Below are 57,671 nucleotides of genomic sequence, written 5' to 3'. Positions count from 1 at the left end.
GAAGGGCCGAAAGGCGGTCCTGGCATGCAGGAGATGCTCTACCCAACCACCTTCCTGAAATCCATGGGCCTTGGCAAAGCGTGCGCGCTGATCACCGACGGTCGTTTCTCCGGCGGCACGTCTGGCCTCTCCATCGGCCACGTTTCCCCGGAAGCGGCAAGCGGCGGCAACATCGCGATCATCGAAGATGGCGACCTCATTGAAATCGACATTCCGAATCGCGGCATTCAGCTCAGGCTGAGCGACCAGGAAATTGCGGCCCGTCGTGAAGCGCAGGAAGCGCGCGGCGACAAAGCCTGGACGCCGAAAGATCGCCAGCGTGAGGTCTCCTTCGCCCTGCGCGCTTACGCGAGCCTTGCCACCAGTGCAGATAAAGGCGCGGTGCGCGATAAATCTAAACTTGGGGGCTAATGATGGCCGAGTCACAACCCTTATCCGCCGCCCCCGAGGGGGCGGAATATTTAAGAGCGGTGCTGCGCGCGCCGGTCTATGAAGCCGTGCAGGTCACGCCCCTGCAAAAAATGGAAAAACTCTCCTCGCGCCTCGACAACGTGATCCTGGTGAAGCGCGAAGACCGCCAGCCGGTGCACAGCTTCAAGCTGCGCGGCGCCTACGCGATGATGGCCGGGCTGACGGACGAGCAAAAAGCGCGCGGCGTGATTACCGCCTCGGCGGGCAACCACGCGCAGGGCGTGGCGTTCTCCTCTGCCCGTTTAGGGCTGAAGGCGCTGATCGTGATGCCGGTCGCTACCGCGGATATCAAGGTTGACGCGGTGCGCGGGTTCGGCGGCGAAGTGCTGCTCCACGGCGCCAACTTCGACGAAGCAAAAGCCAAAGCGATCGAGCTGGCGCAGCAGCAGGGTTTTACCTGGGTGCCGCCGTTCGACCACCCGATGGTGATTGCCGGGCAGGGCACGCTGGCGCTTGAGCTGCTGCAGCAGGACGCCCATCTCGACCGCGTCTTCGTCCCGGTAGGCGGGGGCGGCTTAGCCGCGGGCGTGGCGGTGCTGATCAAACAGCTGATGCCGCAAATCAAGGTCATCGCCGTTGAAGCGGAAGATTCTGCCTGCCTGAAGGCGGCGCTGGATGCCGGACATCCGGTGGATCTCCCGCGCGTCGGGCTGTTTGCCGAGGGCGTGGCGGTGAAACGCATTGGCGATGAAACGTTCCGTCTGTGCCAGGAGTATCTCGACGATATCGTCACCGTCGACAGCGACGCAATCTGCGCGGCGATGAAAGATCTCTTCGAGGACGTGCGTGCGGTGGCGGAACCGTCCGGCGCGCTGGCGCTGGCGGGCATGAAAAAGTACGTTGCCCGGCACAACATTCGCGGCGAACGCCTGGCGCACGTGCTGTCTGGTGCCAACGTGAACTTCCACGGCCTGCGCTACGTTTCCGAGCGCTGCGAGCTGGGTGAACAGCGTGAAGCGCTGCTGGCGGTGACCATCCCGGAAGAGAAGGGCAGCTTCCTGAAGTTCTGCCAGCTGCTGGGCGGCCGCTCGGTGACGGAGTTTAACTACCGCTTCGCCGATGCCAAAGATGCCTGCATTTTTGTCGGCGTGCGTCTGAGCCGCGGCGTGGAGGAGCGCAAAGAGATCCTCAGCCTGCTGCATGAAGGCGGCTACAGCGTGGTCGATCTTTCTGACGATGAGATGGCGAAGCTGCACGTGCGTTATATGGTCGGCGGTCGTCCGTCGAAGCCGCTAAAGGAGCGTTTGTTCAGCTTCGAGTTCCCGGAATCGCCGGGCGCGCTGCTCAGGTTCCTGCACACGCTGGGCACGCACTGGAACATCTCGCTGTTCCACTACCGCAGCCACGGCACCGACTACGGCCGCGTGCTGGCGGCGTTCGAGCTGGGCGAGCACGAGCCGGATTTCGAAACGCGCCTGAACGAGCTGGGCTATGAGTGTCACGACGAAACCCACAACCCGGCGTTCCGCTTCTTCCTGGCGGGCTAGTGGTTCGGCAGAATGTTCCAGAACGCATCGATAAGCGGCTCATGCAGCCGCTTTTTTTGTGCGCATACGCCAAGCTCGAACGGCGTCTTCTCGTCGCTGCGCTCCAGAATCATCACGCGGTTGCGCACCGGCTCCGGGCTGTTTTCCAGCACCACTTCCGGCAGCAGCGCCACGCCGCAGCCGAGCGCCACCATTGACACCATCGCCTCATGGCCGCTGACCGTGGCGTAAATTGACGGGTTGCTGATCTTCTGGCGTCGGAACCACAGTTCAATGCGGCGGCGCACCGGGCCCTGATCGGCCATGATAAACGGCACCGTCGACCAGTCCGGTTTCTCCACCGAGACCTGATTACGCACCGGGCAGGGCAGCGCCGGGGCGATCAGCACCACCGCCAGATTCTCCAGCATCGAGAATGCCACCGCGCCCGGCAGCGTTTCGGGCTTCCCGGCGATGGCGAGATCCGCTTCGCCCGTGACCACTTTTTCCATCGCGTCGGCGGCATCGCCGGTGGTGAGCTTGATTTCAACCGACGGATGCGCCGCGCGGAAGCGGTCAAGGATGGGGGGAAGATGGCTGTAGGCGGCGGTCACGGAGCAGAAAATATGCAGCTCGCCGGAGAGTGACGGCCCCTGCTGGTCGATGGTGTGCCGCAGCTGCTGATACTGCAGCAACGTCTGCTGGGCAAAGATGCGCAGCTCCTCACCCGCCTCCGTGAGCGTGACGGTGCGGTTATCGCGCACGAACAGCGGCTGGCCAAGGTCTTCCTCAAGGCGCTGGATCTGGCGCGAAAGCGTGGAGGGGCTAACGTGCATCGCCCGGGCGCTGCGGCCAAAGTGACGGCTTTCCGCCAGATGCAGGAACATTTTCAAATCGCGTAAATCCACCGATTCCACTCCCTCTTTTTACATTGCAAAAATTGCAACATGACGTTGTGAATATATCAATTTCCGCAATAAATTTCCTGTTGTAATGTGGGTACATTCTCGCTGAAACGCGAACCGAACAATAAGACACACAACATCACGAGGTATCACCCATGGCTAACTACTTTAATACACTGAACCTGCGCCAGCAGCTGGCGCAGCTGGGCAAATGCCGCTTCATGGCGCGCGATGAATTTGCCGATGGCGCGAGCTACCTTCAGGGTAAAAAAGTGGTCATCGTCGGCTGTGGCGCGCAGGGTCTGAACCAGGGCCTGAACATGCGTGACTCCGGGCTGGATATCGCCTACGCCCTGCGCAAAGAAGCGATTGCTGAGAAGCGTGCCTCCTGGCGTAAAGCGACCGAAAACGGCTTTAAGGTGGGTACCTACGAAGAGCTGATCCCGCAGGCGGATCTGGTGGTAAACCTGACGCCAGACAAGCAGCACTCTGACGTTGTGCGTTCCGTACAGCCGCTGATGAAAGACGGCGCCGCGCTGGGTTACTCCCACGGCTTCAACATCGTTGAAGTGGGCGAGCAGATCCGTAAGGACATCACCGTGGTGATGGTGGCACCGAAATGCCCGGGTACGGAAGTACGCGAAGAGTACAAGCGTGGCTTCGGCGTGCCGACGCTGATCGCGGTTCACCCGGAAAACGATCCAAAAGGCGAAGGTATGGCCATTGCCAAAGCATGGGCAGCGGCTACCGGCGGCCACCGTGCGGGCGTGCTGGAATCCTCCTTCGTTGCTGAAGTGAAGTCTGACCTGATGGGCGAGCAGACCATTCTGTGCGGCATGCTGCAGGCAGGATCTCTGCTGTGCTTCGACAAGCTGGTGGAAGAGGGCACCGACCCGGCATACGCGGAAAAACTGATTCAGTTCGGCTGGGAAACCATCACCGAAGCGCTGAAGCAGGGCGGCATAACGCTGATGATGGACCGCCTGTCCAACCCGGCAAAACTGCGCGCGTTCGCACTCTCTGAACAGCTGAAAACCATCATGGCGCCGCTGTTCCAGAAACACATGGACGACATCATCTCCGGCGAGTTCTCCTCCGGCATGATGGCGGACTGGGCGAACGATGATAAGAAACTGCTGACCTGGCGTGAAGAAACCGGTAAAACCGCGTTCGAAACCGCGCCACAGTTCGACGGTAAAATCAGCGAGCAGGAGTACTTCGATAAAGGCGTACTGATGATCGCGATGGTGAAAGCGGGCGTTGAGCTGGCGTTCGAAACCATGGTGGATTCCGGCATCATCGAGGAGTCTGCGTACTACGAATCACTGCACGAGCTGCCGCTGATCGCGAACACCATCGCCCGCAAGCGTCTGTACGAAATGAACGTGGTTATCTCTGATACCGCAGAATACGGCAACTACCTGTTCTCTTACGCCTGCGTACCGCTGCTGAAAGAGTTCATGACCACCCTGCAGGCAGGCGATCTGGGCAAGGCTATTGCGGAAGGTGCGGTAGACAACGCGCAGCTGCGTGACGTAAACGAAGCCATTCGCAGCCACGAAATCGAGAAAGTGGGCCAGAAACTGCGCGGCTATATGACCGACATGAAGCGTATCGCGGTAGCAGGCTAACAACGACGAATCGGGTGGCGCAAGCCACCCGACTTGCTTTCAGGTACGCAGTATCGCGCCGGGATATCCCAGCTGGCGCCACGCCTCATACACCACCACCGACACCGCATTCGACAGGTTCATGCTGCGGCTGTCCGGCATCATCGGAATACGAATTTTTTGTTCAGCCGGTAAAGCATCAAGAATAGTGGCCGGCAGGCCGCGGGTTTCCGGGCCAAACATCAGATAATCCCCATCCTGATAGCTTACCGCGCTGTGCGCTGGCGTGCCTTTTGTGGTCAGGGCGAACATGCGCTGCGGCTTCTCTGCTTCCAGAAACGCGGCGTAATCGTGATGGCGAACCACGGCGGTAAATTCATGGTAATCCAGCCCCGCGCGGCGCAGGCGTTTGTCGTCCCACGTAAAGCCCATCGGCTCAATAATGTGCAGACGAAAACCGGTGTTGGCGCACAGGCGGATAATATTGCCGGTATTGGGTGGAATTTCTGGTTCGAATAAAACGATGTTAAGCATGCTGCCCCCTTAATTGCGGGGGCAGAATAGCAGAAAAGAGAGCGACTAGGCGACGCCGGGTTCATGCGCGCGGCAGCGCAGCATTTTGTAGCAGGTGGCCGCCGCGGCCACCAGGGCGGGCACGCTGAGGATCATTAAAATACTGTCCGCCTGCCACTGCATGGAAAGCAGCTGGGCGCTGGTCATGGTTCCCGCCACGCCGCCAAAGCGGCCGATCCCCTGCATCCAGGCGATGCCCGTCGCGCGGCATTCGGTAGGGTAAAAGGTGGCGGCCAGGGTTTGCATTCCCGACTGTGCGCCGTTCATCGCGATCCCCATCAGGAAAATCAGGCCGCCAAACAGGGCGATATGGTTATGCTCAAGGCCAAGCAAAAGAATGAGGCACATCGTCAGCATGAATCCTCCCGCGACCACCTTGTGCGCCTCCCAGCGGTCCATCATCCAGCCCGCAAGCAGAATGCCTGCGGTACCGCCGAAGGTGAACAGCGAGGTGAGCCAGGCGGATTCCGCCAGCGCATAGCCCATCCCCTGCATCAGCGTCGGCATCCAGCTAAGCAGGACGTAGTAAATGACCAGCCCCATAAAGTAGGTGACCCACAGCATCAGCGTGCCGGGAAGCCAGGGCATGGAAAAAAGCTGTGCCACGCTCCCCTTTTTAGCGGCAACCTTTTCCTCCGCCAGGAAAAAGCCCGTGACGCCGTCAAGCGTGCTGCGGGCAAACCGGCCGGCGATGCGGCGAACCTGCGCGACGTCTTTCCCGCGCTGCACCAGAAACTTCACCGACTCCGGCAACAGCAGCGCCAGCAGCAGCGTTAAAACCAGCGGAGCAATCGCGCCGGTCAGCAGCACGCTTCGCCAGCCGTGATGAGGGATCAGCCAGGAAGAGATCGCGCCGCCGCCTGCCGCACCCAGAGGGAAGCCGCAGTACATGGTATTAATCGCCATGGCGCGGCAGCGCCTGGGGGCAAACTCTGAGATCAGCGTGATGGCGTTAGGCATCGCGGCGCCGAGCCCCAGGCCCGTCAGGAACCGCCACAGCGTCAGAGTATTCAGACTTTGCGCCCAGGCCGTGCCCAGGCTCGCAAGGCCGAAGAACAGGCACGAAAAGATCAGCACGCGCTTGCGCCCCATCCGGTCCGATACCGGACCTGCTATAAGCGCCCCGAGCGACAGCCCCAGCAGCGCCGCGCTCAGCACCGGCCCCAGATCCTGTTTTTGTATACCCCACTCCGCCGACAGCGTCGGCGCGATGTAACCCATCGCTGCGGTATCGAAGCCGTCGATCGCCAGAACCAGGAAGCCCAGCACAATAAGAAGCCAGTGAAACCCTGAAAAGCGACTTTCATCGATCACCTGCTGAATATCCACCCGACCTGAATACGTCATACGCTCCCTCCGATGTAATGTTGTTTTTGTGTTCTTGTATTTGCTTGTCTATACAATTGCGGAGAGGCGTGGCGTGTCAAATTTTCTTATCCAGAATGTTACGTAGGTGTTATTTTCGACAAAAAAAAGCGCCCGAGGGGGAGTCGGGCGCCTGAGAAACGTATATCAACTAAAAACGATCAGGCCGCGTTCCCCTGGGAAAGGGGAGCCAGCGCCGCCGGCAGCTTGCTGAGTTCCTGCACCAGCGAATCCTTGCTGATTTCTTTTATCGTCTTCGCGCCGGTCAGGGTCATCGCCACCTTCATCTCTTTCTCAATGAGGTTCAGCAGGTTCGCCACGCCCGCCTGGCCGCTGGTGGCCAGCGCGTACAGGTAGGCCCGGCCCAGCAGCACGCTGTCGGCGCCGAGGGCAATCATGCGCACCACGTCCAGCCCGTTGCGGATGCCGCTGTCGGCCAGGATCGCGATATCGCCCTTCACCGCATCGGCAATGGCGGGCAGCGCGCGGGCGGAAGAGAGCACGCCGTCGAGCTGGCGTCCGCCGTGGTTAGAGACGACGATCCCGTCCGCGCCGAAGCGCACCGCGTCGCGCGCATCTTCCGGATCGAGGATCCCTTTGATCACCATCGGGCCGTCCCAGAATTCGCGGATCCACTCCAGGTCCTTCCACGAGATCGACGGATCGAAGTTATTCGCCAGCCAGCCGATGTAATCCTCAAGCCCGGTCGGTTTACCGAGGTAGGCCGAAATATTGCCCAGATCGTGCGGACGACCGTTCAGGCCTACGTCCCACGCCCACTGCGGATGCGTAACCGCCTGCCAGTAGCGGCGCAGGGCGGCGTTCGGGCCGCTCATGCCGGAGTGCGCGTCGCGGTATCGCGCGCCGGGCGTTGGCATATCGACGGTAAAGACCAGCGTTGAGCAGCCCGCCGCTTTGGCGCGCTCGAGCGCGTTACGCATAAAGCCGCGATCGCGCAGGACGTACAGCTGGAACCACATCGGGCGCTTGATGGTCGGCGCGACCTCTTCAATCGGGCAGACGGACACGGTGGAAAGGGTAAACGGAATGCCTTTGGCATCCGCGGCGGAGGCGGCCTGCACCTCGCCCCGGCGGGCGTACATACCGCACAGGCCAACGGGCGCAAGGGCCACCGGCATGGAGAGCGTCTCGTTAAACAGTTTTGTCTCAAGGCTCAGGTCAGACATATTCTTCAGCACGCGCTGGCGCAGGGCCACTTCCGAGAGATCTTCCACGTTGCGGCGCAGGGTGTATTCGGCATACGCCCCGCCGTCAATATAGTGGAAGAGGAACGGCGGCAAAATGCGCTGCGCCGCGGCGCGGTAGTCACTGGCTGCTGAAATAATCATGCTTTGTTCTCCCTGGAAATATCACTGTCGCCGGGCAGACGGGTAATACGCGCCTGTCGGGCCTGATCTTCATCGAATCGTTTAATGGTGGTGTGCACGAAGCCCAGGTGCGCCATCATCGCCTTACGCGCGGCTTCGGCATCGCCGGCCAGAATGGCGTTGAGCACCGCCTCGTGCTGTTCGGTCAGCTGAGCAAACACGGGCGGAACCAGATACATGCGCTGGCGGCTCTGCTTCACGGAGGATTGCAGCAGGTCGAAGAACCCGCGCATGGTTTGCAGCAGCACCACGTTGTGCGACGCCTCGGCAATCGCCAGATGAAAACGCACGTCGGCCTGGGAGGCGATATCGGGGTCGCTGCTTTGCGTGGCCTCAAAGCAGGCTTTGAGCTTCTCTTTGTCGGCCTCGGTTGCCCGCATCGCCGCATGCCAGGCGGTACTGGTTTCGATGGCGTGGCGCGCTTCGAGGATGTCAAAGCTGTAGTCCGGATCGTTTTCCATCAGCGTTTTCAGCGGCTGAACGATGTTTTGCTCGGACCAGTCATCATGCTGCCAGCGCACGAAGGTGCCGCCGCCGCGACGGCTCAGCAGCACCCCTTCGCTGACCAGCGTCGCCAGCGCTTCGCGCAGCGAATTACGCGAAACGCCAAGCTGGGCGGCAAGCTGGCGCTCGGCGGGCAATCTCATGCCCGCCTCCAGCTGTTGTTCTTCAATCAGCGCCCGCACGCGAGTGGCAATCTCGTCGGACAGGCGTCTGGGCATCACTATCATGGGATCATCCAGGTTAAGACATAGGCCTGCAGGGTGGTAATAACGCCCACCATGCAGGTAAATATCAGGCTGTGCTTCACGGTAAAGCGGAACAGATCCGACTCTTTACCCACCAGTCCCACCGCGGCACAGGCAATGGCGATGGACTGCGGGGAGATCATTTTGCCGGTCACGCCGCCGGTGGTGTTCGCCGCGACCAGCAGCACATCCGAGACGCCAATCTGCTGCGCGGCCGTTGCCTGCAGGGCGGCAAACAGGGCGTTTGAGGACGTATCTGAACCGGTCAGGAACACCCCCAGCCAGCCGAGGAACGGCGAGAAGAAGGTAAACGCGTGTCCGGTGTGCGCCAGGGCGAGCGCCAGCGTCGACGACAGGCCGGAGTAGTTCGAGATAAACGCGAACGCCAGCACCATGCCGATGGAGTAAATCGGCAGCATCAGCTCTTTAATCGTCGCCGCAAAGGTCTGCACGGCGGCGGCCGGCTTCATGCGCAGCCACACCACGGAAAGGATAGCCGCAAACAGAATGGCCGTACCGGTTGCCGAGAACCAGTCAAACTTAAACACCGCCGCATACGGCGTGGCGTCGTGCACCACCGGCGGCATGCGGGCGACCATTTTGTCGAGGAACGGCACGGAGATGTTAATCACCATGTCGTACAGCGCGCCGCCCGGGGCGAACAGGGCCTTAAACGGCGGGATGCTCCACAGCGTTACGGTGGCGGTCAGGAACAGGAACGGTGACCACGCGCGGACGATCTGCCCGGCGGTATAGCCCGTGCGGGCGAGCGTCTGATCCACGTGCGACGCGCCCATATCGGCAAAGCGGAAGATGCGCACCGGCTGCCAGCGTTTCAGGAACAGCGTCAGACAGACCAGCGATACCAGGGAAGAGATAATGTCCGGCAGTTCAGGGCCGAGGAAGTTGGAGCTGAGATACTGGGCAATCGCGAACGAACCGCCCGCCACCATCACCGCAGGCCAGGTTTCCTTTACGCCGCGCCAGCCGTCCATAATCGCCATGATCCAGAACAGCACGATAATGGTCAGGAACGGCAGCTGGCGGCCGACCATCTGGCCAATCTCAAAGCTGTCCAGCCCGGTCACCTGTCCGGCCACCAGAATCGGGATACCCATCGCGCCAAACGCCACCGGCGCGGTGTTCACGATCAGGCACAGGCCAGCGGCATACAGCGGATTAAAGCCCAGCCCGACCAGCAGCGCGGCGGTGATCGCCACCGGCGCGCCAAACCCTGCCGCCCCTTCAAGGAACGCCCCGAAGGAGAAGCCGACTATCAGCATCTGTAAACGCTGGTCCGGCGTAATGGAGAGAATCGACGAGCGAATGATGTCGAACTGCCCCGTTTTCACCGAAATTTTGTAGACAAAGACCGCGGCGATGATGATCCACGCAATCGGCCACAGGCCGTAGAAGAAGCCATACACCACGGAGGCCAGCGCGCGATCGACCGGCATTTTGTAGAAGAACAGCGCCACCAGCAGGGCGATGGCAACGGTATACGTCGCGGCGAGGTAGCCCTTCAGCTTGAGCTTAATCAGCGCAAAGAAGAAGAACAGGATCGGAAGCGATGCGATCAGGCTGGAAAGCCAGATATTCCCGGCCGGATCGTAGTTTTGTTGCCAGAGGCTCATGCAGGTCTCCTGAGGACCACACGGCTTGCGCTGCGGGTGAGTCTCCGCTCATCTCTGCGTCACATGCTGTGTAAAAGTGGTCCATCCAATATTGTGATGTAGGGGTAATGACAATGAATGGTTAATCAAGTGTTGCTATTCAGCAATGCTTTTGTGAAGTGAAGCGGTAAAACTGTGAAGGATGGTTCGCTTTGGAGACGATTGGTAGGACCAAAAGGCCTGCGCAGATCGTTCATTTATGACGCAGACGTAGGCTGCGGGCTGAGCAGCGTTCCGTCACCATGGGCGGGCACGGCGGGTAAAATATGATGATGAAAATGCCTGTTTGCGCTATTTACGTTAATCTACCAAGGTGTTTTTGTTTTATTTGAGTTTACGATAAAGGGCTAATTTGTAAACGGCATGATTTATTTAAGAGAAATATAAATTTTTTTTAGGTAAAAATGCGAAATATAATATGTAGCAAAAAATTTTAATTAAGATAAATTTCACATATAGATTTTAACAGCGTATTACAAACGATCAATTGCTGATCAATAATGAAAAATTCTGCGTTTAAGCGTTTTTGCAGAATAATCGCAAAGCTGTCTCTCCTGCTTTAACTTTTCATCCTAATAATGATCTGAAAAAAATTGATCAAACATTGATCAGTCAACTGTTTTTTTAATTTCATAACGGAACTAGAAGGGCGGGAATAGTTTTGTGGGTAAGCAAAACAGGTAAAAATTGTTACATTGCTGTTAATTCCAAAATGTTTATAAAACATGCTGCACCCTTTTCGATACGTAGACGTTATTAGGTATTTGATTTACTATTTATGTCGATGCTGCGTTACGGAAGAAAATAAATTCCTTTTTAACCTTAAAGTATTCATTGTTATTTTCTGCCTAAGGTATTTCTCTCCTGTGGGATATACATTTATGGCTTAAGGAAAATATATGGATTATCACATCGGGATGGACCCCATGCTTTACTAAGAGGTCGCATCACCAACTCTATTAGTACCCTTTGGTGACGTTTCTAAGTTCTTATAGCGATTATTCGATCAGGTACGACAAATCTATATCTGTTTTATTTACAGAGGGTTTTACTTTCAAATGAAAATCAAAAATGTGGCGCTGGCATTTGCCGCGGCGGGGGTTCTGTTATCTTCTCAGGCGGTGCTGGCAAGCAATGGTTCAGATGTTACTGCTAACCTGGATACAGGCGCAGGTACGCAGGGCACAGGCGGGGTAATCAACTTCACCGGTAAGATAACCCTTATTTCATGTGATATTACTCCAGCGTCAAAAAACAAAACCGTAGACCTTGGGGCGTGGGCGAAGAGCTACTTCGATGAGCACGTCGAAACGACGCCGCGTGAGTTCAAAATCAACGTCGAAAAATGCCCGGAAACGGTTGAATCCGTTGCGGTGCTGTTTGACGGAAATAAAGATGCGGAAGATGACTCGCTGTTGCAGGTTACGCCTGGCACGGGCATGGCGACGGGCGTCGGGGTGAAGCTTTATAACAGCGACCGCAGCACGGCTATTAAGCCGGGCACGGTTTCAAAAACCGCCGCACCAGATGAAAAAGGCAATGCAGAATTAACGTTCTATGCCGCACTGGACAAAGATGGAGCGCAAATCCAGGCGGGTGATGTCAACGCCGTGTCCAACTTCCTGATGGTTTATAACTGATTTTTTTCAGCCACCTCCAGAGATAATAGAGATGAAACGTTTATCGTATATTATGCTCACTGCATTAATGGTTAGCTCTGCGTCAGTTTCCGCAGGCGTAGTAATGGGCGGGACACGGATCGTATACCCGCAAAACAGCAAGGAGGTGGCATTTTCTGTTTCTAATATGGAAAGTGCAGTTCCCTATCTGATTCAGTCGTGGGTTGAGAATGACGCCGAAGGGAAAAACCACGCCGCGCCATTTATCGTCACGCCGCCGCTGTTCAGGCTTGATCCGGATCAGACCAATACGCTGCGTATTCAATATACCGGCGCGCCGCTGCCCGCAGATCGCGAATCCGTATTTTGGCTCGATATTAAAGCCATTGCGCCAAAGCCAAAAGAGAGCAGCAACGAATTACAAATTAACGTTAAATCGAAATTTAAAATTTTCTACCGCCCTGAAAATCTGAAAGGCGATGCCGCAACGGCCTGGCAAAAGGTGAGGTTTTCACATACGCCAAAAGGGCTTAAGGCCACCAACCCGACGCCGTACTACGTCTCTTTTTATCGCCTCAGCGTCTCGGGGCATAAAATTGAGCAACCGGGCATGATCGGCCCAGGCGAAACCCGCGAATGGCCTGTGACAGCCTCTGGCAGCGTTACCTGGTCGGCTATTAATGATTTTGGCGCGATTACCGCTACCCGGTCGCAGCCTCTTTAAACCATGCCTTCTCGCCTGTTTCGTTATGCGCCACTGTCGGTGCTGCTGCTCAGCTTCAGCCGCACAGGATGGGCCGAGGATTATTTCGATCCCGCCGCGCTGGAGCTCTCCTCTGCCGAACAGAAAACGGCGGATCTGCACTATTTCTCCGAAAAGGGCGGGCAGATGCCCGGCACGTGGCTCGTAACGATTGAGGTTAACGGACGCGAGGAACGGCATCAGGAGCTTACCTTCGTCAATGAGAAAGGCAGCCTGCAGCCCGTGCTTAGCGTGTCGCTGCTGGAGGCGCTCGGGGTGAATGTGGGGGCGATCCCGGCGCTTTCCCGGTTGCACGAGGGAGAAACCTTCACGCATATCGCCGATTTTATCCCGGCGGCGCGAACCTCCTATGATTTTAACCAGCAGCGCCTGTTTATCAGCCTGCCGCAGGCGGCGATGAAGCATCGCAGCCGTGGCTATGTGCCCCCCTCGCAGTGGGATGACGGTATTCCGGCGGCATTTGTTGATTACAGCTTCACGGGCGGACAGGCCCATCATCAAAACGGCGACACGACGTCAAGCTACCTCAGCCTGCGTAACGGCGTAAACCTGGGACCGTGGCGTCTGCGTAATACGTCGGCCTGGAGCTACAGCAACGCGGGCGGAAATCGTTTTCAGTCACAAAGCAACTGGCTGAGCAGGGATATCCGCAGCCTGAACAGCCAGCTGCGGATCGGCGATGCCTGGACTGCCGGCGATCTTTTCGATAGCGTGGCGTTTCGCGGGGTTCAGCTCTCGTCCAGCGAGAGCATGTTACCCGACAGCCAGCGCGGCTTCGCGCCGACAATCCGCGGCGTCGCGCACAGCTATGCCAGGGTTTCCGTTTCGCAAAATGGCTATGTGATTTATGAAACCTGGGTTGCCGCCGGGCCGTTTGTTATTAACGATCTGTTCCCCGGCGCGCAAAGCGGCGATTTGCAGGTGACCATCACCGAAAGCGACGGCTCGAAACGCGTATTTATCCAGCCTTATTCTGCGGTGCCGTTTATGCGCCGCCAGGGCAGCCTGAAATACAGCCTCAATGCCGGACGCTTTCACTCCGGCGCCAGCGATGCCCGGTCGCCGGACTTTGTTGAAGGCGCTTTTTTCTACGGCCTGTTCTCCAGTATGACGGTGTACGGCGGCTTTCGTACCGCGAATAACTACCAGGCCGGCGCCATTGGCGTGGGCAGAGGGTTTGGCGCGTTCGGCTCGCTGGGCGTTGACGATACGCTGGCAAAAAGCCGTTTACCTGACGGCAAAAGCGTAATGGGGCAGGCGTGGCGCGTTCAGTATCAGAAGGATTTTAATACCACCGGCACCGCCTTCAACCTGGCGAGCTATCGCTATGCCTCGCGCAACTTTTATGAGTTTAGCGAGCTGAATCAGTCTGACAGCCAGCAGCTACGGCTCAATAACCGCCGTAGCCGCTCGCAAATAACCTTCTCACAGACGCTGGGGCAGTTCGGCAGCCTTAGCGTTTCGGCGTGGATGCAGGATTACTGGCACACCTCCGGGCAGGACAAAACCATACACCTTGGCTGGTACACCAGCTGGCGGGGCATTTCATGGGGAGCAGGGTATGACTACACCGACTCAGCGCGTGAGCAACATCCCGATCGCACCGTGTCGTTTAACATCAACGTCCCGCTCGGTAACTGGCTGCCGGGCAGTTCGGTCAGCTACTTCATCAATAAAAATAACCGTGGGATGTCCACGCAGCAGGTATCACTCAACGGCAGCGCGCTGGCGAACCGCAACCTCAACTACAGCGTTCAGCAGAGTAAAGCCAGCGGGGGACAAGCCGACAGCACCAGCCTGGCGCTGCAATACAACGGCGGCTACGGCAACGTAAGCCTCGGTTACGACCGCAGCCGAAACGGCGATAATGCCAGTCTCGGCCTCGCCGGAGGCGTTATCGCCACCCGGTATGGCGTCACGCTCAGCCAGCCGCTGGGCGATAGCGTCGCCCTCCTGCGCGTGCCGGGCGCGGCGAACGTGGAGCCGGAGGGCTACAGCGGCATCCATACCGACAGCCGCGGCTACGCGGTCATGCCCGCGCTTTCGGCCTATCGTAAGAATACCGTCAACCTTGATACGGCGACGCTTGGCGAAAACGTCGACGTTGAGCAGAGCGGGCTGACGCTCGTTCCCACCAGCGGCGCGGTGGTGCTGGCCAATTACGCAACGCACATTGGCTATCGCGTGCTGTTCTCCCTGCGATACCACGGCGAGCCATTGCCGTTTGGCGCGCAGGCAGAGGTGGTGGAGCAAAACCGCCGTTCAGCCAACCGAAGCATGGTGGCTGACGGCGGCCAGGCTTACCTGAGCGGAGTACCGGAGCGCGGCACGCTGCGCGTAACCTGGTATGAAGACGGGGAGCCGCGTCAGTGCCAGACGCCGTTCAGGCTGGGGGCGGCTCATATGGCCCCCGGCATCGCTACGCTGTCTCTTGAGTGCCACTAGAGGAATATCATGCGTCACTTTATTCAATGGGTTTTCTATCTCAGTCTGCTTTCTCTTTTTGGCATGCTGAGTTTTCATGCGCACGCTCAGGCCTCACCCTGCCGCACCACGCGCGATCAGTGGGTTGTCCAGGTACCTTACGCCATTGGATATGCTCCCGGCACCGCGGACTGGACGCCGGTTTCCGCGCCGATACAGTCTACCGGGGCGGATTTCTACAGCTGCGATGGCGGTAGTGACCCCTGGCGTAGTATCGGATTTGTCGAGCTGTATAAACCCGTCGGCACCGTGATGGGGGAAGACGGTGCGCCGCGTCACGTCTACAAAACCCAGATTGACGGCATCGGCTACGCGCTCGGGTTCCGCGAGCAGCAGTACTGTGGTGCGGATGCCGTGCGGTATATTGACGGCACCAGCCCGGTAGACGGCAACGAGTCCCGGCGTATCTGCGACGCCTCACAGAACCCTGCCTTTGCCAGCGCCCCAACGTATAAATTGCAGTTCTGGGTGGTGTTTTACAAAATCCCGACGACCAGCCCCATGCCTGACGATAACGCCAACTCCCAGGAGCAAAACGTCGGATCGCTGGTTTTGCAGGCGGGAGAAAACAAAGCCAGCGCGACTAACGTCGCGACGCCGGTGCAGATCCGTCTCGCCAGCTTCACGGTCAGGCATACCAGCTGTTCCGTTGGATCCCGCAGCATTCTGGTACCGATGGGAACCGTAAGCCAGCGTGAATTTCACGGCACAGGCTCCCGCGCCGGGGGCGGACGCTTCAGCATTCCGGTGACCTGTGAAAATAACACGACGGTGAAGATGGGCTTCTTCGGCGATACCGCGCCGGGCAACGATCGGGCGCTGGCGTTAACGAAGCAGCAGGACAGCGCCAGCGGCGTCGGAATCGAACTGCTTTACGGCGACAATACCGGTGCGGTTCAGGGGCAGGTGGTGCCGTGGAACACCCCGCAGGTATCGGCGCTTGGACAGGTGGGCGATAACCAGACGCAGACCTTCTGGTTTGATGCGCATTATATTCAGACCGAAGAGAACGTGACGGCGGGAAAAGCGGATGCGATGGCCACGTTTAACCTGATTTACAACTGAGTTTTCCCCTGCCGCAGCGGCAGGGGAAGCGGGATCAGAATGCGGTTTTACTAAAACCCGTCATCTCTTTCAGGCCCATTTCGCGGCCAAGCTCGGTCATCGGGTGCACCACCACCAGGCCACGGACGCTTTTCTTCAGCTTGCCCATGTCGGCCTGCTCTTTTTTGGTGATCGCGCGGCGGTGCGGCATGTTCATCAGCTTCTGCGCTTCTTTGCTCAGCTTCTGGCCTTTCACTTCGCGCAGGCGCTCGATTTCCGCTTCCAGCTTCACGGACTCTTTTTCCAGCTCGGCATACTTCTCGGCGGCATCGACCAGAGAGAGGTCGGCCATCTGGTGGCGGATCAGATCCAGGCGGTCGCTCAGGCGTTTAATTTCGTTCTTTTCGACTTCTTTCATGACAAATAACTCTGAAAACGGGGGATTTACAGGGAAGGATACACCAATGTGTGCGGGCTTACTTCTGAAACGCTTTTTTTAAGCTGATTTTAGAAATCAGCTCGGTCAGGGAAAGCACCATGGTGGAGCGGACAACCTGCTGATAACGCTGCTTTTGCATCGCGTACAGCTCAGGGTCGCTGTTATCAAACTGAGGTGCGGGGGGAAGCGCGGATACACAGTGCAGTTCGCCGAAGGGCCCCAGAATCTCGTCATCGGTAAAGGTGTATTCATTACCGTCATGATTCAGCTCTTCGCGCAGCGCCATCAGCAGCTCGGCGTCTTCATACTCTTGTCGGTTCAGCACGCCAAGACCATAGATCAGCTTCAGCCGTACCGACAAATCGCCCAGCGGCCCGTCTCCGTCCAGTAACGGTTCTACAGCATACTTTACCGCGTAGTCGTCTTTGCGAAACACCTGAAGCACCAGAATGTTCACCGCCTCGGTTAACAGCTCGACGGCGGCAATCAGGAAACTTCGTACGGTTTTGCCAGCATTCAGACGCTCAAGCACACGATTTTCAAAGGCCTGGGTTTGTTCCATTATTGCCTGCATATCTGACAATCTGTTATTCGGGCGCAGGCTAACCTGCGCCGGACTCTGCATCATTTGGTTGCTTTATATGCGCTTACCGCCTCCGCAACCACGTCGCTGCTGGCTTCCAGACCGGAGATCTGCGCCAGCGCAGCCTGCGCGCCTTTGCTGTCAATCAGCTGGGCCAGCTCAATCGCCTGCGGATCCTGCTCGCTGCGGTAGTGCATCGCCGCAGCAATGCCCTTCACCAGGTTAGCGTGCGGCAGGCCGTACTCCAGCGTGCCCAGCAGCGGTTTAATCAGGCGATCGCCCGCGCTCAGTTTACGCAGCGGCTGACGCCCAACGCGCTCAACGTCATCTTTCAGATACGGGTTTTCAAAACGACCGAGGATTTTCTGGATGTATGCTGCATGTTTGTCAGCATCAAAACCGTAGCGTTTGATCAGCACCGCGCCGCTCTCTTCCATTGCCCCTTTGACCACCGCACGGATGTTCTCATCGAGGATCGCGTCGCGAATAGTCTGGTGACCGGCCAATTTCCCGAGGTACGCGGTTATAGCATGCCCGGTGTTCAGCGTGAAGAGTTTACGTTCGACAAATGCCATCAGGTTATCGGTTAATTCCATTCCCGGAATGCTCGGCAGCGCGCCTTTAAACTGGGTTTTATCGACGATCCACTCGCTGAAGGTTTCCACGGTGACTTCCAGCGGATCGTGAGTGGCGGATTCAGACGGCGGGACGATGCGGTCTACGGCGGAATCCACAAACCCGACGTGCGCTTCAACCCAGGCTTTGTCTTCGTCTGCGACAGCCGCAAGTACATGGCCTTTCAGCTGCGTAGTGCCGCGCACCATGTTTTCGCAGGCGATGATGTTCAGCGGGGAGTCGATACCCTGCGCCTTACGCTTCGCCAGGCCTTTTGCGATCGCCGGGGCGATACGCTCAAGCACCACCGGACCCACGGCCGTGGTGACGAGATCGACGCTCGCGATGAGGTCAATCACGTCGTCGCCAATGCTGCTGACCGCGTTCACGCCAGAGACCGTTTCAACCTGTTCGTTTTCACCCACCACGTGAACCTGATAGCTATGACGGGCATTCAGGGCATCCAGAACCACCTGATTCACATCGGCGAACGTCAGGGTAATGCCCGCATCTGCCAGCAATTTACCGATAAAGCCACGACCAATATTACCTGCGCCAAAATGTAATGCTTTCATAGTGTTAACCTTCATCAATGTTTTTACCCGAGAGGGCTGGGGTGAGAAACGTTATCCCCTCACCCTAGCCCTCTCCCCGGAGGGGAGAGGGAGGAGACGCTGTTATTTGTTAAGCAGCGCCAGTACTTCTTCCACGCTGGTGGTATTGGCCAGACGCTCAATGACGGTTTCGTCGTCCAGGGCGTTGGTCAGGCTGGTAATCACCTGAATGTGCTCGTTGTTGCGAGCGGCGATACCAATCACCAGACGGGCGATGTCGTCCTCTTCTTCACCGAAGCGCACGCCGTCCGGATACTGGCAGAACACCACGCCGGTTTTCAGCACGCGGTCTTTCGCTTCAACCGTACCGTGCGGCACCGCGATGGATTCACCCAGGTAGGTTGGAGTCAGTTTTTCGCGTTCCAGCATGGCGTCAACGTATTCAGGCTGAACGTAGCCGCCTTTCACCAGCTGCTCGCCGGCAAAGCGAATGGCCTCTTCTTTATTGGTCGCGGTGCGGCCAAGGAAGATGTTTTCTGCGCCCAGCCTGAACAGGTGCGCGTTGCTCTCGTCGAAGCTGTCCTGAAGGCTGGTACGCACCTTCACTTCGTTATCTTCATGGCGCTGCGCCGCCACCAGACGTTCGGTCAGGCTGGAGTACAGGCCGCTGTCCAGGAAGTTGGTCAGGGAAATGTGCTGCGCCTGCGGCACCTGACGCATGGCGCGTTCGGTCAGATCGCGGTGCGTGATGACCAGGTCAACGTCCGGCGGCAGGCTGTTAATCGCGCTGTTGGTAACGGAGATGTTGGTCAGACCCGCATCCTGCACTTTCTTACGCAGCACGCCCGCACCCATTGCGCTGGAACCCATACCGGCATCGCAGGCAACGATGATTTTACGCACGTGGCTCAGGTCGTTAGAGACATCACCGGCCGCCAGCGGGGTTGCGCCTTTGGATTCCGCCTTCATGTCATGCATACGACGGGTTGCCGCTTCGATATCGTCGTCTTCTTTCACTTTGCTGGTTTTCAGCAGGATGGCAGAGACAACGAAGGAGACCGCCATGGCCGCACAGATCGCCACGATATTGGCGAAGTAGGCGCCTTTCGGGGTCATCGCCAGCACCGCCAGGATAGAGCCTGGAGAAGCCGGAGAGACCAGACCGCCGCCCAGCACGCTCAGGGTGAACACGCCGGTCATACCGCCGAGGATAACGGCCAGGATCAGGCGTGGGTTCATCAGCACGTACGGGAAGTAAATTTCGTGAATACCGCCCAGGAAGTGGATGATTGCCGCGCCGCCAGCAGACTGCTTCGCGCTGCCGCGACCGAAGAACATATATGCCAGCAGAACGCCCATGCCCGGACCCGGGTTGGCTTCAATCAGGAAGAAGATGGACTTGCCGAGATCGTGAGACTGCTGAATACCCAGCGGCGAGAAGATACCGTGGTTGATGGCGTTGTTCAGGAACAGGATTTTCGCCGGTTCAACAAAGATAGACGCCAGCGGCAGCATATCGTGCGCCACCATGAAGTTAACGCCCGCCGCCAGCAGCTTAGACAGCACTTCAACGGCCGGACCAATGCCGAGGAACGCCAGAATCGCGAGGATCATCCCGATGATGCCCGCGGAGAAGTTGTTCACCAGCATTTCGAAGCCGGACTTGATTTTGCCATCAACCCAGACGTCGAATTTCTTAATCGCCCAGCCACCCAGAGGACCGGCAATCATCGCACCGAGGAACATCGGCATATCCGCACCGACGATAACGCCCATGGTGGTGATGGCACCCACTACGCCACCACGGTCACCGCCCACCAGACGACCACCGGTATAACCGATGAGCAGCGGCAGCAGATACGTAATCATTGGGCCAACAAGTTTCGCCAGCGTTTCGTTAGGCAACCACCCTGTCGGAATGAATAATGCAGTGATGATACCCCACGCGATAAACGCGCCGATATTTGGCATCACCATATTGCTGAGGAAACGACCAAAGCTTTGAACTTTGATCTTGAAATCGGATGACATAAAACACCCCTTCTTATGTTTACGCTTAGGCTTGCGGCCCGAGGTTTATCGTTAATGTGCGGCGGCAGAGGTAGCCGGGCCCTGTTCTGATGCTGTGAAATCTGGCACTGAATCGTTCAACTGTCCAGATAGCGAAATTTTGTGTGATCGTCGTCACGTAAATGTAGGGGGTGAGGATATTAATGAAGTGATCGTGATCACATATCAGGTGTGTAAAAAAAATACATCGCGCGAAATTTAGTCAGAACAGGCGCTTTTTTGTGATGATTATCACATTGCCAGGTTGGCGCTTTGTTTTCGAGTTGTGACTGAATTCACAAAATATTTTTATGCAGATTTCTCCCGTATCACCTAAGGACAGGAATGCGATACGCCTGCCTGCCTTTTTTCCCGGCTTGATCCATACTGACCTCTTTGTGGGCATTAAGGATAAGCAATGAAACTCATCGGCAGTTATACCAGTCCTTTCGTGCGTAAAGTTTCGATTCTCCTGCTGGAGAAAGGGATCGAATTTGAATTTGTGAATGAACAGCCGTACAGCGCTGAGAACGGCGTTGCGCAGTACAACCCGCTGGGGAAAGTTCCGGCGCTGGTAACGGACGAGGGCGACTACTGGTTTGACTCCCCAATTATTGCGGAGTACGTCGAGCTGCTCGGCGTTGCGCCAGCCATGCTGCCAGCGGATCCCAAAGCGGCGCTGGCGATGAAGCAAATCGAGGCCCTGGCGGATGGCATTATGGATGCGGCGCTAGCCTCCGTGCGCGAGCAGGCAAGGCCTGCCGCACAGCAGTCAGAGAACGAACTGCTGCGCCAGCGTGAAAAAATCAGCCGCAGCCTCGATATGTGCGAACAGCTGATCCGCGACGGCAAAATTCAAAGCGATAGCCTGAATCTGGCGACGATTGCCATCGCCTGCGCCATTGGCTACCTCAATTTCCGCCGCGTCTCCCCCGGCTGGTGCGTGGATCGTCCCCTGCTGGTCAAACTCGCGGAGACGCTCTTCCAGCGCGAAAGTTTTGCCCGTACTGAACCACCAAAGGCTTGACGCGGGTTATAACACTTCCTGGCGGGAGGCGGTACAATCCCCCCACATGTTAACTCCCTCTCCCGTTGGGAGGGGGGAAGATATTTACTCGCCAGGCGCATTCATGACTACTCATCATTCCCTCTACAGCCAGATCCCCGCTACCGATCGTCTGCTTCGAGATCCGAACATTGCCGCGGTGCTGGCGCGGTTCGGCCACGCTGCGACGGTCGACATGCTACGCCAGCTTCAGGACGACGCGCGTCGCCATATTCAGGCTGAAAACGCGCTTCCCGGCTGGTGCGCGGGGTGGGTGCAGGAGGTCGAACGCAGGCTGAGCGAGCACGCCCAAAGCGCCTTGCGCCCCGTTATTAACCTGACGGGCACGGTACTGCACACCAATCTCGGCCGGGCACAGCAGGCGGAAGACGCCATTGAGGCAGTGGCCCAGGCCATGCGCTCGCCGGTGACGCTGGAGTACGATCTGGACGGCGCCGGGCGCGGGCATCGCGATCGCGCGCTGGCGGATCTTCTCTGCCAGATTACTGGCGCGGAAGATGCCTGCATTGTGAATAACAACGCGGCGGCGGTGCTGCTGATGCTGGCGGCCACCGCGAGCGGGAAAGAGGTTGTAGTATCCCGCGGCGAGCTGGTCGAAATTGGCGGGGCGTTTCGTATTCCGGATGTGATGCGCCAGGCGGGATGCACGCTGCATGAGGTGGGCACGACCAACCGCACCCATGCAAAAGATTATCGCGCCGCGGTAAATGAGAACACCGCGCTGCTGATGAAGGTGCATACCAGTAATTACCACATCGAAGGGTTTACCAAAACGGTGGAAGAAGCCGGGCTGGCCGCCATCGGGCGCGAGCTCGGCGTGCCGGTCATAGCCGATCTGGGCAGCGGTTCGCTGGTGGATATGCGCCAGTACGGTTTGCCGAAAGAGCCAATGGTGCAGGAGGCGATCGCCGCCGGCGTGAGCCTGGTCAGTTTCTCCGGCGACAAGCTGCTGGGCGGGCCGCAGGCGGGAATTATTGTCGGCAAGCGCGAGCTGATCGCGCAGCTACAGCAGCACCCGCTGAAGCGCGCCCTGCGTGCCGATAAAATGACGCTGGCCGCGCTGGAAGCGACGCTGCGGCTCTATCTGCATCCGGAAAAACTGGCTGACCGCCTGCCCACGCTGCGGTTGTTAAGCCGTGATGCGGCTTCCATTCGCGCGCAGGCGCAAAGGCTGCTGCCGCAGGTTGCCCCGCATTACCCTGAGTTTGAGGTGCGGAGTGAACCCTGCCTTTCGCAAATTGGCAGCGGCTCGCTGCCCGTGGACCGGCTGCCGAGCGAAGCGCTGACGTTCACCCCGCGCGACGGGCGCGGAAGCCAGCTTGAGGCGCTGTCGGCGCGCTGGCGCGCCTTACCGACGCCGGTCATTGGCCGTATCGGTGATGGTCGCCTGTGGCTGGATTTACGCTGTCTTGAAGATGAAGTGCGGTTTCTGGAGATGATGTTGAAATGATTATTGCCACCGCCGGTCACGTTGACCACGGCAAAACCACGTTACTGCAGGCGATTACGGGCGTAAATGCCGATCGTCTGCCGGAAGAGAAAAAGCGCGGCATGACCATTGACCTGGGCTATGCCTACTGGCCGCAGCCCGATGGCCGCGTGCTGGGCTTTATTGACGTGCCCGGCCACGAAAAGTTTCTTTCCAATATGCTCGCGGGCGTGGGCGGTATCGATCACGCTCTGCTGGTGGTCGCGTGCGACGACGGCGTGATGGCGCAAACGCGCGAGCATCTGGCGATCCTCCAGCTGACGGGAAACCCGCAGTTAACCGTAGCCCTCACCAAAGCGGACCGCGTGGACGACGCGCGTATCGACGAGGTACGCGCTGAGGTGCAGGCGGCGCTACGCGAATATGGTTTTATGGATGCTGCGCTTTTTGTCACCGTGGCGACAGAAGGGCGCGGTATCGACGCCCTACGCGACCATTTGCAGCAGATCCCGTCTCGTGAGCATGCCGGCCATCACCGCTTCCGCCTGGCCATCGACAGGGCGTTTACCGTTAAGGGGGCGGGGCTGGTGGTAACCGGCACCGCGCTGAGCGGGGAAGTTAACGTGGGCGATACCCTGTGGCTGACGGGCATTAATAAACCCATGCGCGTGCGCGGGCTTCATGCGCAAAACCAGCCGGTAGAGCGGGCCCACGCCGGGCAGCGTATCGCCCTGAACATTGCGGGTGATGCGGAGAAAGAGCAGCTCAGCCGCGGCGACTGGCTGATGTCTGACGCCCCGCCAGAGCCGTCTGAGCGTGTAATCGTCTCTCTTCAGACCCACACGCCGCTGGCCCAGTGGCAGCCGCTGCACATCCACCACGCGGCCAGCCATATCACCGGCCGCGTGTCGCTGCTGGAAAACGATCTCGCCGAGCTGGTGTTCGATTCCCCGCTCTGGCTTGCTGATAACGACCGCCTGGTTCTGCGCGACATCTCCGCCCGCGAAACCCTGGCGGGCGCCCGCGTGGTGATGCTGAATCCGCCCCGTCGCGGCAAGCGTAAGCCCGAGTATTTACAGTGGCTGGCCGCGCTGGCCAGGGCCCATGATGATAAATCCGCGTTAGATGCCCATCTTGAGCGCGGTGCGGTGGATCTGACCGCGTTCGCCTGGGCGCGCCAGCTCAGCGGCGAAGGGCTGCGCCTCCTGACGCAGGAGCCCGGCTTTATTCAGGCCGGTAACAGCCTGCTGAATGCGCCGGTGGCGGCAGGCTGGCAGCGCAAAGTGCTGAGCACGCTGGCGACCTACCACGAACAGCATCAGGATGAGCCAGGCCCGGGCCGTGAACGTCTGCGGCGCATGGCGTTGCCGATGGAAGACGACGCGCTGGTGCTGCTGCTGATTGAAAACATGCGCGCCAGCGGGGCGATCGCAAGCCACCACGGCTGGCTGCACCTGCCCGATCACAAGGCCGGTTTTACCGCCGACCAGGAAGTGGTCTGGCAGAAAGTGGCGGCGCTGTTTGGCGATGAACCCTGGTGGGTGCGCGATCTGGCGCGTGAAACCGGTACCGATGAACAGCTGATGCGTCAGGTGCTGCGCCATGCGGCGCAGCAGGGCATGATTGTGGCGATCGTGAAAGATCGTTATTACCGCAACGATCGGATCGTGGCGTTCGCGAACCTGATCCGGGAGCTGGATCGGGAGCGCGGATCAACCTGCGCCGCCGATTTCCGCGATCGGCTGAACGTGGGGCGCAAGCTGGCGATTCAAATCCTGGAGTACTTCAACCGCATCGGGTTTACGCGTCGCCGGGGCAATGACCATGTGTTACGCGACGCGCAGCTGTTCCCGTAAGCGCTAAGCGCTGCGCGCCTGCTTCTGTTTAGCCAGCCAGACCGCGCCCAGCCTTCCCGCCTGGTTACCCAGCTCGCAGGGGAGGATGGGCACCCGGAGCGCTTCCCACTCCTCGAATCGCTGTAGATATTTGTCCAGCAGGAGATAGATTTTCTCCTGCTCGCTAATGCCGCCGCCAATCAGCACCGCCTGCGGATCGAACATGGAGATCACGCTGTAAACGCCGCGCGAAAGACAGTGCGCCCACTCTTCAATGGCCTCGCGCAGGTGCACGTCGCTGTCCATGCGCTTAAACAGCTCCTCACCGTCAGGCATTTCGTCCTCCGACACGGCCAGCGCGCGGCGGCAGGCTTTCATCAGGCCGCTGGCAGACGCCACTTCATGCATCGGCTCGCCCTCATTGCCCACGGGCAGCACGCCAAACTCACCCGCCCGGTAGTGCGACCCGCGGTAGAGATCGCCCTCCATGACGATACCGCCGCCGATGCCGGTACCGATGGTGATGCAGACGAAATGCTCATAGTCTTTACCCGCGCCCTGCCAGCGCTCGCCCAGCGCCGCGCAGTTGGCGTCGTTTTCGATTGTCACAGGGAGATCGGTCAGCTCCGCGAACAGTTCGCACAGGTTTTCCCCGTCAAGGTAATCCAGCGCCCCGGCCTTAGCCGCTTCGCCGGTGTGGTGATTGATATGCCCTGGAAAGCTTACGCCGATTCCGACGATGTCATGTTCCCGGCTGTACTCATCCACCACGGCCTTCCACTTCTGTTTGAAGGTGCTTTCATCGTCAGGCGTATCATATTCATCGGATGTCAGTTCTTCGCCGTTTTCGTTAATTACGCCGTGTTTGATATGGGTTCCACCCACGTCAAAGCCGATAAATAGCTGCATTGCATCGTTCCTCATGAGCCCTTGAGCTATTAAGTATGGCTCCGGTGGCAGAAACGGAACGTAAAGTACGGTAATCCGTGATACGGCTCGTAAACCCGTTACCGACTGGCGAGAAAATCACCTGCCGGAACTACCCTTGTTGTACACCAACAGCAAGGAGACGGACATGACAAACAATCCTCCCTCATCGCGCATCCAGCCTGGCGAGTATGGTTTTCCCCTTAAGCTCAAGCCCCGCTATGACAACTTTATCGGCGGCGACTGGGTGGCACCCGTCGACGGTGAATACTATTCCAACCTGACGCCCGTCACCGGCCAGCCGCTGTGTGAAATTGCCAGCTCGGGCAGGCGGGATATCGATCTGGCGCTGGACGCGGCGCATAAGGTGAAAGATAAATGGGCGCACACCTCCGTTCAGGACAGGGCGGCCATATTGTTCAAAATCGCCGATCGCATGGAGCAGAATCTGGAGCTGCTGGCGACCGCGGAAACGTGGGACAACGGTAAGCCGATCCGGGAAACCATGGCGGCGGACGTCCCGCTGGCGATTGACCATTTCCGCTATTTTGCGTCCTGCATTCGCGCCCAGGAGGGCGGGATCAGCGAGGTGGACAGCGACACCGTGGCGTATCACTTCCACGAGCCGCTCGGCGTGGTGGGGCAAATCATTCCCTGGAATTTCCCGCTGCTGATGGCGAGCTGGAAGATGGCCCCGGCGCTGGCGGCGGGGAACTGCGTTGTGCTGAAGCCCGCACGCTTAACGCCGCTTTCGGTGCTGCTGCTGATGGAGGTGATTGGAGACCTGTTGCCGCCGGGAGTCATCAACGTGGTCAACGGGGCCGGGGGAGAGATTGGCGAGTATCTGGCAACCTCAAAACGTATCGCCAAAGTGGCGTTCACCGGCTCGACGGAAGTGGGCCAGCAGATCATGCAGTACGCGACGCAAAACATCATTCCGGTCACGCTGGAGCTGGGCGGGAAATCGCCAAACATCTTCTTTGCCGACGTGATGGATGAAGAAGATGCCTTCTTCGACAAGGCGCTGGAAGGGTTTGCGCTGTTTGCCTTTAACCAGGGTGAAGTCTGTACCTGCCCGAGCCGCGCGCTGGTGCAGGAGTCCATTTATGAGCGCTTTATGGAGCGGGCAATCAGGCGCGTGGAGTCGATTCGCAGCGGTAACCCGCTCGATAACGTCACCCAAATGGGGGCGCAGGTATCGCATGGCCAGCTGGAAACCATCCTCAACTACATCGATATTGGTAAGAATGAGGGCGCCGACGTTCTGACCGGCGGCCGCCGCAAGATGCTGGGCGGCGATTTACAGGAGGGCTACTACCTTGAGCCGACCATCCTGTTCGGTAAAAACAACATGCGTGTTTTCCAGGAGGAAATTTTTGGGCCGGTGCTGGCCGTAACCACCTTCAAAACGATGGAGGAGGCGCTGGAGATCGCCAACGACACGCAGTACGGCCTGGGGGCGGGCGTCTGGAGCCGTAACGGTAATCTGGCCTATAAGATGGGGCGCGGTATTCAGGCCGGACGCGTATGGACCAACTGCTACCACGCCTATCCGGCTCACGCGGCGTTTGGCGGGTACAAGCAGTCGGGCATCGGACGAGAAACCCATAAGATGATGCTGGAACATTACCAGCAGACCAAATGCCTGCTGGTAAGCTACTCCGATAAACCGCTGGGGCTGTTTTAAACTTCCGGCTCAGGCCGTCCGTGAACGGCCTGAGCTGGCCTACTCCTTCTCCCGTGAGAGAGGGTGAGGGCAACATGCCGCAGCTGTTCAGCCTTCATTAACCCATATGCGCATTTCTCCTTCTCCCCGGTTTGCCCAGCTAAACCAGGGTATAAAGGTCAACGTCTGGGGCTGACGTTGTACCGGTGAGCGGTCGTATTGCCATAGCGCGTCGGTGTCCTTCGCGTGGTAACCGCTCCCTTCTGCCTGTATCACTATCTTGTGCGCGAAAATGCCTTTCCCTTCAAACACCCGGAACTCGCTGTCCGAAGGCAGAGAAAGATGGTGCAGACCGGCGCCGTTATCGGCTTCCTCAAGGCAGTACACCAGCGGCCCGCGCTGAATGGCGACCTTCCCCGCCTGCTGGCGCACATGCGGGTTGCCATACACGCGGCGAACCGGCATGGGTAACGTCAGGGTCAGCGTGTCGCCTTCCTGCCAGCGTCGGTTGAGGTAAACGTAACCGCGGGATACCTCGCCTGAAAGGGCTTCTCCGTTCAGCGAAACGGCCGGTTGCGCGCACCAGTCCGGGAGCCTCAGGGCCAGCGTGTGGGTGACCGGAACAGGCGACGTTATCTCGATTTTGACCTGTTCCTGCCACGGATAGTTACCGCTAATTCGCAGCTGCAGGGTCTTATCCCCAACCGGTATGGCGACGTCGTTCCCCACGTACAGGTTGATCAACAGCGCATCCGGGCGAACGGTATAGATATAGTGTCCCAGCGAGGTCAGCACGCGGGCGATATTTGGCGGACAGCAGGCGCAGCCGAACCAGCGCTGGCGCACCGGTTTTACGTGGTCATAGATATGGTTAAACGCCAGCGTCTTCGGGTGCACTTCCAGCGGATTCACGTAAAAGAAATGCTTCCCGTCCAGCGCCATTCCACCCAGCACCGTATTGTATAGCGCGCGCTCCATGACGTCGGCGTACCGGCTGTCTGCCTCCATTTCCAGCATCCGCCGGGCAAACATCATCAGGCCAATGGAGGCGCAGCTTTCCGCGTACACCGTATCGTTGGGCAGATCGTAATCGCTGCTGAACGCCTCGCCGCTGCTTTGCGAGCCGATGCCGCCGGTAATGTACAGCTGGCGCTGGGCCATATTGTTCCACAGCCGCAGGCAGTCCTGGCGTTTATCCTCGTCGTTGCTCAGGCGCGCCAGGTGCGCCATGCCCGCCATCAGATAGACAAAACGCACGGCGTGGCCGATGGCCGTTTGTTGTTCCGCAAGCGGCTGATGCGCCTGGCTATAGGCTTTGTCGTTAACCATCCACGCCGGTCCATAGGTGTTCCAGTACGACGTTCTGCCGCGCTTCTCGTATTCGATATCGTAGAAGTGAGGCTGCGCGCCGCGTTCCTCAATAAAATATTTCACCAGACTGAGGTAACGAGATTCCTGCGTGACGTCGTACAGCCGCATCAGCGCCAGCTCGATTTCCGGATGGCCCGGATAGCCGTGCAGCTGGCTGTCACCAGGGCCAAACACGCTGTCGATATGGTCCGCCAGCCTGCACGCCACGTCCAGCAGGTCGCGCTTACCGGTTCCCTGAAACCAGGCCACGCCCGCCTCAATCATATGTCCGGCGCAATACAGTTCATGGCATTCGGCCAGATTGGTCCAGCGCGCTTCGGGGGCTTTCACCGTAAAGTAGGTGTTGAGGTAGCCATCTTCACACTGTGCCGCCGCGACCAGTTTAATTACCTCGTCGGCGGTTTTTTCCAGCTCTGCGTCGGGCTTCTGGCACAGCGACCACGCCACGGCTTCCAGCCATTTCGCCACGTCGCTGTCCTGAAATACCATTCCGTAGAACTCTCCCTGTTCCAGACCGGCCGCTATGCGGAAGTTGGTGATGGCGTGGCTGGGCTCGGCCTCCGCCACCCGGTCGTTCAGCGCATCCCACTGGTAGGGGATCACCACATCGCGAACCAGGCGTTGATACTGACCAAGAAACGGGTCGTTGATTTTCAGCTTGTGCAGGTCGGCTTCCATTATGGACATATCGTTCTCCTCAGGACGGTACATGACGCTGGCGCAGGTCGGTAGCAATGCGCGACATCATGGGATTGTTAAGCCTGCACCGACGGATAGCGAACGCCAGCAGCAGGTGGAAAAGGGCAGGGAGCAGCGTCTCCATGGCGGTTATGCCCTGCAGTGAGGCTGGCGTCTGGTTGCCGGTGCCTGGCTGATAGGCCACGGCGATGAAAACCAGGCTGATGATCCCGGCGCTGGATGCCCACGCGAGCTTGATGAAAAACAGGTTGAAGGCGAAGTTCATTCCCGATGAGCGCACGCCGGTTTTCCATTCGCCGTAGTCGTCCGCAAAGGCCATTAGCGAGAAGTGCAGCGGCAGGGTGAAGCCCAGGATCACGCCGTTGCTTAAGATGACGATCAGCCAGAGCGTCTGGTGCGCCGGACCACCCGGCAGGAACCACATACCTGCCGCAAGTGCGGCGAGCACAAGGTTGGTGCGGTAGTAGAGTTTGACGGTATCAATACGGCGCGACAGCGGGTTAACGATCACCGCGCCCAGAATGGCGGCAAACGTCACCATGGTGAAAAACAGCGAGGTATACGCCGTACTGCCCTGGAGAACGTAGGTAATGAAGTACATATACCCGCCGCCTCGAATATTGAAGACGTTAATCAGCAGGAACGACATTACCAGCATCAGCAGCAGCTGATCGTTCTTACGCAGGCCCGCCAGGTGCTCGCGCAGCGTGAATTTACCCATCAGCGCCAGCGGGACGCGCTCGCGCACCCAGCAGAAGCAGCACAGGAACATCACCACGGCGATGGCGCACAGCACGCCAACACCCAGCTGATAGCCCCGAGCGGCATTGCCCTGACCAAGCTCCGCCACCAGCCACGGCAGACCAACGGAGACCAGAAACCCCGCCACGCCGCACAGCACAAAACGCCATGACTGGCAGGAGATCACCTCGTTATGGCGAGTGGTCATGGTGTTGATCAGGGCGCAGTACGGCACGTTGATGGCGGTATAGCCTACAGACAGCAGTAAATAGGTGCCGAACGCCCAGGCAATTTTCACCCCCATGCTGGCTTCCGGAACGGTGAAGGTCAGTACGCCGACGATCCCGATGGGCAACGCAACCCACAGCTGCCAGGGGCGAAAACGTCCCCAGCGGCTCTGGGTGCGGTCAGCAATCACGCCCATCACCGGATCGGAAATAGCGTCGAATACCCGCAGGGCAATGAACAGCGTGCCGACGAGCGCGGGAGTCAGGCCGAAAACATCGGTATAGAAAAAGGTCAGAAAATTCATGATCAGGCAGGTAATTACCGTTCCGCCCGCGTCGCCCAGGCCGTAGCCAATTTTTTCGCGGACTGACAGCCGGTCATCGACCGTCTGTTTGGCAACTTCTGCGTCTGTAATCGGTGTGGAAGTCATGGGGTAACTCCTCGTTAACGATTTTTATCGTATTTGTAGGTACCCCATTTATTCTGCATCCAACGGGCAGACCAACAAGGGAAGGGAAAAGTATAAAAAGGTGACGATTCCGACCTTATGATAAAAGTGTGAGTTTGATCGAGCCGTTAAGCTGATATTTATTAATAATCAAGGAATAAAGGCAATATTCACCCTCATAAAAGCGGAAAAATGAATATCCATGCTTAATTTATCCATAGCGCTTCCGATTAAGGTACAAAATGGCGGGTTATTTATATCCCGGGGCGTGGGGCGTCATCCTGCCCGGAAATTAACCTCCTGGGAGATTATTTTTGTCGAAAAAGGGACATTAACGATCCAGGAGGAGAATACGCAGTTTCAGGTTAACGCCGGAGAGAGTTTATTGCTCTGGCCGCAGCGACGGCACGTGGGCGTGGAGGATTTTCCCGAGGATCTGAAATTTTACTGGCTGCACTTTGAGGTGGATGAACGATTTCCCGCATTGCCGAACGCGGCGCCGCTGGCGATAGAACAACACTGTCACGTGCGCGATCCCGATTATGTCATAGCGTTATTTCGTCAGTTTTTAAGCGAGCAGGAAAAATTACATCGCAGTCAGGCGCTGGAGATGATTTTGCTGTTAATTTTGCAGCAAATATCGCTCTCGCCGGGATATGAAGACAACGCGGATGACGCGGGAGCGGCAATGGCGTGGAAGGCCAGGCAGCTTATCCGCACGCAATTTCATTTGCCTATGTCTACCTCGCAGCTGGCAAAAGCGCTGCACTGCAATGCGGATTATCTGGGGCGCGTATTTCGCCGGACATTCCATTTAACGCTGACGGAGGCAATACATCGCCAGCGCGTCAGGGCGGCGGAAAAGCTGTTGCTGAACGATGCGGCCTCGTTAACCGAGGTGGCAGCCCGCTGCGGCTTTAATGACGTGGGCTATTTTCGGCAAATCTTCTCGAAGCATACCGGCTTAACCCCCGCCGTCTGGAAACGACGGTACTGTAAGGAACATATTAATTCCGGCTGAGCGCCTCCTCTTTGACCCATAACACCTTCGCTGGCTCAGACGTTTTGTATGATGTGCGCAGAACCGGGTTTTACTGCACGCGAGGCGTAACTGATGAACCGATTTATCCTGGCGGATCCTGAAAAATGCATCGGGTGCCGCACCTGTGAAGTGGCTTGCATGATGTCGCACCAGGATGCTGCTGCGCCAGATGCATTGACGTCCCGCATCAGGGTAGTTAAGGGTGGCACCTTCACTACGGCCGTGGGCTGCCATCAGTGTGAAGATGCGCCCTGCGCTAATGTCTGCCCGACGGGGGCTATCCGCCGCACCGCGGGAGCCTGGCTGGTGGATCAGGCGCGCTGTATCGGCTGTAAAAGCTGTATGGTGGCGTGCCCGTTCGGAGCGATGCAGGTTCGGTACGTGGCGGAACGCGCTCGGGCGCTGAAATGTGATTTATGCGCGCATCGCGAGGGCGGGCCCGCCTGCGTTGAAGCCTGTCCTACCCGCGCGTTGAGCTGCGTCGACCCTGCCAGATTACGCGCTGAACGGCTGCGTAATCTGGCCTGAGGTCTGATTAACCGGCCTCGCGCCAGGCGTTTTCAATCTCTTCGGCGAGAATTTTCACGCCCGCTTCAATTTTTTCCGGGTCCGGGACGTAGTTCATGCGCATGCACTGATGCGTGTGCGGCCACGGCTTATCCAGCCCGGGGAAGAAGTAATCCCCCGGCACCATCAGCACGCCACGCTTTTTCAGGCGCTGATAGAGCAGTTCCGTCGTAATAGGCAGATCTTTAAACCACAGCCACAGGAAAATCGCCCCTTCCGGTTTGTGGATCAGGCAGCGCTCTTCCGGTAAATAGCGGCGCAGGATAGCGATGGTTTCCTGAACGCGCTGAGAGTAAAACGGCTTAATCACCTCATTCGACAGGCGCAGCAGGTCGTTACGCTTGATCATTTCGCACATCATCGCCGGGCCGATCCCGCCAGGAGACAGGCTGATAATGCCGTTCATGTTGGTAATGGCGGTGATGATCTTTTCGTTCGCGATAATAATGCCGCAGCGGCTGCCCGGCAGGCCCAGTTTGGAAAGGCTCATGCAGAGGATGATGTTCGGGTTCCAGAGCGGGCGCGCGTCGCTGAAGATAATTCCCGGGAACGGGACGCCATAGGCGTTGTCGATGACCAGCGGAATACCGTGCTGATTCGCCAGCGCATCCAGCTTCATCAGCTCCTCGTCGGTGATCACGTTGCCCGTCGGGTTGGTAGGACGCGACACGCAGATCATGCCCGTCTCTTCGCCGATATGCAGATGTTCAAAATCGACGTGGTATTTGAACTGGCCTTCCGGTAACAGCTCAATGTTCGGGCGCGCGGAGACAAACAGGTCTTCTTCGAGGCCGGAATCGGCGTAGCCGATATACTCCGGCGCCAGCGGGAACAGCACTTTTTTCGTGGTGCCGTCGGCGCGGCGTCCGGCGAACAGATTAAACAAGTAGAAAAACGCGCTCTGGCTGCCGTTTGTTAGCGCAATATTCTGTGGTTCAATATCCCAACCCAGCTCTTCCCGCAGCATCGCCGCCAGCACCGTCAGCAGTTCTGTTTTGCCCTGCGGGCCGTCGTAGTTGCACAGCGCATCGGTCGCTTTACCGTTTTCCAGCATGTCTGCCAGCAGCGTCTGGAAGTAAGTATTCATCTCAGGAATCTGAGCCGGGTTTCCGCCGCCGAGCATGATGGCGCCTGGCGTGCGCAGCCCGTCGTTGAGGTCCTCCATCAGGCGGGTAATGCCTGAATGGCGGGTAAATTTGTCGCCGAAAAGTGAAAACGTCATAGCAGGTGATCTGTCGGGCTTATGATGAAAGGCAGTCACCATAACGCCAGCACCGTCCTGGTGCAAATCGGGAGGTGTGGTCGGATTTGTTGTTTTATCTTGCGGGTTTGGATTTGTGTAGTGAATCGTTCTGGTGAAAGGCCGCGCCGTGCAGTCCCCTCTCCCTTTGGGGAGAGGGTTAGGGTGAGGGGAGGCGACCTACTGATTCCCCGCCCACACTACCATCACCTTATCGCCCTTATGTTCGCGCACAAAGCCATACCCGTCTTTCAGCGAAAGCGTGGTTTGCTTGCCTTCACCCATCGCCGGATGGCGGGCGCGGAACTGCCCCAGAAGCTGCCAGTGGGCGACGGTCAGAGCCTGTTTACCCGTTACGTCCTGCCAGTTCATATCCGAGCGGGTGCCCTGTAGCGGGTCGGAGCCCGTCGGGCCAAAGGGGCGCTCTGATTCATCGCCGTAAAAGATCTGCACGCTTCCCGGAGCCAGCAGCAGCAGCTCAGCGGCGCGCTGGCCGCCTTCCCGGAACAGGCGCGTATCGTGCGAGGAGAGGTAGCTCAGCACGTTAAAGCTTTGCAGCTTTTCGGCCATCTGCTGCCAGGTTAAATCCATATCCGCCAGACACTCCACCGCCTTCGCGGCCTGCTCCTGATAGTCAAAGTTGATCATCGCATCGAAGCCGTGGCGATAATAATCGCTCTGCATTACGCCGTGGCCCCAGGATTCACCGGTCATCCAGAACGGCGCATTATCGAGTTTTTTGTCGGGGTTGGCGGCTTTCCACGCGGCCAGCGCCTGGCTTGCCTGGTCTTTCAGCTGCAGCCAGGCTCCATGCTCAACGTGTTTTGCCGTGTCGACTCGGAAACCGTCGATGCCGTAATCACGCACCCACTGGCTGAGCCAGTGGGTCAGGTAATCGCGCGGCGTAAACCCGGCTACCGCTTTTGCGCGGGTGTCGGGCTTGTGTTGATAAAAGTTGGGCAAGCCGGATGGTGTGGTCGATTCCGTTTTCAGGTCCGGCAGAAACGCCAGGGACATGGTCAAATCGTCAAAGCCGGGGTTGTCGTAATCGCCGATATCGGTGCGGATCCATTTTTTACCCCACCATTTTTCCCACGCGGCCTTATCACTGAAGTTGATATAGTCGTTGAAGCTGTGCCAGCTTTGTCCCGCACCTGGCTTCCAGTCTGTCCAGCGCTCGCCGAGCGTTTTTTTCAGCTCATCGCCCTGAACATACAGCGCGCCAAACTGATACTCCTGCATATCCGCAAGCGTCGCGTAGCCCGCGTGGTTCATGACGATATCAAACAGGATGCGGATACCGCGCCTGTGCGCTTCGTCGACAAGCTGACGTAAATCATCTTCGCTGCCCATGTTGGCATCGAGTTTCGTCCAGTCCTGGGTGTAATAGCCGTGGTAAGCGTAGTGGGGGAAATCTCCTTTGGTTCCGCCGCCAACCCAGCCGTGGATCTGCTCCAGCGGAGAACTTATCCAGAGCGCGTTCACGCCCAGCTGCTGGAGGTAATCCAGCTTGCTGGTCAGCCCCTTCAGATCGCCGCCGTGGAAGGTGCCAATCTCCTGCATTCCGTCCTTATGGCGGCCGTAGCTGTTGTCGTTGGCGGGATCGCCATTCACAAAGCGATCGGTCAGCACGAAATAGACGGTGGCGTTTTGCCAGCTGAACGGCGCGGGTTTGTCGGTTTCGGCGCGCTCCAGCAGCAGCAGGCCGTTGCTGTTCGCGGCTGGCTGGAGGGTAACTTTGCCATTCAGGACGGTTGCGGTCTGTTTGCTGTAGAAATCACGCACCACCGTTCCTTCCGGGAAGGTGTCAGCCACGTCGAGGGTGAGCGGTTTCCCGTCCCACTTCGGACACTGGCGAATGACGTTTGCGACGGGCTGCCGGGCCGCACTTTGCACCGTCAGCATCAGAGTTGGCGTTCCCGAACGCGTATCGATACGCATCTGGTAATCACCGTCACGGAATACCCGCCACTGAGGAGGCGTGCCTTCGCACGGTTTGAGCGACAGCATTTCATTGAGCTTAATGGCGCCCGTCGGCTGCCAGCACGCGTTGTCAAGACTCAGCGTCAGCGGACGGGTACCCTTCGCAAGCGTTGCCTGACCGGTAAAGACGCCGGTACCTTCAGCGCTAAACGCGTCAAACCCCGGCGATGACCAGCCGGCATGGGCGAGTGCGGGTAACATCAGAAAAGCTAATGCAGTGCGTTTCATTCCATTTTCCTGTCGCGGCATTTTTAACCAGTGTGCCATTCGGCTCAGGGGAAAAACTCCTCCTGCGGCGCTTTCTGCCGGGAGGACGCGAAGGGATGAGTGATCCCGCGCAAATTTAGGCAGTTATCTGCGATATCGCACACATTTTTTCAGTATTGATGGTTAATTGAGCACGTCCGGGATGACATAGTTTCGGAATTGGACTATTTGTATACGTGCTCTTGAGGACTATTTTTGGTATGATTTGAGATTCCGCTCTCAAATTTTTAAACAAAATAAGGTGTTGGAATGCTTATATCCGACCAGGAGACCTAATGATATCGACTCCCATTCGACGATATGGGGCCGCGATACTCATGTTACTCACCATGGCGTTTTCAGGTGAGGTGCTTGCAAAGACGCACACGGATACAACGAGTAAGAAAGCCCACGTAATAAAGACGACAAGCAGTAAGGTTAGCAGTAAACAAGAGTATTCTCGCAATAGTGCAAAGAGTAGTTCACTTCCTGATTTGCGAAAATACCCTTCCGGGACACCACGAAAAAAAGCGTTTCTCCGGACGGTAATGCCTTACATTAAAAGTCAAAATGCCGCGATTACGGCGGATCGTAACTGGCTGATCTCCAAACAGTACGATAGCCGCTGGTCGTCGTCCGAGCGCACGCGCCTGAAAGATATTGCCAAACGCTATAAGGTGAAGTGGAACGGGAACACGCGTCGCGTGCCGTGGAACTCGCTGTTAGAGCGCGTGGACATCATTCCGGGCAGTATGGTCGCGACGATGGCCGCCGCTGAAAGCGGCTGGGGCACCTCGAAGCTGGCCCGCAGCAACAACAACCTGTTTGGTATGAAATGCGCAAAAGGTCGTTGCACCAATGCGCCAGGCAAGGTGAAGGGCTATTCACAGTTTGAATCGGTGAAAGATTCCGTACATGCCTATGTGGTGAATCTGAACACCCACCCGGCCTACTCTTCGTTCCGTAAGTCGCGCGCGCAGCTGCGTAAGGCGGATCAGGAAGTGACGGCTACGGCGATGATCCACAAGCTGAAAGGTTATTCCACCCAGGGACAGCGCTACAACAACTACCTGTTCTCAATGTACCAGGATAACCAGCGTCTGATTGCCGCGCATATGTAATGAAAAACGCCTTCCACCGGAAGGCGTTCTTATTTCTAAAGCAGGACTTCGCTGTACCGTTCACGGTACTCTTTCGGCGTGGTGTCGTACTCTTTCCTGAACACCGAATAGAAATACTGTAACGACGGGTAGCCGCACATCTGTGAAATCTCGTTAATCGACAGTGAGGTGGAGATCAGCAGACTGCGAGCTTTCTCCAGCTTTTCCGCGTGAATAACGGCGTGGATCGTCTCGCCCACTTCCTCCTTGAACCGCTTCTCGAGATTCGAACGTGAAATGCCGACCGAATCCAGCACCTGATCGACCTTAATCCCTTTGCAGGCGTGGTTACGAATGTAGTGCATCGCCTGAATCACGGCCGGATCGTTTAACGAACGGTAGTCGGTTGAACGACGCTCCACCACCCGAACGGGCGGAACCAGCTGGCGCTGAAGCGGAAGGGACTCGTTGTCTAACAGCCTGTGCAGCAGCTTCGCGGCCTGATAGCCCATCTGACGGGTACCCTGCGCCACCGATGAGAGCGCCACGCGAGACAGATAGCGCGTAAGCTCCTCGTTATCGATACCAATCACGCACAGCTTTTCAGGCACCGGAATGTGCAAATGTTCGCATACCTGCAGTACGTGGCGGGCGCGGGCGTCCGTCACGGCGATAATTCCGGTCTGCGGCGGCAGCGTTTGCAGCCAGTCAGCCAGCCGGTTTTGCGCGTGCTGCCAGTTTTCTGGTGCGGTTTCCAGCCCCTGATACACCACGCCGCGGTACTTTTCCTGAGCCACCAGCTGGCAGAAGGCATATTCGCGCTCCATCGCCCAGCGCTTTCCGCTGGTGGCGGGCAGCCCGTAAAACGCAAAACGATGTACGCCTTTCTCTTTTAGATGGAGAAAGGCGGCCTCGACCAGGGCGTGGTTATCCGTGGCGATGTAATGGACGGGGGGATAATGTTCCGGCGAATGGTAGGAGCCGCCAACGCCCACGATAGGGACGTCGACGCCGTTGAGCAGCTGCTCAATCACGGGATCGTCAAAGTCAGCGATGACCCCATCTCCCAGCCAGTCTTTAATGTTCTCCAGACGGGTGCGGAAATCTTCTTCGATGAAAATATCCCATTCAGATTGCGACGCCTGCAAATATTCACCAACCCCTTCAACCACCTGGCGGTCATAGGCTTTATTGGCATTGAATAACAACGTAATGCGGTGACGCTTTTCAAACATGGTTCACTTTCCCAAATTAGTCACGATACTGTTATCAGGCGCGCCGCTTGGTGGCCGAGTCCATCCAGACTGCCAGCAAAAGAATGGCACCCTTGACGATATACTGCCAAAACGTCGGCACGTCCATCATACTCATCCCGTTATCCAGCGAAGCCATAATAAATGCGCCCATTACCGCCCCCGCCACGCTGCCAATGCCCCCGGCAAGGCTGGTTCCGCCAATCACGCAGGCGGCGATGGCATCCAGCTCGGCAATATTACCGGCGGAGGGGGAACCCGCGCCCAGACGCGAGCTAAGGATTAGCCCGGCGATGGCCACCATCAGCCCGTTAATGGCAAAGACGGCGAGTTTGGTGCGCTCCACGTTGATGCCCGACAGACGCGCGGCTTCAAGATTGCCGCCGATGGCATAAATACGGCGACCGAAGGCGGTACGTGTGGCCATAAACATCCCACCCAGCAGCAACAGCGCCAGCAGCAGAACGGGCGTCGGGACACCGCGATAATCGTTCAGCAGCCAGATGGCCCCCAGCACAATTACGGCGGTAAGTGCCTGGCGGCCAACAACCGAGGTTGAAGCAGGGGAAGCCAGTCCCAGCGCCTGACGACGCATGCGTCCACGCCATTGCCACGCGATAAACGCCATCATCCCAACCACGCCGATCGTAAAGCCGACCCCGTCTGAGAGGTAGCTTTGGCCGATCTGGGACATGGAGGCGCTGGTGGGGGAGACGGTGGTGCCGTTGGTAATACCAATCAAAATGCCGCGGAAGGCCAGCATCCCCGCTAAGGTGACGATAAACGACGGGACTTTACGGTAGGCCACCCACCAGCCATTCCATGCCCCAAGCAGCAGGCCCAGCACCAGCGTCACCGCAATCGTCAGCGGCAGCGGCCAGCCGAGCCAGACGTCAAAGATGGCCGCCACGCCGCCGAGCAGGCCCATCATCGACCCTACCGACAGGTCAATTTCCGCGGAGATAATGACGAATACCATCCCCACAGCCAGGATGCCGGTGATAGCGGTCTGACGCAGCAGGTTTGAGATGTTACGCGCGCTCAAATAGGAGCCATCGGTCATCCAGGTAAAGAACAACATGATGACGATAATGGCTGCAATCATCACAAAAACTTGCAGATTCAGCGATTTAAGTCCTGCGAACGCACCGGGCGTCGGAACAGCGACTTTGATATCAGACGGGTTGCTTTTCGACATGGCGTTCGCTCCTTAAGGCAGCTTCCATCACCTGCTCCTGCGTCAGGTTCTGGTTGTTCAGGTTGGCTTTGAGTTTCCCTTCGTGCATGACCAGCACGCGGTCGCTCAGCCCCAGCACTTCCGGCAATTCAGATGAGATGACAATAACGGCAATCCCTTGCTGCACGAGCTGGTTGATCAGCTTGTAGATTTCATACTTCGCGCCGATATCGATCCCGCGGGTGGGTTCATCCAGGATTAAAATGCGCGGATTAAGCAGCAGGCAGCGCGCCAGAATGGCCTTCTGCTGGTTGCCGCCGCTCAGGCGCCCTATCGCCAGCTCCGGTGAGGACGTTTTCACCTTAAGCCTGGCGAGCGACTGGAGAATACACTGCTGTTCTGCGGCATCATCCAGGCTGCTCAGCGCGCCGGTAAACTGTCCGAGCGCCGCCAGCGTGATATTTTTTCCCACCGCCATCACCGGCACGATGCCGTCTTTTTTGCGGTCTTCAGGCACCATGGCAATGCCTTTGGCAATAGCCTGCTGGCAGCTGTCGATTTTCACCGGCTGGCCGTCGATATAGATTGTGCCTTCCCAGCGTCCGGGCCAGACGCCGAACAGACACTGCACGGCCTCGGTCCGTCCGGCACCCACTAAACCCGCAATGCCGAGAATTTCACCGCGGTGCAGCGAGAAGGAGATATTGTTTACGCGCCTGATGTGGCGGTTGACGGGGTGCCATGCCGTCAGGTTTTCCACGCGCAGGATCTCTTCGCCGATGGCGTGCGGTTCGTTGGGGTACAGCGCGGTCAGTTCGCGGCCTACCATCATGGTGATGATGTCATCCTCACTCATGCCTTCCGCTTCACGGGTGCCGATGTGCTGCCCGTCGCGGATCACGCAGATGGTGTCTGAAATGGCCTTGACCTCGTTGAGCTTGTGCGAAATATAGATGCAGGCGATGCCGTGATGTTGCAGGTCGCGGATGATGTTGAGCAGTACGGCGGTTTCCTGTTCGGTGAGCGAGGCGGTCGGCTCATCGAGGATCAGCAGGCGTACCTGTTTATTAAGCGCCTTGGCGATCTCCACCAGCTGCTGCTGGCCCAGACCCAGGTCGCCTACGCGGGTATCCGGTGAAATGGTAAGGCTCACCTGCGCCAGTAGCTTTTCGCAGCGCAGCGTCATGGTGTCGTAATCCAGCACGCCGTGGCGCGAGAGCTCGGCCCCGAGGAAGATATTTTCCAGCACGGTAAGGTGCTTCACCAGCGCCAGCTCCTGGTGAATGATGGCGATGCCCTTACGCTCGGTATCGCGAATGTGCGTGGCCTGGAGCACCTCACCGGCAAAAACGATTTCGCCCTCATAGCTGCCGTGCGGGTAGATCCCACACAACACTTTCATCAGGGTGGATTTCCCCGAGCCATTTTCGCCGCACAGGGAGAGTACCTCGCCAGCGTTCAGGTGCAGGCTTACATTGTCGACGGCTTTCACCGCCCCGAAGGCTTTGGTGATGCTTTTCATTTCAAGTAAATAAGACATAACTGCTCCACATAGCCCGACAGATGAACAGGGCAGAACGATGCGCCCCTGCCGGGCAGGGGCTGCGCTGGATTACAGTTCACTCTTCTTATGGAAACCGTCTTTTACCACCGTGGCGTCAATATTCTCTTTGTTGACTTCAATAGGGGTTAACAGGCGAGCAGGCACGTCTTTCAGGCCGTTATTTAACGTTGCATCTGCTTTAGGCTGTTGGCCATTGCCCAGCTCAACGGCAATTTCAGCGGCCGTATTGGCAAGCTCGGTGATGGGTTTATAAACCGTCATGGTCTGGGTGCCCGCGATAATTCGTTTCACACCCGCAAGGTCTGCATCCTGGCCGGAGATAGCGACTTTTCCGGCAAGCCCCTGAGCGCTCAGCGCCTGAATGGCGCCCCCCGCCGTGGCATCGTTAGAGGCTACCACCGCGTCGATTTTGTTATTGTTCGCGGTTAGCGCGTTTTCCATGATTTTCAGCGCGTTTTCCGGTAACCAGCCGTCAACCCACTGGTCACCGACGACCTTAATTTTCCCCTCGTCGATATATGGCTTAAGCACTTTCATTTGCCCCTGGCGGAACAGCTTGGCGTTGTTATCCACCGGCGAGCCGCCCATCAGGAAATAATTTCCCTGCGGCACTTTAGCCACCAGGCTTTTAGCCTGTAATTCACCGACTTTCTCATTGTCGAACGAAATATAATAATCAATATCCGCATTATTAATCATGCGGTCATAGGCCAGAACTTTTATGCCTTCCTGTTTAGCTTCTTTCACCACGTTGCTTAATACCTGGCCGTTATACGGGATAATGACCAGCACATCGACGCCCCGGTTGATCATATTCTCGATTTGCGACATTTGCGTCTCTTCGTTGCCGTTAGCGGACTGAACGAACACCTCCGCACCGAGAGATTCCGCTTTTTTAACAAAGATATCGCGATCTTTTTGCCAGCGCTCCAGGCGTAAGTCGTCAATCGCCATGCCGATTTTGACCTCTTTGGCGTGCCCGGCAAAGCTTGCAAGCAGGAGAGTAGTGCAGAGCGTTAGGGTCAGGTTCTTTATCTTCATAATTATTAGGCCTTTTTGTAGGGTATGTGTAGCTGAGATAAAAGAAACGTTCACTGCTGAGACGCAGCAAATTTTTAACGTGGAAAGGCCTGCTGGCAATTACAGATTTTTATCTTCTCATTACGATATTTGGTTTATTTCTGAATTTATGACCGCGATCGGATTTTAAAAAGCGTAACCTACTAATTACATTTGATTCTGGAATATGCGCCGAAAAATAGTTTGTCTGCACATTATTTTGCGAGCCAGCGCACAGTTGTGCATTCTCTCAATAGCAGTGTGAAATAACGTAATTGAGCAACCCAAAATGTCTATTCACTATTACTCCAGAAGCAATACCACGCCGCATACCCTGATTATGGAGCTCAATATGCAAGCTTATTTCGACCAACTCGATCGCGTTCGTTTCGAAGGCACGAAAACGACCAATCCTTTAGCATTTCGTCATTACAACCCGGATGAGCTGGTGCTGGGTAAGCGCATGGAAGATCACTTGCGCTTTGCCGCCTGTTACTGGCACACCTTCTGCTGGAACGGTGCCGATATGTTCGGTGTGGGCGCTTTTGACCGCCCCTGGCAGCAGCCGGGCGAGGCCATCGAGCTGGCAAAGCGTAAAGCCGACGTCGCGTTCGAGTTCTTCCATAAGCTGAACGTGCCGTACTACTGTTTCCACGACGTGGACGTGTCGCCGGAAGGGGCGTCGCTGAAGGAGTATCTGAACAATTTTGCGCAGATGGTCGACGTGCTGGCTGAAAAACAGCAACAAAGCGGCGTGAAGCTGCTCTGGGGTACCGCTAACTGCTTTACTAACCCCCGCTACGGCGCGGGTGCGGCAACCAACCCGGACCCGGAAGTCTTTAGCTGGGCGGCTACTCAGGTCGTGACCGCAATGAACGCCACGCATCAGCTGGGTGGCGAGAACTACGTTCTCTGGGGCGGTCGCGAAGGCTATGAAACGCTGCTCAATACCGACCTGCGTCAGGAGCGCGAGCAGATTGGCCGCTTCATGCAGATGGTGGTGGATCACAAACACAAAATTGGCTTCCGCGGCACGCTGCTGATTGAGCCAAAACCGCAGGAGCCAACCAAGCATCAGTATGACTACGATGTCGCCACCGTGTATGGCTTCCTGAAGCAGTTTGGTCTGGAAAAAGAGATCAAAGTGAACATTGAGGCTAACCACGCCACCCTGGCGGGGCACTCCTTCCATCACGAAATTGCCTCTGCGATTGCGCTGGGTATCTTCGGCTCGGTGGATGCGAACCGTGGCGACCCGCAGCTGGGCTGGGACACCGACCAGTTCCCGAACAGCGTGGAAGAGAATGCGCTGGTGATGTACGAAATCGTCAAAGCGGGCGGTTTCACCACCGGCGGCCTGAACTTCGACGCCAAAGTGCGTCGCCAGAGCACCGACAAATACGATCTGTTCTACGGCCATATTGGAGCGATGGACACCATGGCGCTGGCGCTGAAAGTGGCGGCCCGTATGATTGAAGACGGAGAGCTGGATAAGCGCGTGGCGAAGCGTTACAGCGGATGGAACAGCGAGCTGGGCCAGCAAATACTGAAAGGTCAGTTATCGCTTGCGGAGATCGCGAAGTACGCTGAACAGCATCAGCTGGCACCGCAGCATCAGAGCGGACACCAGGAGCTGCTGGAAAACCTGGTTAATCACTATCTGTTCGATAAGTAAAAACACAGGCCCGGCTCGCCGCGCGCTGCCGGGCATTTTTGTCAAAGGAGTCACCGCAATGTATATCGGGATCGATCTTGGCACGTCGGGTGTGAAAGCCATCCTGTTAAGCGAGCAGGGCGAGGTAGTCGCAACGCAGACTGAAAAGCTACAGGTTTCACGCCCGCATCCGCTGTGGTCTGAGCAGGATCCGGAGCAGTGGTGGCAGGCGACGGATTGCGCAATGAAAGCGTTGGGCGAGCAGCACAGCCTGCGCGACGTGAAAGCGCTGGGCATTGCCGGGCAAATGCATGGCGCCACGCTGCTGGATAGCCAGCACCGCGTCCTGCGCCCGGCGATTCTCTGGAATGACGGGCGCTGTGCAGAAGAGTGCACGCTGCTTGAAGAGCGCGTGCCCACGTCCCGCGACATCACCGGCAACCTGATGATGCCCGGCTTCACAGCCCCCAAATTACTGTGGGTGCAGCGCCATGAACCCGACGTTTTCCGCCAGGTGGCGAAGGTTCTGTTGCCAAAAGACTACCTGCGTTTTCGCATGACGGGGGATTTTGCCAGCGATATGTCTGACGCCGCCGGCACCCTGTGGCTCGACGTGGCGAAACGGGACTGGAGCGAGGCGATGCTCGATGCCTGCCATCTGACGCGCGAGCACATGCCTGCGCTGTTCGAAGGCAGTGAAATAACGGGTGCTTTGCAGCCATCCATTGCGGAACGCTGGAATATGCCGGCCGTGCCGGTTGTTGCCGGCGGTGGCGATAACGCGGCGGGTGCCGTGGGCGTAGGGATGGTGGGCGCAGGGCAGGCCATGCTCTCGCTCGGCACTTCTGGCGTCTATTTTGCCGTGAGTGACGGCTATCGAAGTAACCCTGAAAGTGCCGTACACAGCTTCTGCCACGCGCTGCCGGGAAAATGGCATCTGATGTCGGTGATGCTGAGCGCGGCGTCCTGCCTGGACTGGGCGGCGAAGCTCACCGGAATGGCGGACGTCCCTGCGCTTATCGCAGCGGCACAGCAGGCGGATGAAAATGCCGGTGCGGTCTGGTTTTTACCCTATCTTTCCGGCGAGCGGACACCGCACAACAATCCGGAAGCAAAAGGGGTATTCTTCGGTCTTACCCATCAGCACGGCCCGGCGGAGCTGGCGCGCGCGGTGCTTGAAGGTGTCGGTTATGCGCTGGCGGACGGAATGGATGTGGTGCATAACTGTGGCCTGAAGCCATCCAGCATTACGCTCATTGGGGGCGGTGCGCGCAGCAGCTACTGGCGGCAAATGCTTTGCGATATCAGCGGACTCACGCTGGACTACCGCACCGGGGGAGACGTCGGCCCTGCGCTCGGTGCGGCGCGACTGGCGCAAATTGCGCTTAACCCGGATAAGCCACTGAACCAGCTTTTGCCGCAACTGCCGCTTGAACAGCAGCATTTTCCCGATGCGAAAAACCACGCCCGCTATGCCGAACGACGGGACGTGTTCCGCAAAATCTATCAGCAGCTTTTGCCGCTAATGTCATAAACAGGAGCCGGGGGGCGCTAACGCTTACCCGGCCTGCCAGCCTTCAACCGGGTTAGCTCACAAACCTGCGCGTATCGATGCGTTGCAGCAGCATCGAGAGCAACAGGCTGATGGCCAGCGTGGCGGTAAAAATCCAGACAATATCCAGCACCGGCCAGCTTTTAAGCTCAACGCCGCGCGTACGCAGGGCGTGGATCGCCAGCGCGTGAAAACCGTAAATGCCCAGCGAGTGGCGTGAGATGAACCCCAGCACCGGAAGCGGACGTTCGTTCAGGGTGTTTTTCACCAGGGTCAGCAGGGAAATCGCGCAGATAAAGACCATCGGACCGCAGTACAGATACCAGGTATCGGCAAAGTTGCCGCGCCATTGCAGCTCGTGCAGCGTCCCGCGAGAGATAATAAACACGCTGGCGATAAACGCTGCCGCGCAAAGCCAGTTCATTCCCCGCTTTTGCGTGGTCATCATGCCGATGGCGCGCCCCAGCATGCCGTACAGCACGTAGTAGAACGTGTCGCCGTTGATATAGAGATTGACGGGCAGCCACTCAAAGCCCGCTATTTTCTGCGAGACGGTATTCGGGTTTGCCACAATCCCGATGACCACCATCAGCGCCAGCAGCATTTTACCGCTGACGTTTTTTACCTGAATTAACGGTGAAACCAGATAAATGACGATTATCGCGAAGAAAAACCACAGATGATAGAACACGGGTTTTTGCAGCAGGTTGGTCAGGGAAAGTCCGGCGTTAATTGAGGTGAACAGGGTAATGTAGACCAGAGAAATGGCGCTGTAGAAAAGCAGACACGAGGCGATACGGATGAAATGTCTCGGCTGCGCGCTCCGCTCGCCAAAAAAGAGAAAACCGGAAATCATAAAGAACAGCGGGACGCTCACGCGGGAGGCCGAGTTCAGAATATTGGCGACATCCCAGTTAACGGGGCTGATACTGTGCGCGTTTGTGACATACCAGGTCGTCGTGTGGATCATCACCACCATCAGACAGGCTATTCCCCGCAGGTTATCAATCCAGTTAATTTTTGACTGCATCAGTTCCTCTGTATTCCTGATAAAGAAAGTGTGACTGCGTTTGGGTAAATCTTTTCCCTTGGAAAATTCTGAGTTTAGCCAGGCTATCTTGTAGGGAGCAGGCGAGATTCGCAGAATGAAGGACTTTACTCTATAAACGTATTGCTACTAAAAATAACAGCCACTGGCCAGGGCGGTAATAAAAATGATGATGAAGCGTGGGGCGTCACTCTTTCTGCTGCTTTTATTAGCGGGATGCAGTGCTTCTGAGGAGGCACCTGCACAAAAAGCGCAGCAGGGAAAAATCAGCCCGGAGCGCTCCCTGAACATGGAGCAGCTGTGCAAAGATCGGGCGGCTCACCGCTATAACGCTGATGCACAGAAAATAAACGTGACCGGCTTTGAGCGCTTTCAGGGCAGCTATGAGCTTAAAGGCTATACTGCACGTAAAGAGGGCTTTGTCTGCTCTTTTGATGCAGACGGCCAGTTTTTACATCTCTCAATGCGCTAAACTGCTCGCATAATCAGCAGCCAGAGCCCTTACAGGTTCTGGCTACGCGCCTTATTCCCCAATTTATCTTAAACAACCCCGTTTCGTACTGTATATCTTGCAGCCAGCGGGTATACTGATCCCTTCCATTTAAAACCACACGTATCCAGCACGAAATACTATGCAAAAGTTTGATACCAAGACCTTCCAGGGCCTGATCCTGACCTTACAGGATTACTGGGCTCGTCAGGGCTGCACCATTGTTCAACCTTTGGACATGGAAGTTGGCGCAGGCACCTCACACCCGATGACCAGCCTGCGCGCGTTAGGGCCGGAGCCAATGGCGACCGCCTACGTGCAGCCATCCCGTCGTCCGACCGATGGCCGTTACGGCGAAAACCCGAACCGTCTGCAGCACTACTATCAGTTCCAGGTGGTGATTAAGCCATCACCAGACAATATTCAGGAACTGTACCTCGGGTCACTGAAAGAGCTGGGTATGGATCCGACCATTCACGACATTCGTTTCGTGGAAGACAACTGGGAGAACCCAACGCTGGGTGCCTGGGGTCTGGGTTGGGAAGTGTGGCTGAACGGCATGGAAGTGACCCAGTTTACCTACTTCCAGCAGGTTGGCGGTCTGGAATGTAAGCCGATCACCGGTGAAATCACCTATGGTCTGGAACGTCTGGCAATGTACATTCAGGGCGTAGACAGCGTTTACGACCTGGTCTGGAGCGACGGCCCGCTGGGTAAAACCACCTACGGCGACGTGTTCCATCAGAACGAAGTGGAGCAATCCACCTATAACTTCGAATACGCGGACGTGGACTTCCTGTTCACCTGCTTCGAGCAGTACGAGAAAGAAGCGCAGCAGCTGCTGGCGCTGGAGACTCCGCTGCCGCTGCCTGCCTACGAGCGTATTCTGAAGGCCGCCCACAGCTTCAACCTGCTGGATGCCCGCAAAGCGATCTCCGTGACTGAACGTCAGCGCTACATTCTGCGTATTCGTACCCTGACCAAAGCCGTTGCAGAAGCTTACTACGCGTCCCGTGAAGCCCTTGGCTTCCCGATGTGCAACCGAAACAAATAAGAGGCGGCCATGTCTGAGAAAACTTTCCTGGTGGAAATCGGCACCGAAGAGCTGCCACCAAAAGCCCTGCGCAGCCTGGCTGAGTCTTTCGCTGCGAACGTCACTGCTGAGCTGGATAACGCCGGCCTGGCGCACGGTAAAATTGAGTGGTTTGCTGCCCCGCGTCGTCTGGCGCTGAAGGTGGCAAATCTGGCGGCATCCCAGCCGGATCGTGAAGTCGAAAAACGTGGCCCGGCGATTGCCCAGGCGTTCGACGCGGAAGGCAAGCCAAGCAAGGCGGCTGAAGGCTGGGCGCGCGGCTGCGGCATCACCGTTGACCAGGCCGAGCGTCTGACAACCGATAAAGGTGAATGGCTGCTGTATCGTGCCCATGTAAAAGGCGAAAGCGCAGAAGCGCTGCTGCCGAACATGATCGCGACCTCGCTGGCTAAGCTGCCGATTCCTAAGCTGATGCGCTGGGGCGCGTCTGACGTTCACTTCGTGCGTCCGGTTCACACCGTGACCCTGCTGCTGGGCGACACCGTTATTCCGGCAACCATTCTGGGCGTGGCGTCCGATCGCGTCATTCGCGGCCACCGCTTTATGGGCGAGCCAGAGTTCACCATCGACAATGCCGACCAGTATCCACAGATCCTGCTGGAGCGCGGTAAGGTCATTGCTGACTACGAACAGCGTAAAGCCAAAATTAAAGCGGACGCAGAAGAAGCGGCGCGCAAGATTGGCGGAAACGCCGACCTGAGCGACAGCCTGCTGGAAGAAGTCACCTCTCTGGTTGAATGGCCAGTTGTGCTGACCGCGAAGTTCGAAGAGAAATTCCTCGCCGTTCCGGCAGAAGCGCTGGTGTACACCATGAAGGGTGACCAGAAGTACTTCCCGGTTTACGCCAACGACGGCAAGCTGCTGCCAAACTTCATCTTCGTTGCGAACATCGAATCCAAAGATCCGAGCCAGATTATCTCCGGTAACGAGAAAGTGGTGCGTCCGCGTCTGGCGGATGCCGAGTTCTTCTTCAATACCGACCGTAAAAAACGTCTGGAAGATAACCTGCCGCGTCTGCAAACCGTACTGTTCCAGCAGCAGCTGGGTACGCTGCGCGACAAGACCGACCGTATCGCGGAACTGTCCGGCTGGATTGCCCGTGAAATTGGCGCGGACGTTAACCACGCCACCCGCGCGGGACTGCTCTCCAAGTGCGACCTGATGACCAACATGGTGTTCGAATTTACCGACACCCAGGGCGTCATGGGCATGCACTACGCGCGTCACGATGGCGAAGCGGAAGATGTGGCGGTAGCCCTGAACGAGCAGTACCAGCCGCGCTTTGCCGGTGACGATCTGCCGTCTAACCCGGTTGCCTGCGCCGTGGCGATTGCCGATAAGATGGACACCCTGGCGGGCATCTTCGGTATCGGTCAGCATCCAAAAGGCGACAAAGACCCGTTCGCGCTGCGTCGTGCCGCGCTGGGCGTGCTGCGTATCATCGTTGAGAAGAACCTGAACCTCGATCTGCAAACGCTGACCGAAGAAGCGGTGCGTCTGTACGGCGACAAGCTGACCAATGCGAAGGTTGTGGATGATGTTATCGACTTTATGCTCGGTCGTTTCCGCGCGTGGTATCAGGACGAAGGCTACAGCGTCGATACCATTCAGGCGGTGCTGGCGCGCCGTCCAACCCGTCCGGCAGATTTCGATGCGCGAATGAAGGCGGTATCGCACTTCCGTACGCTGGAAGCGGCATCAGCCCTGGCCGCGGCCAACAAGCGAGTCTCTAACATCCTCGCGAAATCCGACGAGACGCTGAACGAGCGAGTAAACGCCGCGACGCTGAAAGAGCCGGAAGAGATCGCTCTGGCGATGCAGGTTGTCGTGCTGCGTGACAAGCTGGAACCGTACTTCGCGGAAGGCCGCTACCAGGAAGCGCTGGTGGAGCTGGCGGAGCTGCGTGACGTGATCGACGCCTTCTTCGAGAAAGTGATGGTGAACGTGGAAGATAAAGAGCTGCGTATTAACCGTCTCTCTATGCTTGAGAAGCTGCGCGAGCTGTTCCTGCGCGTGGCGGATATTTCGCTGCTGCAATAATGCAAAAAACCCGCCCCTGACAGGCGGGAAGAACGGCAACTAAACTCATGCCGGGCGGCAAAAGCAGCCCGGCTTTTTTATTACACTCTCTCAAATACCGTTGCGATACCCTGACCCAGCCCGATACACATTGTTGCCAGACCAAACTGAGCATCTTTGCGTTCCATCAGGTTAATCAGCGTGGTGCTGATGCGCGCCCCGGAGCAGCCCAGCGGGTGGCCGAGGGCAATCGCGCCGCCGTTGAGGTTAATCTTCTCGTCTACCTGATCCATCAGGCCCAGATCCTTAATGCACGGCAGGATCTGCGCGGCGAAGGCTTCGTTCATCTCGAACAGATCGATATCACTTGCGCTCAGCCCCGCTTTTTTCAGCGCCAGTTTTGACGCCGGAACCGGACCGTAACCCATGATGGAAGGATCGCAGCCCACGACCGCCATCGAACGCACGCGGGCACGCGGGGTCAGGCCTAGCTCGCGGGCGCGGCTTTCGCTCATCACCAGCATTGCGGCGGCGCCGTCGGACAGGGCAGACGAGGTGCCCGCCGTTACCGTGCCGGTGACCGGATCAAATGCCGGACGCAGGGCAGAAAGCGCTTCGACCGTGGTTTCAGGACGGATCACTTCGTCGTAGCTGAACTGCTTCAGTACGCCGTCAGCGTCGTGGCCGCCGGTTGGGATAATCTCATTCTTAAACGCGCCGGACTGCGTGGCGGCCCAGGCGCGGGCGTGCGAGCGCGCGGCGAAGGCATCCTGCATTTCACGGCTGATGCCGTGCAGGCGGGAGAGCATCTCGGCGGTCAGGCCCATCATACCGGCGGCTTTCGCCACGTTGCGGCTCATGCCCGGGTGGAAATCGACCCCGTGGATCATCGGCACGTGGCCCATATGCTCCACGCCGCCCACCAGGCAGGCCTGCGCGTCGCCGGTCATGATCATGCGCGCCGCGTCGTGCAGGGCCTGCATTGACGAACCGCACAGGCGGTTAACGGTAACCGCCGGAACCGAATGCGGGATTTCTGCCAGCAGGGACGCATTACGGGCGATGTTAAAGCCCTGCTCCAGGGTCTGCTGCACGCAGCCCCAGTAGATATCGTCCAGCGCTGTTGGGTCCAGCGCCGGGTTACGCGCCAGCAGGCTACGCATCAGGTGCGCGGAGAGATCTTCCGCCCGCACGTTACGGAACGCGCCGCCTTTTGAACGGCCCATCGGGGTGCGAATCGCATCAACAATGACAACCTTTTCCATTGTGACTCCTTAAGCCGTTTTCAGCGCGCCAACCGGACGGGCTGGCTCGACTGCTGGATAGTAGGGTTCGTTATGGCGCGCTTTGTTACGCAGACCTTCCGGCACGTCATAAAGCGGGCCGAGGTGCTGATACTGCTGAGCCATATCGAGGTAGCGGGCGCTGCCGAGCGTATCCAGCCAGCGGAACGCGCCGCCGTGGAACGGCGGGAAGCCCAGACCGTACACCAGCGCCATATCCGCTTCTGCCGGGCTGGCGATAATGCCTTCTTCCAGACAGCGCACCACTTCGTTAATCATCGGGATCATCATGCGGGCGATGATTTCATCGTCGGTGAAGTCGCGTTTCGGCTGACTGACGTCGGCCAGCAGGCCATCCACCGCCGGATCTTCTTCTTTCTTCGGTTTGCCTTTGCTGTCTTCCTTATAGCGCCAGAAGCCCAGGCCGTTTTTCTGACCAAAGCGGCTGGCATCGAACAGGGCGTCAATCGCGTCGCGATAGTCTTTCTGCATACGCTGCGGGAAGCCGGCAGCCATGACCGCCTGGGCGTGATGCGCGGTGTCGATCCCGACCACGTCCAGCAGGTAGGCCGGGCCCATCGGCCAGCCGAACCGTTTTTCCATCACTTTGTCGATTTTGCGGAAGTCCGCGCCGTCGCGCAGCAGCTGGCTGAAACCGGCGAAGTACGGGAACAGCACGCGGTTAACGAAGAAGCCCGGGCAGTCGTTAACGACGATTGGCGTTTTGCCCATTTTGCTGGCCCACGCCACCACTTTGGCGATGGTGTCGTCAGAGGTTTTTTCCCCACGGATCACTTCGACCAGCGGCATACGGTGCACCGGGTTAAAGAAGTGCATCCCGCAGAAGTTTTCCGGACGCTTCAGCACGCTCGCCAGTTCGCTGATGGGGATGGTGGAGGTGTTGGAGGCCAGCACGGTTTCCGGACGAACCTTCTCTTCGGTTTCGGCCAGCACCGCTTTTTTAACGTTCGGGTTCTCGACGACCGCTTCAACCACCACGTCAACGCGATCGAAACCGCTGTATTCCAGCACGGGCTGAATGGTGGAGATCACGCCGGAGAGCTTCAGTCCGTCAATTTTGCCGCGCTCAAGCTGTTTATTCAGCAGCTTGGCCGCTTCGGTCATGCCCAGCGTCAGGGATTTTTCATTGATGTCTTTCATCACAACCGGCACGCCTTTCCAGGCGGACTGGTAAGCGATGCCGCCGCCCATAATGCCGGCGCCGAGCACCGCCGCGTGTTTTGGCGTCTCAACGTTTTTGGTCAGCTGTTTAGCCTTTCCCTTAACGAACTGATCGTTAAGGAAGATGCCGACCAGCGCGCGGGCTTCACTGGTGTGCGCCAGCGGGACAAAGCTCTGATTTTCAAGCTTCAGGGCTTCATCGCGACCCAGACGGGCTGCGGCTTCGATGGTTTTTACCGCCGTGATGGGCGCCGGGTAGTGTTTACCTGCCGTCTGCATCACCATGCCTTTGGCGATGGTAAAGCTCATGGTGGCTTCAATTTTGCTGAGCTTCAGTGGCTCGAGCTTCGGCTGGCGTTTGGCTTTCCAGTCGAGGTCGCCGTTAATCGCCTGTCGCAGAATGGCGACGGCACCGTCGACCAGTTTCTCAGGTTTGACGACGCCGTCCACCAGGCCGATTTTCTGCGCCTGCTCCGCGCCAACGTCTTTACCTGCGGCAATGATTTCCAGCGCGCTGTCTGCGCCCAGCATGCGCGGCATACGCACGGAGCCGCCAAAGCCCGGCATAATGCCCAGTTTGGTCTCCGGCAGGCCGATGCGCAGGTCAGGGGTGGCCAGACGGTAATCAGTGGCTAACACACATTCGCAGCCGCCGCCCAGCGCGTAGCCGTTAACGGCGGAAATGGTCGGGACAGGCAGGTCTTCCAGACGATTAAAGACGCTGTTGGCGAAATGCAGCCACTGGCTCAGCTGTTCTTCCGGCACCATAAACAGCGACAGAAACTCGGTGATATCTGCACCAACGATAAAGGCCGCTTTGTTTGAGCGCAGCAGCAGCCCTTTCAAATCTGATTGCTTTTCAAGTACATCCAGCGCCTGGCCAAGACTGGCCACCGTCGCGGTATCAAGCTTGTTCACTGAGCCGGGGGCATCGAACACCAGTTCGGCAATGCCATCTTCCAGCCAGTCTACGTACAGGGTGTCGCCTTTGTAGAGCATGTCGGTCTCCTGAATCCAGCAATTGGATCTGGTCATACCAGATGAGACGGAGTGTGGAATTTATGTTAATAAAATGCAAATTACTCATTAAGAAAATGCTGCGCTGATCACGGTCGGCGGAAATCACGCAGCCGGAGTGAGGTGTGCTAAGATGCGATGACTTGAGGTCAAAAAAACGAAAGGAAGAATGATGGACTCACTGGCTTCTCTCTATAAAAATCATATCGTTACCCTACAGGAACGTACCCGCGATGTACTGGCCCGCTTCAAGCTGGATGCCCTGCTGATCCACTCCGGCGAGCTGATGAATACGTTTCTTGATGACCACGCTTATCCCTTCAAGGTTAACCCGCAGTTTAAAGCCTGGGTGCCCGTCACGCAGGTTCCAAATTGCTGGCTGCTGGTGGATGGCGTGAACAAGCCGAAACTGTGGTTCTACCTGCCGGTGGATTACTGGCACAACGTGGAACCGCTGCCGACCTCTTTCTGGACTGAAGAAATTGACGTGATTGCGCTGCCGAAAGCGGACGGCATTGGCAGCCAGCTGCCAGCGGCGCGCGGCAACATCGGCTACATTGGCCCTGTGCCTGAACGCGCGCTGGGCCTGGATATCCCGGCCGATAAGCTCAACCCGAAAGGGGTACTGGATTATCTGCATTACTATCGCGCTTATAAGACCGACTACGAACTTTACTGCATGCGCGAAGCGCAAAAAACGGCGGTAAATGGCCACCGCGCGGCGCATGAGGCGTTCCAGTCAGGCATGAGCGAGTTCGATATCAACCTGGCGTACCTGACCGCGACCGGTCACCGCGATACCGACGTGCCTTACAGCAACATCGTGGCGCTCAACGAGCATGCCTCGGTTCTGCACTATACCAAACTGGATCACCAGGTTCCGTCTGAGATGCGCAGCTTCCTGCTTGACGCGGGTGCCGAGTACAACGGCTACGCGGCAGACCTCACCCGTACGTGGGCGGCGAATGCGGATACCGATTTTGCGCACCTGATTAAAGACGTGAACGATGAACAGCTGGCGCTGATCGGCACCATGAAAGCGGGTACCAGCTATGTGGATTACCATATCCAGTTCCATCAGCGCATCGCTAAACTGCTGCGCAAGCATCAGATTGTCAAAGACATGAGCGAAGAGGCGATGGTTGAGAACGATCTGACCGGGCCATTTATGCCGCACGGTATCGGCCACCCGCTGGGTTTGCAGGTACACGACGTCGCGGGCTTTATGCAGGACGATACCGGTACGCACCTGGCGGCGCCGTCGAAATATCCTTACCTGCGCTGTACCCGCGTTCTGGCACCGCGCATGGTATTGACCATCGAGCCGGGCATCTACTTTATTGAATCTCTGCTGGCGCCGTGGCGTGAAGGGCAGTTCAGCAAGCACTTCAACTGGGAAAAAATTGAAGCGCTGAAGCCGTTTGGCGGCATTCGTATCGAAGATAACGTGGTTATCCATGAGAACAGCATCGAGAACATGACGCGAGACCTGAAGCTGGCCTGATGGAAAGCTGGCTGATACCGGCTGAGCCGGTCACTTTTGTTGAGGAAATCAAGAAAAGCCGCTTTATCACGCTGCTGGCGCATACCGACGGCGTGGAGGCGGCAAAGGCGTTCGTCGAGTCCGTTCGCGCGCAGCACCCCGATGCCCGCCACCACTGCGTGGCGTGGGTAGCCGGGCCGCCGAACGATTCACAGCAGCTCGGGTTTTCTGACGACGGTGAACCGGCGGGCACGGCCGGAAAACCGATGCTCTCCCAGCTAATGGGCAGCGGCGTGGGCGAGATAACCGCCGTTGTGGTTCGCTACTACGGCGGCATTTTGTTAGGCACCGGTGGCCTGGTTAAAGCCTACGGTGGCGGAGTCCAGCAGGCGCTTAATCTTCTGACAACGACCCGCAAAACGCCGCTAACCGAATATACTTTGTTATGCGATTACGCCCAGCTTTCGGGTGTAGAAACACTGCTTAAACAGTTTAACGGCGTCATCGCGCACAGTGATTATCAGGCAATGGTGCAATTACGCGTGGCGCTTCCTCAGGCGGAACTGGCTGCTTTTTCAGCAAAACTCGCTGATTTTAGTCGCGGTTCATTGCAATTACTGCCGATTGAAGAATAATCCCCACCTCACAATTTTGAATACCTAAGGAAGCGGCAGAGATGCATTTTCGTGCCATTACCCGAATCGTTGGATTACTGGTCATACTTTTTTCCGGAACGATGATCATTCCCGGTCTGGTGGCGCTTATCTACCGGGACGGCGCGGGGCGTGCATTTACGCAAACCTTTTTTGTTGCGCTGACCATTGGTTCGCTGCTGTGGTGGCCAAACCGTCGTGAGAAAGGCGAGCTGAAAGCCCGGGAAGGTTTTCTGATTGTCGTCCTGTTCTGGACGGTGCTGGGAAGCGTCGGTGCGCTGCCGTTTATCTTCTCTGAACAACCGAATCTCACCATCACGGATGCGTTTTTTGAGTCGTTCTCCGGCTTAACGACCACCGGGGCCACCACGCTTGTAGGGCTGGACTCGCTCCCTCATGCGATCCTCTTTTACCGGCAGATGCTGCAGTGGTTCGGCGGTATGGGGATCATCGTCCTGGCGGTGGCTATTCTGCCTATTCTGGGCGTCGGCGGTATGCAGCTTTACCGGGCCGAAATGCCCGGCCCGCTAAAAGATAACAAAATGCGCCCGCGCATTGCGGAGACGGCGAAGACCCTGTGGCTTATCTATGTCCTGCTGACGGTGGCCTGTGCGCTGGCGCTGTGGTTTGCCGGGATGCCTGCTTTTGATGCTATCGGGCACAGCTTTGCGACTATCGCTATCGGCGGGTTCTCTACGCACGATGCCAGCGTAGGCTACTTCGACAGCCCGACGATCAATACCATCATTGCTATCTTCCTGCTGATCTCAGGCTGCAACTACGGTCTACACTTCTCGTTGCTGAGCGGACGTAGCCTGAAGGTGTACTGGCGCGACCCGGAATTCCGGATGTTTATCGGCGTCCAGCTGACGCTGGTTATCATCTGTACCCTGGTGCTGTGGTTCCACGATGTCTATAACTCGGCGGTTACGACCCTGAACCAGGCGTTCTTCCAGGTGGTATCAATGGCGACTACCGCTGGTTTCACCACGGACAGTATCGCGCGTTGGCCGCTGTTCCTGCCGGTACTGCTGTTGTGTTCTGCGTTTATCGGCGGCTGTGCCGGGTCGACGGGCGGCGGCCTGAAGGTGATCCGTATTCTGCTGCTGTTTAAGCAGGGGAACCGTGAGCTGAAGCGTCTGGTTCACCCGAACGCGGTTTACAGCATCAAGCTGGGGAACCGCGCGCTGCCGGAGCGTATCCTCGAAGCGGTGTGGGGGTTCTTCTCTGCGTATGCGCTGGTCTTTATTGTCAGTATGCTGGCCATTATCGCCACGGGCGTGGATGATTTTTCCGCCTTCGCCTCTGTGGTGGCAACGTTAAACAACCTGGGGCCAGGGCTGGGCGTAGTGGCGGATAACTTTGCCAGTATGAACCCCGTGGCGAAGTGGATCTTAATCGCCAATATGCTGTTTGGTCGTCTTGAGGTCTTTACGCTGCTGGTGTTGTTCACCCCAACATTCTGGCGTGAGTAAGGAGACATTAGTGAAAACGTTAATTCTTTTCTCAACGCGTGACGGGCAAACGCGTGAGATTGCTTCATATCTGGCTTCTGAACTCAAAGAGCTGGGCATTTACTCTGATGTGGTGAACCTGAATCGCACGGAGCAAATTTCCTGGCAGGATTACGACCGTGTGGTGATTGGCGCGTCAATTCGTTACGGCCATTTCCATCCGGCGCTGGATCGCTTTGTGAAAAAGCATACGGCGGAGCTTGATAAGCTGCCCGGCGCATTTTACTCGGTCAACCTGGTCGCCCGTAAAGCCGAGAAGCGCACGCCGCAGACCAACAGCTATACGCGCAAGTTTTTGCTGAGTTCACCCTGGCAGCCCGATATCTGTTCTGTCTTTGCTGGCGCGCTGCGCTACCCGCGCTATCGCTGGTACGACCGCTTCATGATCCGCCTGATCATGAAGATGACGGGCGGCGAAACCGATACGCGTAAAGAGGTGGTTTATACCGACTGGGCTCAGGTTGCCAGTTTTGCCCGTGAAATTGCGCGTTTAACGGACGATTCGCGGGTTAAATAAGCGTTGAGTTTGAAAAGTGAGCGAACGAAAAGTTTTTTGTATTTTGTGCTTGTCACTTCGGAAGAACTCCCTATAATGCGCCTCCACTGACACGGAACAACGGCACGCAAGCCGCCGGGTCAGCAGAGAAAAGCGAAATAATCGCTTGACTCTGAAGCGGGAAAGCGTAATATGC

At 57.5% G+C, this 57,671-nt stretch carries 45 protein-coding genes (1 of these 45 running past the window's edge); 23 read left to right on the top strand and 22 right to left on the bottom strand.

The features are described 5' to 3' along the window. Both ilvD and ilvA read left to right on the top strand, forming a co-directional pair. Positions 1-411 carry the final stretch of a dihydroxy-acid dehydratase gene (gene ilvD, locus OWK27_RS22685; protein ID WP_267591282.1) on the top strand. Its footprint begins 1,440 nt before the window's first position, so the window shows 411 of its 1,851 coding nt (coding positions 1,441-1,851); its start codon lies beyond the left edge, outside the window; the stop codon is at positions 409-411. Positions 412-413: 2 nt separating this feature from the next. Further along, a complete protein-coding gene (gene ilvA / locus OWK27_RS22680; RefSeq protein WP_148422504.1) occupies positions 414-1,958 on the top strand; it encodes a threonine ammonia-lyase, biosynthetic in 1,545 nt (514 codons plus the stop codon). On the opposite strand, the gene ilvY is transcribed toward ilvA, so the two are convergent. After that, entirely contained in the window at positions 1,955-2,845 is an 891-nt protein-coding gene (ilvY, locus tag OWK27_RS22675; RefSeq protein ID WP_148422466.1) for an HTH-type transcriptional activator IlvY, read from the bottom strand. The two genes, ilvA and ilvY, sit on opposite strands and share 4 nt — an antisense overlap. A 152-nt stretch (positions 2,846-2,997) precedes the next feature. Here ilvY and ilvC point away from each other — a divergent pair, with 152 nt between their 5' ends. Next, positions 2,998-4,473 (top strand): ketol-acid reductoisomerase, encoded by a 1,476-nt coding sequence (ilvC, locus tag OWK27_RS22670; protein WP_148422467.1) that lies wholly within the window; start codon positions 2,998-3,000, stop codon positions 4,471-4,473. Positions 4,474-4,512: 39 nt separating this feature from the next. Here ilvC and trmL read toward each other — a convergent pair whose 3' ends face one another. The 5 genes from trmL to lldP all read right to left on the bottom strand — a co-directional run bounded on the left by trmL (position 4,513) and on the right by lldP (position 10,161). After that, the gene (gene trmL / locus OWK27_RS22665; protein WP_267591281.1) at positions 4,513-4,986 is read right to left on the bottom strand and encodes a tRNA (uridine(34)/cytosine(34)/5-carboxymethylaminomethyluridine(34)-2'-O)-methyltransferase TrmL; all 474 of its coding nucleotides are present in this window, start codon (positions 4,984-4,986) and stop codon (positions 4,513-4,515) included. Positions 4,987-5,031: 45 nt separating this feature from the next. Then, the gene (locus OWK27_RS22660) at positions 5,032-6,372 is read right to left on the bottom strand and encodes an MFS transporter (protein WP_267591280.1); all 1,341 of its coding nucleotides are present in this window, start codon (positions 6,370-6,372) and stop codon (positions 5,032-5,034) included. A gap of 179 nt (positions 6,373-6,551) precedes the next feature. Continuing rightward, a complete protein-coding gene (lldD, locus tag OWK27_RS22655) occupies positions 6,552-7,739 on the bottom strand; it encodes an FMN-dependent L-lactate dehydrogenase LldD (RefSeq protein ID WP_267591279.1) in 1,188 nt (395 codons plus the stop codon). Next, positions 7,736-8,509: a transcriptional regulator LldR gene (lldR, locus tag OWK27_RS22650; protein WP_148422470.1), complete on the bottom strand. Its 774-nt coding sequence runs from the start codon at positions 8,507-8,509 to the stop codon at positions 7,736-7,738. The genes lldD and lldR overlap by 4 nt, the downstream gene beginning before the upstream one ends. Then, on the bottom strand, positions 8,506-10,161 hold the full coding sequence (gene lldP, locus OWK27_RS22645) for an L-lactate permease (protein ID WP_003860175.1): 1,656 nt from the start codon (positions 10,159-10,161) through the stop codon (positions 8,506-8,508). Before lldP ends, lldR begins: the two co-directional genes overlap by 4 nt. 1,097 nt (positions 10,162-11,258) lie before the next feature. Here lldP and OWK27_RS22640 point away from each other — a divergent pair. Genes OWK27_RS22640 through OWK27_RS22625 form a run of 4 tightly spaced genes read left to right on the top strand, consistent with a single transcriptional unit; the run spans position 11,259 to position 16,131 of the window. Then, positions 11,259-11,840 (top strand): fimbrial protein, encoded by a 582-nt coding sequence (locus OWK27_RS22640; RefSeq protein WP_267591278.1) that lies wholly within the window; start codon positions 11,259-11,261, stop codon positions 11,838-11,840. Between the two features lie 31 nt (positions 11,841-11,871). Continuing rightward, positions 11,872-12,543 carry a molecular chaperone gene (locus tag OWK27_RS22635; protein WP_176609214.1) on the top strand — a complete coding sequence of 224 codons (672 nt, stop codon included), beginning with the start codon at positions 11,872-11,874 and terminating at the stop codon, positions 12,541-12,543. Positions 12,544-12,546: 3 nt separating this feature from the next. Then, positions 12,547-15,027, top strand: coding sequence for a fimbria/pilus outer membrane usher protein (locus tag OWK27_RS22630; RefSeq protein WP_267591277.1), 2,481 nt, complete (start codon positions 12,547-12,549; stop codon positions 15,025-15,027). A 9-nt stretch (positions 15,028-15,036) separates the two neighbouring features. After that, on the top strand, positions 15,037-16,131 hold the full coding sequence (locus OWK27_RS22625; RefSeq protein WP_267591276.1) for a fimbrial protein: 1,095 nt from the start codon (positions 15,037-15,039) through the stop codon (positions 16,129-16,131). 34 nt (positions 16,132-16,165) lie between these two features. On the opposite strand, the gene OWK27_RS22620 is transcribed toward OWK27_RS22625, so the two are convergent. The 4 genes from OWK27_RS22620 to OWK27_RS22605 form a co-directional block, all read right to left on the bottom strand. Then, positions 16,166-16,528: a YibL family ribosome-associated protein gene (locus OWK27_RS22620; protein WP_148422476.1), complete on the bottom strand. Its 363-nt coding sequence runs from the start codon at positions 16,526-16,528 to the stop codon at positions 16,166-16,168. A 58-nt stretch (positions 16,529-16,586) separates the two neighbouring features. Next, complete coding sequence (mtlR, locus tag OWK27_RS22615) at positions 16,587-17,177, bottom strand: mannitol operon repressor MtlR (protein ID WP_148422477.1); 591 nt, start codon at positions 17,175-17,177, stop codon at positions 16,587-16,589. Then, on the bottom strand, positions 17,174-18,322 hold the full coding sequence (gene mtlD, locus OWK27_RS22610) for a mannitol-1-phosphate 5-dehydrogenase (protein ID WP_267591275.1): 1,149 nt from the start codon (positions 18,320-18,322) through the stop codon (positions 17,174-17,176). The genes mtlR and mtlD overlap by 4 nt, the downstream gene beginning before the upstream one ends. A gap of 102 nt (positions 18,323-18,424) precedes the next feature. Further along, positions 18,425-20,332, bottom strand: coding sequence for a PTS mannitol transporter subunit IICBA (locus OWK27_RS22605; protein ID WP_267591274.1), 1,908 nt, complete (start codon positions 20,330-20,332; stop codon positions 18,425-18,427). 436 nt (positions 20,333-20,768) lie between these two features. Here OWK27_RS22605 and OWK27_RS22600 point away from each other — a divergent pair, with 436 nt between their 5' ends. From OWK27_RS22600 to selB, 3 genes are all read left to right on the top strand, one after another. Then, a complete protein-coding gene (locus tag OWK27_RS22600) occupies positions 20,769-21,377 on the top strand; it encodes a glutathione S-transferase (protein WP_267591273.1) in 609 nt (202 codons plus the stop codon). 103 nt (positions 21,378-21,480) lie between these two features. Then, positions 21,481-22,866, top strand: a complete 1,386-nt coding sequence (gene selA, locus OWK27_RS22595; protein ID WP_267591272.1) for an L-seryl-tRNA(Sec) selenium transferase — start codon at positions 21,481-21,483, stop codon at positions 22,864-22,866. Continuing rightward, the gene (gene selB, locus OWK27_RS22590) at positions 22,863-24,701 is read left to right on the top strand and encodes a selenocysteine-specific translation elongation factor (RefSeq protein ID WP_267591271.1); all 1,839 of its coding nucleotides are present in this window, start codon (positions 22,863-22,865) and stop codon (positions 24,699-24,701) included. Before selA ends, selB begins: the two co-directional genes overlap by 4 nt. Positions 24,702-24,704: 3 nt before the next feature. Here the strand turns inward: selB and OWK27_RS22585 are convergent, their stop codons facing one another. Next, complete coding sequence (locus OWK27_RS22585) at positions 24,705-25,589, bottom strand: ROK family protein (protein ID WP_176609219.1); 885 nt, start codon at positions 25,587-25,589, stop codon at positions 24,705-24,707. Between the two features lie 166 nt (positions 25,590-25,755). Here OWK27_RS22585 and aldB point away from each other — a divergent pair, with 166 nt between their 5' ends. Then, positions 25,756-27,294, top strand: a complete 1,539-nt coding sequence (gene aldB, locus OWK27_RS22580) for an aldehyde dehydrogenase AldB (RefSeq protein WP_176609220.1) — start codon at positions 25,756-25,758, stop codon at positions 27,292-27,294. A gap of 87 nt (positions 27,295-27,381) precedes the next feature. Here aldB and OWK27_RS22575 read toward each other — a convergent pair whose 3' ends face one another. Then, the gene (locus tag OWK27_RS22575) at positions 27,382-29,331 is read right to left on the bottom strand and encodes a glycoside hydrolase family 127 protein (protein ID WP_267591270.1); all 1,950 of its coding nucleotides are present in this window, start codon (positions 29,329-29,331) and stop codon (positions 27,382-27,384) included. Positions 29,332-29,341: 10 nt separating this feature from the next. Further along, positions 29,342-30,742, bottom strand: coding sequence for an MFS transporter (locus tag OWK27_RS22570; protein ID WP_176609222.1), 1,401 nt, complete (start codon positions 30,740-30,742; stop codon positions 29,342-29,344). Between the two features lie 220 nt (positions 30,743-30,962). Here OWK27_RS22570 and OWK27_RS22565 point away from each other — a divergent pair, with 220 nt between their 5' ends. Further along, positions 30,963-31,781 (top strand): helix-turn-helix domain-containing protein, encoded by an 819-nt coding sequence (locus tag OWK27_RS22565; RefSeq protein ID WP_267591269.1) that lies wholly within the window; start codon positions 30,963-30,965, stop codon positions 31,779-31,781. 93 nt (positions 31,782-31,874) lie between these two features. Continuing rightward, positions 31,875-32,330: a 4Fe-4S dicluster domain-containing protein gene (locus OWK27_RS22560; RefSeq protein WP_148422486.1), complete on the top strand. Its 456-nt coding sequence runs from the start codon at positions 31,875-31,877 to the stop codon at positions 32,328-32,330. 7 nt (positions 32,331-32,337) lie between these two features. Here the strand turns inward: OWK27_RS22560 and avtA are convergent, their stop codons facing one another. Further along, the gene (gene avtA / locus OWK27_RS22555) at positions 32,338-33,591 is read right to left on the bottom strand and encodes a valine--pyruvate transaminase (protein WP_148422487.1); all 1,254 of its coding nucleotides are present in this window, start codon (positions 33,589-33,591) and stop codon (positions 32,338-32,340) included. 198 nt (positions 33,592-33,789) lie between these two features. Next, the gene (locus OWK27_RS22550) at positions 33,790-35,820 is read right to left on the bottom strand and encodes an alpha-amylase (RefSeq protein ID WP_267591268.1); all 2,031 of its coding nucleotides are present in this window, start codon (positions 35,818-35,820) and stop codon (positions 33,790-33,792) included. Between the two features lie 314 nt (positions 35,821-36,134). Between OWK27_RS22550 and OWK27_RS22545 the strand changes: the two genes are divergently transcribed. Next, entirely contained in the window at positions 36,135-36,959 is an 825-nt protein-coding gene (locus tag OWK27_RS22545) for a protein bax (RefSeq protein ID WP_267591267.1), read from the top strand. Between the two features lie 35 nt (positions 36,960-36,994). Here OWK27_RS22545 and xylR read toward each other — a convergent pair whose 3' ends face one another. The 4 genes from xylR to xylF form a co-directional block, all read right to left on the bottom strand. Then, positions 36,995-38,173: a D-xylose utilization transcriptional activator XylR gene (gene xylR, locus OWK27_RS22540; protein WP_148422490.1), complete on the bottom strand. Its 1,179-nt coding sequence runs from the start codon at positions 38,171-38,173 to the stop codon at positions 36,995-36,997. Between the two features lie 34 nt (positions 38,174-38,207). Next, positions 38,208-39,389: a xylose ABC transporter permease XylH gene (gene xylH / locus OWK27_RS22535; protein WP_148422491.1), complete on the bottom strand. Its 1,182-nt coding sequence runs from the start codon at positions 39,387-39,389 to the stop codon at positions 38,208-38,210. Next, a complete protein-coding gene (locus OWK27_RS22530; protein WP_267591266.1) occupies positions 39,367-40,908 on the bottom strand; it encodes a xylose ABC transporter ATP-binding protein in 1,542 nt (513 codons plus the stop codon). Before OWK27_RS22530 ends, xylH begins: the two co-directional genes overlap by 23 nt. Before the next feature lie 72 nt (positions 40,909-40,980). Then, on the bottom strand, positions 40,981-41,973 hold the full coding sequence (gene xylF / locus OWK27_RS22525; RefSeq protein ID WP_176609227.1) for a D-xylose ABC transporter substrate-binding protein: 993 nt from the start codon (positions 41,971-41,973) through the stop codon (positions 40,981-40,983). Positions 41,974-42,343: 370 nt separating this feature from the next. Between xylF and xylA the strand changes: the two genes are divergently transcribed. Together xylA and xylB are read left to right on the top strand one after the other, a co-directional pair. Next, a complete protein-coding gene (gene xylA / locus OWK27_RS22520; RefSeq protein ID WP_148422505.1) occupies positions 42,344-43,666 on the top strand; it encodes a xylose isomerase in 1,323 nt (440 codons plus the stop codon). Between the two features lie 58 nt (positions 43,667-43,724). Then, positions 43,725-45,179 (top strand): xylulokinase, encoded by a 1,455-nt coding sequence (xylB, locus tag OWK27_RS22515; protein ID WP_267591265.1) that lies wholly within the window; start codon positions 43,725-43,727, stop codon positions 45,177-45,179. A 52-nt stretch (positions 45,180-45,231) separates the two neighbouring features. Here the strand turns inward: xylB and OWK27_RS22510 are convergent, their stop codons facing one another. Further along, positions 45,232-46,227 carry an acyltransferase gene (locus tag OWK27_RS22510; RefSeq protein ID WP_267591264.1) on the bottom strand — a complete coding sequence of 332 codons (996 nt, stop codon included), beginning with the start codon at positions 46,225-46,227 and terminating at the stop codon, positions 45,232-45,234. A gap of 184 nt (positions 46,228-46,411) precedes the next feature. Here OWK27_RS22510 and OWK27_RS22505 point away from each other — a divergent pair, with 184 nt between their 5' ends. From OWK27_RS22505 to glyS, 3 genes are all read left to right on the top strand, one after another. After that, on the top strand, positions 46,412-46,717 hold the full coding sequence (locus OWK27_RS22505; protein WP_148422496.1) for a YsaB family lipoprotein: 306 nt from the start codon (positions 46,412-46,414) through the stop codon (positions 46,715-46,717). A 160-nt stretch (positions 46,718-46,877) separates the two neighbouring features. After that, positions 46,878-47,789 carry a glycine--tRNA ligase subunit alpha gene (gene glyQ, locus OWK27_RS22500; RefSeq protein WP_003860141.1) on the top strand — a complete coding sequence of 304 codons (912 nt, stop codon included), beginning with the start codon at positions 46,878-46,880 and terminating at the stop codon, positions 47,787-47,789. 9 nt (positions 47,790-47,798) lie between these two features. Next, on the top strand, positions 47,799-49,868 hold the full coding sequence (glyS, locus tag OWK27_RS22495; RefSeq protein ID WP_148422497.1) for a glycine--tRNA ligase subunit beta: 2,070 nt from the start codon (positions 47,799-47,801) through the stop codon (positions 49,866-49,868). A gap of 80 nt (positions 49,869-49,948) precedes the next feature. On the opposite strand, the gene fadA is transcribed toward glyS, so the two are convergent. Continuing rightward, a complete protein-coding gene (fadA, locus tag OWK27_RS22490) occupies positions 49,949-51,112 on the bottom strand; it encodes an acetyl-CoA C-acyltransferase FadA (RefSeq protein ID WP_267591263.1) in 1,164 nt (387 codons plus the stop codon). Between the two features lie 9 nt (positions 51,113-51,121). Next, positions 51,122-53,311 (bottom strand): fatty acid oxidation complex subunit alpha FadB, encoded by a 2,190-nt coding sequence (gene fadB, locus OWK27_RS22485; protein ID WP_267591262.1) that lies wholly within the window; start codon positions 53,309-53,311, stop codon positions 51,122-51,124. Between the two features lie 190 nt (positions 53,312-53,501). Between fadB and pepQ the strand changes: the two genes are divergently transcribed. Genes pepQ through hemG form a run of 4 tightly spaced genes read left to right on the top strand, consistent with a single transcriptional unit; the run spans position 53,502 to position 57,496 of the window. Then, complete coding sequence (pepQ, locus tag OWK27_RS22480; protein WP_148422506.1) at positions 53,502-54,833, top strand: Xaa-Pro dipeptidase; 1,332 nt, start codon at positions 53,502-53,504, stop codon at positions 54,831-54,833. After that, the gene (locus OWK27_RS22475) at positions 54,833-55,447 is read left to right on the top strand and encodes an IMPACT family protein (RefSeq protein ID WP_176609233.1); all 615 of its coding nucleotides are present in this window, start codon (positions 54,833-54,835) and stop codon (positions 55,445-55,447) included. Before pepQ ends, OWK27_RS22475 begins: the two co-directional genes overlap by 1 nt. Before the next feature lie 41 nt (positions 55,448-55,488). Next, a complete protein-coding gene (gene trkH, locus OWK27_RS22470) occupies positions 55,489-56,940 on the top strand; it encodes a Trk system potassium transporter TrkH (protein WP_148422501.1) in 1,452 nt (483 codons plus the stop codon). A gap of 10 nt (positions 56,941-56,950) precedes the next feature. After that, the gene (gene hemG / locus OWK27_RS22465) at positions 56,951-57,496 is read left to right on the top strand and encodes a menaquinone-dependent protoporphyrinogen IX dehydrogenase (RefSeq protein WP_193355516.1); all 546 of its coding nucleotides are present in this window, start codon (positions 56,951-56,953) and stop codon (positions 57,494-57,496) included. The last annotated feature ends 175 nt before the right edge of the window (positions 57,497-57,671 follow it).

This window comes from Enterobacter cloacae complex sp. 2022EL-00788 (assembly GCF_026627565.1).
Taxonomy (GTDB): domain Bacteria; phylum Pseudomonadota; class Gammaproteobacteria; order Enterobacterales; family Enterobacteriaceae; genus Enterobacter; species Enterobacter pasteurii.
Note: the sequence above shows the minus strand (reverse complement) of the source record. Positions and strands in the feature narration are given on the sequence as shown.

Excerpts from the sequence above, each read along its gene's own strand:
- ilvA (WP_148422504.1), top strand. The coding sequence starts at position 414 with ATGGCCGAGTCACAACCCTTATCCGCCGCCCCCGAGGGGGCGGAATAT.
- ilvC (WP_148422467.1), top strand. The coding sequence starts at position 2,998 with ATGGCTAACTACTTTAATACACTGAACCTGCGCCAGCAGCTGGCGCAG.
- trmL (WP_267591281.1), bottom strand. The coding sequence starts at position 4,986 with ATGCTTAACATCGTTTTATTCGAACCAGAAATTCCACCCAATACCGGC.
- OWK27_RS22660 (WP_267591280.1), bottom strand. The coding sequence starts at position 6,372 with ATGACGTATTCAGGTCGGGTGGATATTCAGCAGGTGATCGATGAAAGT.
- lldD (WP_267591279.1), bottom strand. The coding sequence starts at position 7,739 with ATGATTATTTCAGCAGCCAGTGACTACCGCGCCGCGGCGCAGCGCATT.
- lldR (WP_148422470.1), bottom strand. The coding sequence starts at position 8,509 with ATGATAGTGATGCCCAGACGCCTGTCCGACGAGATTGCCACTCGCGTG.
- lldP (WP_003860175.1), bottom strand. The coding sequence starts at position 10,161 with ATGAGCCTCTGGCAACAAAACTACGATCCGGCCGGGAATATCTGGCTT.
- OWK27_RS22640 (WP_267591278.1), top strand. The coding sequence starts at position 11,259 with ATGAAAATCAAAAATGTGGCGCTGGCATTTGCCGCGGCGGGGGTTCTG.
- OWK27_RS22635 (WP_176609214.1), top strand. The coding sequence starts at position 11,872 with ATGAAACGTTTATCGTATATTATGCTCACTGCATTAATGGTTAGCTCT.
- OWK27_RS22630 (WP_267591277.1), top strand. The coding sequence starts at position 12,547 with ATGCCTTCTCGCCTGTTTCGTTATGCGCCACTGTCGGTGCTGCTGCTC.
- OWK27_RS22625 (WP_267591276.1), top strand. The coding sequence starts at position 15,037 with ATGCGTCACTTTATTCAATGGGTTTTCTATCTCAGTCTGCTTTCTCTT.
- OWK27_RS22620 (WP_148422476.1), bottom strand. The coding sequence starts at position 16,528 with ATGAAAGAAGTCGAAAAGAACGAAATTAAACGCCTGAGCGACCGCCTG.
- mtlR (WP_148422477.1), bottom strand. The coding sequence starts at position 17,177 with ATGATGCAGAGTCCGGCGCAGGTTAGCCTGCGCCCGAATAACAGATTG.
- mtlD (WP_267591275.1), bottom strand. The coding sequence starts at position 18,322 with ATGAAAGCATTACATTTTGGCGCAGGTAATATTGGTCGTGGCTTTATC.
- OWK27_RS22605 (WP_267591274.1), bottom strand. The coding sequence starts at position 20,332 with ATGTCATCCGATTTCAAGATCAAAGTTCAAAGCTTTGGTCGTTTCCTC.
- OWK27_RS22600 (WP_267591273.1), top strand. The coding sequence starts at position 20,769 with ATGAAACTCATCGGCAGTTATACCAGTCCTTTCGTGCGTAAAGTTTCG.
- selA (WP_267591272.1), top strand. The coding sequence starts at position 21,481 with ATGACTACTCATCATTCCCTCTACAGCCAGATCCCCGCTACCGATCGT.
- selB (WP_267591271.1), top strand. The coding sequence starts at position 22,863 with ATGATTATTGCCACCGCCGGTCACGTTGACCACGGCAAAACCACGTTA.
- OWK27_RS22585 (WP_176609219.1), bottom strand. The coding sequence starts at position 25,589 with ATGCAGCTATTTATCGGCTTTGACGTGGGTGGAACCCATATCAAACAC.
- aldB (WP_176609220.1), top strand. The coding sequence starts at position 25,756 with ATGACAAACAATCCTCCCTCATCGCGCATCCAGCCTGGCGAGTATGGT.
- OWK27_RS22575 (WP_267591270.1), bottom strand. The coding sequence starts at position 29,331 with ATGTCCATAATGGAAGCCGACCTGCACAAGCTGAAAATCAACGACCCG.
- OWK27_RS22570 (WP_176609222.1), bottom strand. The coding sequence starts at position 30,742 with ATGACTTCCACACCGATTACAGACGCAGAAGTTGCCAAACAGACGGTC.
- OWK27_RS22565 (WP_267591269.1), top strand. The coding sequence starts at position 30,963 with ATGCTTAATTTATCCATAGCGCTTCCGATTAAGGTACAAAATGGCGGG.
- OWK27_RS22560 (WP_148422486.1), top strand. The coding sequence starts at position 31,875 with ATGAACCGATTTATCCTGGCGGATCCTGAAAAATGCATCGGGTGCCGC.
- avtA (WP_148422487.1), bottom strand. The coding sequence starts at position 33,591 with ATGACGTTTTCACTTTTCGGCGACAAATTTACCCGCCATTCAGGCATT.
- OWK27_RS22550 (WP_267591268.1), bottom strand. The coding sequence starts at position 35,820 with ATGAAACGCACTGCATTAGCTTTTCTGATGTTACCCGCACTCGCCCAT.
- OWK27_RS22545 (WP_267591267.1), top strand. The coding sequence starts at position 36,135 with ATGATATCGACTCCCATTCGACGATATGGGGCCGCGATACTCATGTTA.
- xylR (WP_148422490.1), bottom strand. The coding sequence starts at position 38,173 with ATGTTTGAAAAGCGTCACCGCATTACGTTGTTATTCAATGCCAATAAA.
- xylH (WP_148422491.1), bottom strand. The coding sequence starts at position 39,389 with ATGTCGAAAAGCAACCCGTCTGATATCAAAGTCGCTGTTCCGACGCCC.
- OWK27_RS22530 (WP_267591266.1), bottom strand. The coding sequence starts at position 40,908 with ATGTCTTATTTACTTGAAATGAAAAGCATCACCAAAGCCTTCGGGGCG.
- xylF (WP_176609227.1), bottom strand. The coding sequence starts at position 41,973 with ATGAAGATAAAGAACCTGACCCTAACGCTCTGCACTACTCTCCTGCTT.
- xylA (WP_148422505.1), top strand. The coding sequence starts at position 42,344 with ATGCAAGCTTATTTCGACCAACTCGATCGCGTTCGTTTCGAAGGCACG.
- xylB (WP_267591265.1), top strand. The coding sequence starts at position 43,725 with ATGTATATCGGGATCGATCTTGGCACGTCGGGTGTGAAAGCCATCCTG.
- OWK27_RS22510 (WP_267591264.1), bottom strand. The coding sequence starts at position 46,227 with ATGCAGTCAAAAATTAACTGGATTGATAACCTGCGGGGAATAGCCTGT.
- OWK27_RS22505 (WP_148422496.1), top strand. The coding sequence starts at position 46,412 with ATGATGATGAAGCGTGGGGCGTCACTCTTTCTGCTGCTTTTATTAGCG.
- glyQ (WP_003860141.1), top strand. The coding sequence starts at position 46,878 with ATGCAAAAGTTTGATACCAAGACCTTCCAGGGCCTGATCCTGACCTTA.
- glyS (WP_148422497.1), top strand. The coding sequence starts at position 47,799 with ATGTCTGAGAAAACTTTCCTGGTGGAAATCGGCACCGAAGAGCTGCCA.
- fadA (WP_267591263.1), bottom strand. The coding sequence starts at position 51,112 with ATGGAAAAGGTTGTCATTGTTGATGCGATTCGCACCCCGATGGGCCGT.
- fadB (WP_267591262.1), bottom strand. The coding sequence starts at position 53,311 with ATGCTCTACAAAGGCGACACCCTGTACGTAGACTGGCTGGAAGATGGC.
- pepQ (WP_148422506.1), top strand. The coding sequence starts at position 53,502 with ATGGACTCACTGGCTTCTCTCTATAAAAATCATATCGTTACCCTACAG.
- OWK27_RS22475 (WP_176609233.1), top strand. The coding sequence starts at position 54,833 with ATGGAAAGCTGGCTGATACCGGCTGAGCCGGTCACTTTTGTTGAGGAA.
- trkH (WP_148422501.1), top strand. The coding sequence starts at position 55,489 with ATGCATTTTCGTGCCATTACCCGAATCGTTGGATTACTGGTCATACTT.